This window comes from Peribacillus sp. CSMR9 (assembly GCF_033141925.1).
GTDB lineage: Bacteria > Bacillota > Bacilli > Bacillales > DSM-1321 > Peribacillus > Peribacillus simplex_A.
Genome location: NZ_JAOPHO010000022.1, coordinates 1 through 57,671, shown reverse-complemented (window position 1 = coordinate 57,671; position 57,671 = coordinate 1). Strand labels below are relative to the sequence as shown.

Annotated in this window: 56 protein-coding genes and 1 pseudogene (1 of these 57 running past the window's edge); 52 read left to right on the top strand and 5 right to left on the bottom strand. The window is 41.8% G+C overall.

Features of this window, described 5'->3' with window-relative positions:
* Both N9I19_RS12435 and N9I19_RS12430 read left to right on the top strand, forming a co-directional pair.
* A protein-coding gene (locus N9I19_RS12435; protein WP_061465776.1) for an HD domain-containing protein crosses the window boundary here: on the top strand, positions 1-352 show its 3' end. It extends 956 nt beyond the left edge of the window; 352 of the gene's 1,308 nt are visible here — the last part of the coding sequence; its start codon lies beyond the left edge, outside the window; it ends in the stop codon at positions 350-352.
* Between the two features lie 32 nt (positions 353-384).
* The gene (locus N9I19_RS12430; protein ID WP_061465774.1) at positions 385-894 is read left to right on the top strand and encodes a YwgA family protein; all 510 of its coding nucleotides are present in this window, start codon (positions 385-387) and stop codon (positions 892-894) included.
* A gap of 28 nt (positions 895-922) precedes the next feature.
* Here the strand turns inward: N9I19_RS12430 and N9I19_RS12425 are convergent, their stop codons facing one another.
* Positions 923-1,108 (bottom strand): 2-hydroxymuconate tautomerase, encoded by a 186-nt coding sequence (locus N9I19_RS12425; RefSeq protein ID WP_061465772.1) that lies wholly within the window; start codon positions 1,106-1,108, stop codon positions 923-925.
* A gap of 146 nt (positions 1,109-1,254) precedes the next feature.
* Between N9I19_RS12425 and N9I19_RS12420 the strand changes: the two genes are divergently transcribed.
* On the top strand, positions 1,255-1,911 hold the full coding sequence (locus N9I19_RS12420; protein ID WP_089362111.1) for a site-2 protease family protein: 657 nt from the start codon (positions 1,255-1,257) through the stop codon (positions 1,909-1,911).
* Between the two features lie 38 nt (positions 1,912-1,949).
* Positions 1,950-2,459 carry a YwhD family protein gene (locus tag N9I19_RS12415; RefSeq protein ID WP_089362042.1) on the top strand — a complete coding sequence of 170 codons (510 nt, stop codon included), beginning with the start codon at positions 1,950-1,952 and terminating at the stop codon, positions 2,457-2,459.
* Between the two features lie 148 nt (positions 2,460-2,607).
* On the opposite strand, the gene N9I19_RS12410 is transcribed toward N9I19_RS12415, so the two are convergent.
* Entirely contained in the window at positions 2,608-4,677 is a 2,070-nt protein-coding gene (locus N9I19_RS12410; RefSeq protein WP_317777948.1) for a transglycosylase domain-containing protein, read from the bottom strand.
* Between the two features lie 207 nt (positions 4,678-4,884).
* Here N9I19_RS12410 and speE point away from each other — a divergent pair, with 207 nt between their 5' ends.
* From speE to argS, 4 genes are all read left to right on the top strand, one after another.
* Positions 4,885-5,712: a spermidine synthase gene (gene speE, locus N9I19_RS12405; protein ID WP_061465766.1), complete on the top strand. Its 828-nt coding sequence runs from the start codon at positions 4,885-4,887 to the stop codon at positions 5,710-5,712.
* Between the two features lie 13 nt (positions 5,713-5,725).
* On the top strand, positions 5,726-6,604 hold the full coding sequence (gene speB, locus N9I19_RS12400; protein WP_061465765.1) for an agmatinase: 879 nt from the start codon (positions 5,726-5,728) through the stop codon (positions 6,602-6,604).
* 277 nt (positions 6,605-6,881) lie between these two features.
* Positions 6,882-7,322, top strand: a complete 441-nt coding sequence (locus tag N9I19_RS12395) for a YwiB family protein (RefSeq protein WP_317777947.1) — start codon at positions 6,882-6,884, stop codon at positions 7,320-7,322.
* Positions 7,323-7,325: 3 nt separating this feature from the next.
* Positions 7,326-8,996, top strand: coding sequence for an arginine--tRNA ligase (gene argS / locus N9I19_RS12390; RefSeq protein WP_061465760.1), 1,671 nt, complete (start codon positions 7,326-7,328; stop codon positions 8,994-8,996).
* A gap of 48 nt (positions 8,997-9,044) precedes the next feature.
* On the opposite strand, the gene uvsE is transcribed toward argS, so the two are convergent.
* Positions 9,045-9,998, bottom strand: coding sequence for a UV DNA damage repair endonuclease UvsE (gene uvsE / locus N9I19_RS12385; RefSeq protein ID WP_317777946.1), 954 nt, complete (start codon positions 9,996-9,998; stop codon positions 9,045-9,047).
* A 27-nt stretch (positions 9,999-10,025) separates the two neighbouring features.
* Positions 10,026-11,228 carry a cardiolipin synthase gene (gene cls, locus N9I19_RS12380; RefSeq protein ID WP_317777945.1) on the bottom strand — a complete coding sequence of 401 codons (1,203 nt, stop codon included), beginning with the start codon at positions 11,226-11,228 and terminating at the stop codon, positions 10,026-10,028.
* Positions 11,229-11,534: 306 nt separating this feature from the next.
* Between cls and N9I19_RS12375 the strand changes: the two genes are divergently transcribed.
* The 10 genes from N9I19_RS12375 to pyrG all read left to right on the top strand — a co-directional run bounded on the left by N9I19_RS12375 (position 11,535) and on the right by pyrG (position 25,438).
* Entirely contained in the window at positions 11,535-13,664 is a 2,130-nt protein-coding gene (locus tag N9I19_RS12375; RefSeq protein WP_317777954.1) for a (Fe-S)-binding protein, read from the top strand.
* 193 nt (positions 13,665-13,857) lie between these two features.
* A complete protein-coding gene (locus N9I19_RS12370; RefSeq protein ID WP_317777944.1) occupies positions 13,858-15,048 on the top strand; it encodes an acetyl-CoA C-acetyltransferase in 1,191 nt (396 codons plus the stop codon).
* Positions 15,049-15,079: 31 nt separating this feature from the next.
* On the top strand, positions 15,080-15,937 hold the full coding sequence (locus N9I19_RS12365) for a 3-hydroxybutyryl-CoA dehydrogenase (protein ID WP_125159900.1): 858 nt from the start codon (positions 15,080-15,082) through the stop codon (positions 15,935-15,937).
* Positions 15,938-15,968: 31 nt separating this feature from the next.
* Entirely contained in the window at positions 15,969-17,105 is a 1,137-nt protein-coding gene (locus N9I19_RS12360) for an acyl-CoA dehydrogenase (RefSeq protein ID WP_317777943.1), read from the top strand.
* A 26-nt stretch (positions 17,106-17,131) separates the two neighbouring features.
* Positions 17,132-18,271 carry an acyl-CoA dehydrogenase gene (locus N9I19_RS12355; protein WP_089362035.1) on the top strand — a complete coding sequence of 380 codons (1,140 nt, stop codon included), beginning with the start codon at positions 17,132-17,134 and terminating at the stop codon, positions 18,269-18,271.
* A gap of 115 nt (positions 18,272-18,386) precedes the next feature.
* The gene (locus N9I19_RS12350) at positions 18,387-19,019 is read left to right on the top strand and encodes a TetR/AcrR family transcriptional regulator (RefSeq protein WP_061465749.1); all 633 of its coding nucleotides are present in this window, start codon (positions 18,387-18,389) and stop codon (positions 19,017-19,019) included.
* A 30-nt stretch (positions 19,020-19,049) separates the two neighbouring features.
* Positions 19,050-22,316 (top strand): fused isobutyryl-CoA mutase/GTPase IcmF, encoded by a 3,267-nt coding sequence (gene icmF, locus N9I19_RS12345; protein ID WP_317777942.1) that lies wholly within the window; start codon positions 19,050-19,052, stop codon positions 22,314-22,316.
* Positions 22,317-22,455: 139 nt separating this feature from the next.
* A complete protein-coding gene (locus N9I19_RS12340) occupies positions 22,456-22,617 on the top strand; it encodes a hypothetical protein (RefSeq protein WP_284469183.1) in 162 nt (53 codons plus the stop codon).
* A gap of 205 nt (positions 22,618-22,822) precedes the next feature.
* Positions 22,823-23,419 (top strand): DNA-directed RNA polymerase subunit delta, encoded by a 597-nt coding sequence (gene rpoE, locus N9I19_RS12335; RefSeq protein ID WP_317777941.1) that lies wholly within the window; start codon positions 22,823-22,825, stop codon positions 23,417-23,419.
* A gap of 411 nt (positions 23,420-23,830) precedes the next feature.
* The gene (pyrG, locus tag N9I19_RS12330; RefSeq protein WP_317777940.1) at positions 23,831-25,438 is read left to right on the top strand and encodes a CTP synthase; all 1,608 of its coding nucleotides are present in this window, start codon (positions 23,831-23,833) and stop codon (positions 25,436-25,438) included.
* Between the two features lie 50 nt (positions 25,439-25,488).
* Here the strand turns inward: pyrG and N9I19_RS12325 are convergent, their stop codons facing one another.
* Positions 25,489-26,019: a DUF2529 domain-containing protein gene (locus N9I19_RS12325; protein WP_061465742.1), complete on the bottom strand. Its 531-nt coding sequence runs from the start codon at positions 26,017-26,019 to the stop codon at positions 25,489-25,491.
* A 298-nt stretch (positions 26,020-26,317) separates the two neighbouring features.
* Here N9I19_RS12325 and N9I19_RS12320 point away from each other — a divergent pair, with 298 nt between their 5' ends.
* From N9I19_RS12320 to N9I19_RS12155, 34 genes and pseudogenes are all read left to right on the top strand, one after another.
* Complete coding sequence (locus tag N9I19_RS12320; RefSeq protein ID WP_061465740.1) at positions 26,318-26,689, top strand: response regulator; 372 nt, start codon at positions 26,318-26,320, stop codon at positions 26,687-26,689.
* 248 nt (positions 26,690-26,937) lie between these two features.
* Complete coding sequence (locus N9I19_RS12315) at positions 26,938-27,795, top strand: class II fructose-bisphosphate aldolase (protein ID WP_061465738.1); 858 nt, start codon at positions 26,938-26,940, stop codon at positions 27,793-27,795.
* A gap of 174 nt (positions 27,796-27,969) precedes the next feature.
* Positions 27,970-28,620 (top strand): fructose-6-phosphate aldolase, encoded by a 651-nt coding sequence (gene fsa, locus N9I19_RS12310; RefSeq protein ID WP_061465736.1) that lies wholly within the window; start codon positions 27,970-27,972, stop codon positions 28,618-28,620.
* Positions 28,621-28,828: 208 nt separating this feature from the next.
* Entirely contained in the window at positions 28,829-30,112 is a 1,284-nt protein-coding gene (locus N9I19_RS12305; protein ID WP_061465734.1) for a UDP-N-acetylglucosamine 1-carboxyvinyltransferase, read from the top strand.
* A 99-nt stretch (positions 30,113-30,211) separates the two neighbouring features.
* On the top strand, positions 30,212-31,174 hold the full coding sequence (glpX, locus tag N9I19_RS12300; RefSeq protein WP_284469187.1) for a class II fructose-bisphosphatase: 963 nt from the start codon (positions 30,212-30,214) through the stop codon (positions 31,172-31,174).
* 326 nt (positions 31,175-31,500) lie between these two features.
* Positions 31,501-32,790 (top strand): transcription termination factor Rho, encoded by a 1,290-nt coding sequence (gene rho, locus N9I19_RS12295; protein WP_034315849.1) that lies wholly within the window; start codon positions 31,501-31,503, stop codon positions 32,788-32,790.
* A gap of 149 nt (positions 32,791-32,939) precedes the next feature.
* On the top strand, positions 32,940-33,140 hold the full coding sequence (rpmE, locus tag N9I19_RS12290; RefSeq protein ID WP_053348458.1) for a 50S ribosomal protein L31: 201 nt from the start codon (positions 32,940-32,942) through the stop codon (positions 33,138-33,140).
* 138 nt (positions 33,141-33,278) lie between these two features.
* The gene (locus N9I19_RS12285) at positions 33,279-33,884 is read left to right on the top strand and encodes a thymidine kinase (protein ID WP_061465730.1); all 606 of its coding nucleotides are present in this window, start codon (positions 33,279-33,281) and stop codon (positions 33,882-33,884) included.
* 232 nt (positions 33,885-34,116) lie between these two features.
* Positions 34,117-34,572, top strand: a complete 456-nt coding sequence (locus N9I19_RS12280) for a hypothetical protein (protein ID WP_317777938.1) — start codon at positions 34,117-34,119, stop codon at positions 34,570-34,572.
* Positions 34,573-34,731: 159 nt separating this feature from the next.
* A complete protein-coding gene (gene prfA, locus N9I19_RS12275; RefSeq protein ID WP_061465726.1) occupies positions 34,732-35,802 on the top strand; it encodes a peptide chain release factor 1 in 1,071 nt (356 codons plus the stop codon).
* Entirely contained in the window at positions 35,795-36,664 is an 870-nt protein-coding gene (prmC, locus tag N9I19_RS12270) for a peptide chain release factor N(5)-glutamine methyltransferase (protein WP_284149547.1), read from the top strand. The genes prfA and prmC overlap by 8 nt, the downstream gene beginning before the upstream one ends.
* A gap of 273 nt (positions 36,665-36,937) precedes the next feature.
* On the top strand, positions 36,938-37,822 hold the full coding sequence (gene spoIIR, locus N9I19_RS12265; protein ID WP_317777937.1) for a stage II sporulation protein R: 885 nt from the start codon (positions 36,938-36,940) through the stop codon (positions 37,820-37,822).
* 262 nt (positions 37,823-38,084) lie between these two features.
* Complete coding sequence (locus tag N9I19_RS12260) at positions 38,085-39,134, top strand: L-threonylcarbamoyladenylate synthase (protein ID WP_317777936.1); 1,050 nt, start codon at positions 38,085-38,087, stop codon at positions 39,132-39,134.
* A 75-nt stretch (positions 39,135-39,209) separates the two neighbouring features.
* Entirely contained in the window at positions 39,210-39,776 is a 567-nt protein-coding gene (locus N9I19_RS12255) for a manganese efflux pump MntP (protein WP_317777935.1), read from the top strand.
* A 146-nt stretch (positions 39,777-39,922) separates the two neighbouring features.
* Positions 39,923-40,366, top strand: a complete 444-nt coding sequence (locus N9I19_RS12250) for a low molecular weight protein arginine phosphatase (protein WP_317777934.1) — start codon at positions 39,923-39,925, stop codon at positions 40,364-40,366.
* A 22-nt stretch (positions 40,367-40,388) separates the two neighbouring features.
* Positions 40,389-41,678 carry a methyl-accepting chemotaxis protein gene (locus N9I19_RS12245; RefSeq protein ID WP_317777933.1) on the top strand — a complete coding sequence of 430 codons (1,290 nt, stop codon included), beginning with the start codon at positions 40,389-40,391 and terminating at the stop codon, positions 41,676-41,678.
* 129 nt (positions 41,679-41,807) lie between these two features.
* Positions 41,808-42,254 (top strand): ribose 5-phosphate isomerase B, encoded by a 447-nt coding sequence (gene rpiB, locus N9I19_RS12240; RefSeq protein ID WP_061465717.1) that lies wholly within the window; start codon positions 41,808-41,810, stop codon positions 42,252-42,254.
* A gap of 82 nt (positions 42,255-42,336) precedes the next feature.
* Entirely contained in the window at positions 42,337-42,933 is a 597-nt protein-coding gene (locus N9I19_RS12235; protein WP_089362025.1) for a TIGR01440 family protein, read from the top strand.
* Positions 42,934-43,302: 369 nt separating this feature from the next.
* Positions 43,303-44,544, top strand: a complete 1,242-nt coding sequence (locus N9I19_RS12230; RefSeq protein ID WP_089362024.1) for a serine hydroxymethyltransferase — start codon at positions 43,303-43,305, stop codon at positions 44,542-44,544.
* A gap of 234 nt (positions 44,545-44,778) precedes the next feature.
* A complete protein-coding gene (gene upp, locus N9I19_RS12225) occupies positions 44,779-45,408 on the top strand; it encodes a uracil phosphoribosyltransferase (RefSeq protein WP_034315825.1) in 630 nt (209 codons plus the stop codon).
* A 22-nt stretch (positions 45,409-45,430) separates the two neighbouring features.
* Positions 45,431-46,573: a non-hydrolyzing UDP-N-acetylglucosamine 2-epimerase gene (gene wecB / locus N9I19_RS12220; RefSeq protein ID WP_317777932.1), complete on the top strand. Its 1,143-nt coding sequence runs from the start codon at positions 45,431-45,433 to the stop codon at positions 46,571-46,573.
* A gap of 84 nt (positions 46,574-46,657) precedes the next feature.
* Positions 46,658-48,886 carry a S8 family serine peptidase gene (locus N9I19_RS12215; RefSeq protein WP_317777931.1) on the top strand — a complete coding sequence of 743 codons (2,229 nt, stop codon included), beginning with the start codon at positions 46,658-46,660 and terminating at the stop codon, positions 48,884-48,886.
* Positions 48,887-49,172: 286 nt separating this feature from the next.
* Positions 49,173-49,544, top strand: coding sequence for an ATP synthase subunit I (locus N9I19_RS12210; RefSeq protein ID WP_061465708.1), 372 nt, complete (start codon positions 49,173-49,175; stop codon positions 49,542-49,544).
* 19 nt (positions 49,545-49,563) lie between these two features.
* Complete coding sequence (atpB, locus tag N9I19_RS12205; RefSeq protein WP_061465706.1) at positions 49,564-50,280, top strand: F0F1 ATP synthase subunit A; 717 nt, start codon at positions 49,564-49,566, stop codon at positions 50,278-50,280.
* 72 nt (positions 50,281-50,352) lie between these two features.
* Positions 50,353-50,577 carry a F0F1 ATP synthase subunit C gene (gene atpE / locus N9I19_RS12200; protein ID WP_061141280.1) on the top strand — a complete coding sequence of 75 codons (225 nt, stop codon included), beginning with the start codon at positions 50,353-50,355 and terminating at the stop codon, positions 50,575-50,577.
* A gap of 150 nt (positions 50,578-50,727) precedes the next feature.
* Positions 50,728-51,246 (top strand): F0F1 ATP synthase subunit B, encoded by a 519-nt coding sequence (atpF, locus tag N9I19_RS12195; RefSeq protein WP_317777930.1) that lies wholly within the window; start codon positions 50,728-50,730, stop codon positions 51,244-51,246.
* Positions 51,243-51,779 (top strand): F0F1 ATP synthase subunit delta, encoded by a 537-nt coding sequence (locus tag N9I19_RS12190; RefSeq protein WP_061465701.1) that lies wholly within the window; start codon positions 51,243-51,245, stop codon positions 51,777-51,779. The genes atpF and N9I19_RS12190 overlap by 4 nt, the downstream gene beginning before the upstream one ends.
* Before the next feature lie 24 nt (positions 51,780-51,803).
* The gene (atpA, locus tag N9I19_RS12185) at positions 51,804-53,312 is read left to right on the top strand and encodes a F0F1 ATP synthase subunit alpha (RefSeq protein WP_061465699.1); all 1,509 of its coding nucleotides are present in this window, start codon (positions 51,804-51,806) and stop codon (positions 53,310-53,312) included.
* Positions 53,313-53,349: 37 nt separating this feature from the next.
* Complete coding sequence (locus tag N9I19_RS12180) at positions 53,350-54,210, top strand: F0F1 ATP synthase subunit gamma (RefSeq protein WP_089362020.1); 861 nt, start codon at positions 53,350-53,352, stop codon at positions 54,208-54,210.
* An 88-nt stretch (positions 54,211-54,298) separates the two neighbouring features.
* Positions 54,299-55,696, top strand: a complete 1,398-nt coding sequence (gene atpD / locus N9I19_RS12175) for a F0F1 ATP synthase subunit beta (protein ID WP_317777929.1) — start codon at positions 54,299-54,301, stop codon at positions 55,694-55,696.
* 25 nt (positions 55,697-55,721) lie between these two features.
* Positions 55,722-56,123, top strand: a complete 402-nt coding sequence (locus N9I19_RS12170) for a F0F1 ATP synthase subunit epsilon (protein WP_061465694.1) — start codon at positions 55,722-55,724, stop codon at positions 56,121-56,123.
* A gap of 369 nt (positions 56,124-56,492) precedes the next feature.
* The gene (locus N9I19_RS12165) at positions 56,493-56,867 is read left to right on the top strand and encodes an NADH-quinone oxidoreductase subunit A (RefSeq protein WP_061465692.1); all 375 of its coding nucleotides are present in this window, start codon (positions 56,493-56,495) and stop codon (positions 56,865-56,867) included.
* 26 nt (positions 56,868-56,893) lie between these two features.
* Positions 56,894-57,370, top strand: coding sequence for a NuoB/complex I 20 kDa subunit family protein (locus N9I19_RS12160; protein ID WP_176431826.1), 477 nt, complete (start codon positions 56,894-56,896; stop codon positions 57,368-57,370).
* Positions 57,371-57,671, top strand: a pseudogene (locus tag N9I19_RS12155) (NADH-quinone oxidoreductase subunit C); the annotation flags it as partial.

Genomic DNA, 57,671 nt, shown 5'->3' with positions numbered 1-57,671 from the left:
ATATGTGGAATTCCATCCATCGAACAGTCAGATGAACAGGTTGATGGAATTAAGGACGCTTTTCAAGAAGGCAGGTATCGATCCGGATTATTATCTTGTCGTCGATTCTTCATCAGATTTGCCGTATGATTTTTACCGGCCAGGTGAGGAAGAGGAGAGGCTGCCGATTCACTTGCTGAAAAATAATGGCGAAATTCGTGAATTATCACGTGAATCCGAAATTGTCGATGCAATTTCAGGGAAAAGAAGAACGGATCATAAGTTGTACTATCCAGCAGATTTATTGCGTGATGAATCTACGAAGAAAAATATAAAAAAACAAATTCGTAAGCTTTTGGAGCTATCGGATTAAAGTGGTACATTTTTGGTGAGGAGTGACGAGCCTTGTTTAAGGATCATGCAAACATTATCAATGCAATTTCTACTGCCGGTGAAATCTCGGGTCGAAAAAAATTACAAAAAATCGTTTATATCGCGAAGAAGCTGTCCTTCCCATTTCATGAAAAGTTTCAGTTTCACTTTTATGGACCGTATTCGGAGGAGTTGACCTTACGGATTGAAGAGCTCTGCGAAATGGGTTATTTGAATGAAGTAAGGGAAAAAAAAGCAGGCTATTATCAATATTGTTATTCGATAACGGATGCCGGCCAGGATTTCCTATCCATACAGGAAGTGGAGATGCCGGCACTTGAGGGATGCTTACTCGATATGAACGAACAGAATGCCCGGTTTTTGGAGCTAGTTTCAACGGTGTTATACTTTGACACGCTAGAAAAAGAGGAAGTCACCGAGAAAATTTTCACGCTGAAAAGCAAACAAAAATATACGCTTGAAGAAATTGATGGGGCATATGAATATATTGAGCAGTTAAAAACAAAAGCTAAGCCGAATTGATGGCTTAGCTTTTACCATTATGTAAATCTTATTGATCGCTTTTACGGACACCGGCTACTGCTAAATGATTTTTTGACATTTCTTCAATGAAAATCGTCACGGCTTCAGCTGGTGCTCCAGTTGTTTCCGTAACGGCTGCCGTCACCTTTTCGACTAAAGCCTTTTTTTGTTCGTCTGTACGGCCTTCAAGCATTTTGACTGTTACATATGGCATCTCTCATTCCCCCCTTCCTCTCTTATCTTGTAGTGTTTCACAATGGAAAAGTAATTGCAAGATGTGGAAGTCAGAGTTTTTTCACTTCTTGCTCTTTTGATGTATACTAACGGTAATAAATATTGGGGGAGAAGCTATTGGACCAAATAGAAAGATTTTTAGCTTATAGGTTGGAAGACCTTCCATATGTCATTGTGTCACTGTTAATCGCCTTTACGGTTCATGAATTTTCCCATGCTTATGTAGCCTATAAGTTCGGTGATCCGACAGCTAAAAATGAAGGAAGAGTCACATTGAATCCGATTTCTCATTTGGATCCGATCGGAACATTGTTGATATTAATAGCTGGATTTGGTTGGGCTAGGCCTGTACCGGTTAATCGTTTTCATTTCAAGAATCCAAAATTGGCAGGAGTGCTCGTCTCTTTTGCCGGCCCGTTCAGTAATTTGCTTGTTGCAATTTTAGGGTATTTAATTTTTTACGGATTACTGGCGGCAGGCGTTGGACCTGATTTACCGTTTTTCATTCAGCCATTCTTCGAGATGCTCATCAACTTAAATATCCTTTTGTTTGTATTTAATCTGATACCGCTGCCGCCGCTCGATGGTTATAGGATCGTACAGGATCTTGTTTCAGCTGATTTGCGGGCAAAAATGACCCAGTATGAACAATATGGCTCCCTGATTTTTTTGATTCTGATCATCACACCGCTAAGCCGGTATACGATTAGCCCGATTTTGAACAATGTTGTGCCATTGGTAGGCGGCGCCTTGAATCAGTTCTTTACACTTTTGCTTTTTTAAATTATATGGAATGACAAACGATAAAGGGGGATACAAACATGGAAGAACAACCAAAGAAAAAGGTAGGCTTCAATATTATAAAAAACGACCCTACAGAAGGTCATGGCGGATATGGAGCAGGGGTTTTGACGCTCGATAATATCTCTCCGGTCATCATCGATGTGGATGCAGGTGAAGCCGAGGTCGATATCGGCGCGATGCATGCAAGGAGTGCAGTGGAAAAAGGGATTAAGTTTTTAAAGACTAAAGAGGAGGTCCCGAATGCCAAACCTTACTGGCTTGTTTGGGTGACCATTGAAGCCACTCAAAATGGTCCGCACTATGCAGGTGTGACAGCGTGTGAAATGATGGTCGACCGGTCAATTAGACGCGGTTACAAATCCCTTCCGGAGCATGTTAACCGGATGGATAAATCGCTTAAACGGCATATCATCGTCGAGGACATGGACGATAAATCAAAACGTATACTTGCAGACTTCCTGAAAAACCATGATGCAGGAATGTGGGAGCGCTCTTCAGCAAAGCTCAAGGAGTCATTGACGGTTTGAATTTGATTTAATGGATGAAATGTTAAGTTTAGTGAAAAATGCACTTGTAGGAAACGGATAAAATCAGTAAACTTAAAGACAGCAGTTTAGACACTGTGGAACTAGGACAGAAAAACCCCGAAGCCGCTACCGGCTTCGGGGTTTTTCGTTATCCCCATGGTTTTAAGACTTTTTTATACCACGGGGACTTTTTTTGCTCTTCTTCTTTTGGGGCATGTTTCGGACCCTTACCCTTAAAGTGCTCGGCACAGTATTCGACAGGTTCAGTTCCTTTAACATAATAAGTCAGTCTTGAGACAGGACAATCCTTTGTTGCCAATTTTCCGCTTGCGGGATTCACGTTTACCCCGATTACGTTTTTCGTTTCCTTAAACGATTTTGCCGGTTTCCCCTGTAGGCCCTTTTCCATATAGGAAGCCCAGATTTTCTTAGCATAGCTTTTTTCAGCGGGGATCTCGATCTTTTTCCCTTGATCATACCCAGTCCATACTCCAGCTACAAGCTCCGGTGTGTAACCGATCATCCAACTATCCGTCGGGGTGGAACCTGATTTGCCGGCATATGGGCGGGTCAGCTGGGAGTTGATGGTGCTGCCAGTCACTTTCGTATAGCCATTTAAGGTTTCATCGAAAACCCCTGTAAGCATTTGAGTCATGACAAATGCCTTATCCTCATCCAAAATCTGTTCTGGTTTCTTATTTTCATCAAAAATCACTTCACCTTTTTGACTTTCAACCTTTTTGATAAACACGGGTTCAACTTTCTTGCCACCGTTAGCCAGAATGCTGTATGCGTTCACCATTTCAATCGCCCTTACACCTGACGTACCGAGTGCCAAGGACGGAACTGCATCCATTTTCGCCGTGATGCCGAAACGATGCGCCGTATCGACCAATGTCTGTTCCCCAAGGAACAAGTGCGTTTTTACGGCGAAGATATTATCGGAAAGAGCTATGGCCTGGGCCATCGTGATTTCGCCTTCCGCATATTGATGGTTGTAATTATGCGGTGTGTAAGATGAGTGACCATCATCGAAAGAAAATGTAGTGGTCTCGCATTTTAAGGTGGTAGACGGTGTGAAACCGTTCTCCAGCGCTGAATAGTATAGCAATGGCTTAATGGTGGAACCGGGCTGGCGAACGGCCTGCGTAGCTCGGTTGAATGGCGACTCCGCGTAATCTTTACCGCCGACCAGTGCACGGACCTCCCCGGTGTCCGGATCCATTGCAACTATCGAGGCTTGGATCCCTGAAGACTTGGGTATGATATTGGAGAGAACTTTTTCGGCAGCATCCTGCTGGGTTTCATCCAGTGTTGTATAGACCTTAAGCCCGCCCAGCTCGATCATCCGGTCATCTAAATGAAGCTGTGATTTTAAAGCCTGCTTGACTGCATCCTGGAAATAGGGAGCGGTTTTATTTGTAACCGTTCCGTGCTCACCCTTTAATGCAAGGGATGTTCGCAACGCTTCTGCGATATTTTGTTCTGAAATGTAGTTTTTGTTTTTCATGGCTTGAAGGACAACTCTCTGCCTTGATTTCGCTTTTTCAAAATTATCCAATGGAGAATAATTTGACGGCCCTTTTGGTATTCCCGCCAGCATGCTCGCTTCAGGAAGGGTCAAATCCTTGGCATCCTTGCCAAAGTAATATTGACTTGCAGCTTGGGCCCCATATGCACCATGGCCATAGTAAATCGTATTTAAATAACCTTCTAGAATATCCTTTTTTGAGTAATTCATTTCTAAACGTACCGTATAAAAGGCTTCATTAAATTTACGCGACCACGTTTTGTCATGACCAAGAAACAGGTTCCTGGCATACTGCTGGGTAATGGTGCTTGCGCCCTGGACTTTGGACATTGCCTTAATATCCGCAAGGATGGCACCGCCGATCCGTTTTATATCAAATCCATTATGAGTGTAAAATTGACGGTCCTCAACAGCGACAGTCGCTTTGATGAGCTGTGGTGAAATCGAACCCAGCCCGGCCCAATAACGTTTCTGGCCATTATCGGTTTCGCCGATCACATTTCCATTATCACTATAGTAAAGAGTGGACTGCGGCACGACCAAAGGAGGCGGACCTAATATTTTTGCATAAATCAGTAAAGAGAGAAGCAATACAAAGAGTATCGTGAGCCCGATTGTGGCAAGGATAATGAAGGCCCGTACATATTTAGTTGTCCTTTTGAATCGTTCGCTTGGAATCAATTCCATTGCTTTCACCTCTCTTATCAGAAAAGAATCTATTATCTATTACTATTATGGAAAAAAAAGAAATTTTTAAACATAAGAACTGCATTTATGAAATTTATCTTGCAATTCTGCTAGATTCGTCTATAATTTTTCTAGCTAATGACTATAACGATTTTGGGGAACCTATTAGGTGACTGACAATATGAAATGGAAAAGGAGCGTTAATAAATGAGCATTTGGTTTACTGAAAAACAAACAGAGAATTTTGGTATTACGATGAAAGTGAATCGTACTTTACATACGGAGCAAACTGAGTTTCAAAAGCTGGATATGATTGAAACGGAAGAGTGGGGCAATATGCTATTGTTGGATGACATGGTAATGACTTCACAGCGCGATGAATTCGTTTACCATGAGATGGTAGCCCATGTTCCTTTATTTACTCATCCTAATCCAGAAAACGTTTTGGTTGTAGGAGGAGGGGACGGAGGAGTTATCCGTGAAATCCTTAAACACCCAAGCGTAAAAAAAGCTACATTGGTTGATATCGATGGGAAAGTTATCGAATACTCAAAGATATTCTTGCCTGAAATAGCAGGCATGCTTGAAGATCCGCGTGTAGACGTACAAGTGGGGGATGGCTTCATGCACATCGCCAAAAGTGAAAATGAATATGACGTGATCATGGTCGACTCGACTGAACCTGTTGGACCTGCTGTCAATTTATTCACTAAAGGTTTTTATGCCGGGATTTCCAAAGCTTTGAAAGAAGATGGGATTTTTGTGGCACAATCAGATAATCCTTGGTTTAAGGCAGACTTAATTCGTGATGTACAACGTGATGTGAAAGAAATATTCCCAATCACTAGCCTTTATTTAGCGAATATCCCGACGTATCCAAGCGGCCTTTGGGCGTTCACCATCGGATCAAAAAAATATAATCCATTAGAAGTGACAGAAGACCGTTTCCATGAAATCGAAACGAAATATTATACAAAAGAACTTCATAAAGCAGCTTTCGTCCTGCCTAAATTCGTTCAAGACCTAGTGAAATAAGGGGGGCATGACAATGAAATTCGATGAAGCCTATTCAGGCAATGTATTCATTAAAAGCCATCCCGTTTTTGAGGAATCTGAAGCTGTGCTATACGGTATGCCGATGGACTGGACGGTAAGTTTCCGTCCGGGCTCTCGCTTTGGCCCTACCCGGATTCGTGAAGTTTCGATTGGTTTGGAAGAGTACAGCCCGTATTTAGATCGTGAATTAGAGGAAGTTAAATTCTTTGATGCAGGGGATATTCCATTACCATTCGGTAATCCGCAGCGCAGCATCGATATGATTGAAAAATTTGTCGACAGCGTGTTGGATGCAGGTAAGTTCCCAATGGGGATGGGAGGGGAACACCTTGTCACATGGCCTGTCATTAAAGCTATGTACAAAAAGTATCCCGATATGGCCATCATCCATATGGATGCCCATACAGACTTACGTGAGGACTATGAGGGCGAGCCGCTTTCCCATGCGTCCATCATCCGTAAATCTGCGGAACTTATCGGTCCGAAAAATGTATACTCTTTCGGCATTCGTTCCGGTTTGAAGGAAGAATTCCAATGGGCAAAAGAAAACGGCATGCACATCTCTAAATTTGAAGTTCTTGAACCTCTGAAAGAAGTACTGCCGCAGTTGGCAGGTCGTCCTGTATATGTGACGATCGACATCGATGTTCTAGATCCTGCACATGCGCCAGGAACAGGCACCGTAGATTGTGGGGGCATCACTTCAAAAGAGCTTTTAGCTTCGATTCATGAGATAGCCCGTTCTGAAATTAATGTAGTCGGCTGCGATTTAGTTGAAGTGGCACCGATTTATGATCCATCCGAGCAAACGGCGAACACGGCGAGCAAGCTGATTCGCGAAATGCTTTTAGGTTGGGTACAAAAAGGTTAATGGATGGAAGACTTGACTGTTCCTGTTTTTTAGCAGGGATGGTCTTTTTTTCATCCAATCCGGAAAAGAATTTTACACCTGATGGACTCTTTTTTAATAATTCCACCCCAATGAGTCATTCTTGCGTTAAAATCAAATGAATTGCTACAATATGATTTTGCAAGTTTATCCTCACTTTATTGGATTTACACTTTATTTTCCCGCTCCAAGTTGAAACTTCCTTGAAGAATATTTATACTTATAAAGTTAAGAACGACATGATGAAGGAAGTGTAGCTTTGACTCTTCATGATATAGATAAGCATACTATTAAAGTGACTTTACAGACAAAAATCAAGCACGGCTCAGAAACGGAAACGTATGAGCTGGTCACTTTTGGTACAAAAATGTATAAAGGTTCAGACTTATATTTGCAATATAAAGAGGAAAATGAAGCCGGTCAAACACAAACGACCATCAAGCACAAAACGGATGAAACGATCCTGCTTAGAAATGGTGCCATTAAAATGAGGCAGCTTTTCCGCTTGCAGGAAGCGACAAATGGACATTATGAAAGTATATACGGCAGGTTAGGGTTACGGACGACCGCGAAAAAAATTCATCATCAATGGGATGAGCAGTCCAGACAAGGGAAACTTGTCCTTAAATATACGTTACATATGCAGGGAAGCGAACCCGGTCAATATGAGATGACGATTTCCTATAAGGAGGAAGCATAGCACATGAATATAGTAAAAGAGGTACAGGAAAAACTGAAAGAAGAAATTAAAGCGGCAGTCATTAAAGCTGGTTTAGCAACGGAAGAGCAGATTCCAAACGTTGTATTGGAACTTCCAAGAGATAAAACACACGGAGATTATTCCACGAATATGGCCATGCAATTAACGAAGATTGCAAAGAAAGCACCAAAAATGATAGCGGAAGCAATCATCGAAAACTTTGACAATTCAAAAGCATCCATCGAAAAAATTGAAATTGCTGGTCCAGGATTCATAAACTTCTACATGAATAATTCTTATTTGACAGAATTGATTCCAGTCATTTTGAAAGTGGATGGAGCATATGGGGAAAGTGACTTTGGAAAAGGCGAAAAAGTCCAAGTGGAGTTCGTTTCAGCGAATCCGACCGGTGATCTCCATCTCGGCCATGCCCGCGGTGCAGCAGTGGGTGATACGTTATGTAATATCCTGTCTAAAGCAGGTTATGATGTTTCACGTGAATATTACATCAATGATGCAGGAAACCAAATCAATAATTTGGCCTTTTCCATCGAAGCACGCTATTTCCAAGCACTTGGCCTCGAAAAGGATATGCCTGAGGGTGGTTATCATGGCGAAGATATCATTGGCATCGGTAAAACGCTTGCCAGTGAATATGGGGATAAATTTGTAAATGCCGATGAAAAAGAGCGTTTTGAATTTTTCCGAGAGTACGGCTTGAAATATGAAATGGAAAAACTGAAAACAGACTTGGGGAATTTCCGTGTCGGATTTGATGTATGGTATTCCGAAACTTCCCTATATCAAGACGGTAAGATTGATGAAGCACTCAAAGTGTTGAGGGAAAGAGGCCATGTCTACGAGGAAGATGGGGCTACATGGTTCCGCTCTACAGAATTAGGCGATGATAAAGACCGCGTGCTTATTAAACAGGATGGGTCCTACACATATCTGACACCGGATATTGCCTATCACCGTAATAAACTGGAGCGCGGCTTTGAAACGTTGATCAATATCTGGGGTGCGGACCACCACGGCTATATACCGCGTATGAAGGCAGCGATTGAAGCATTAGGATACAAACGCGAGCAGCTTGAAGTAGAAATCATCCAGCTTGTTCACCTGTATAAAGACGGCGAGAAAATGAAGATGAGTAAGCGTACCGGTAAAGCCGTCACGATGCGTGATCTTATTGATGAAGTGGGTCTGGATGCAACACGTTATTTCTTTGCAATGAGAAGTGCGGATACTCATATGGACTTCGATTTGGATCTTGCGGTATCACAATCCAATGATAATCCGGTTTATTATGCGCAATATGCTCACGCCCGTATTTCCAGCATTTTACGCCAAGGTGTGGAACAAGGGATCAGCTATGAAGGGGTCACTGATTTCTCGGCCCTTTCTACTGAAAAAGAAGTGGAGCTTCTGAAGAAATTAGGTGAGTTCCCGCAGGCAATAGCGGAAGCTGCCGAAAAACGTATGCCTCACCGCATGACGAATTATATATTCGACTTGGCTTCTACATTCCACAGTTTCTACAATGCCGATAAGGTTTTGGATGTTGAAAAGATGGAAAGAAGTAAGGCACGTCTAGGACTGGTCAAATCCGTCCAAATTACTTTAAAGAATGCATTAGCTATAATCGGGGTTTCGGCGCCGGAAAAAATGTAAAGGAAAAAGCGTCTGTTTCTAACGAAACAGACGCTTTTTTTAATTTGATTAACACTCGATGGCACCTCCGCATACCCTTTTTACACCACGTACCTTAGCTATATCTTCAATCAGCTGCAACATCGCCCGGTCCTTCATCTTGGCTTCAATCATGAAATCCACGTCTTGTCCAAGTCCCTTAAGCACTTTAAAAAGGGGCATGATGAATTCCAAATCGATATAATCAGCATGCGAGCGAAATTCACCTGCCGATTTCGGGGATGAAATATGAATCTTTGGTACCGCCCCTGCCTGACTCCAAGTGGTGAACACCTCGGTGAGCAGCTCGTTAAGAGGCTCAGTTGAAAGGTTTGCGAGATGGTGGTGGTAATCAAAGACAAGTGGAATGCCTTCCTTCTTACATACACTCAGGGTTTCTGATGCTGTATAGGTTTTATCATCATTCTCCAAGGTCATTCTTTCCTTGACGTGGATAGGAAGCGATTTAAGATTGTCATGAACCCTTACTATGGCGGAATTTTTGTCACCATAGGCTCCGCCGACATGGATATTGATAAAAGAAGAGTCTGCAATGCCCATTGCATCAAGCATTTTATAATGGAACTCCATATCTTTTACGGCATTTTGTGTAATCTCGGGTTTAGGGCTGGTAAACAGCGTAAACTGATTGGGATGGAAGCTAATCCTCATCTTATGTTCAGAAACCCAATCTCCAAGCTGTTTCCACTCTCTTCTAAAAGGAGTGACGAAATCCCATTCTATTTCGGGATGCGTGGCTAAAGGAACAATTGAACTGGACATCCGGTATATTTCTATTTGGTGGGCCGTGTTATATTGAAGGACCCTTAAGGTATTTTCAATGTTCTGCCTAGTCACACTCAGCAGTTTTTCCATCCCTTTTTCCGTGCCAAGTGTGCTATATCGCTTGAAAGTAAGTGTCTTAGCTGGAGAAGCTTCCCATAAACAGGTTGCGTTGGATACAAATCCAAATCTTATTTTCATTATATTTTCTCCTTGAACAGCGGGATTTCAAAGAAAAGGAGAAAGGACGGAGGCCAGCGATTCTTTCGCTGATCGGACAACATTCATGGAGGAAAGCGCGTCACTGCTTAATGGCTTGGATTCAGCTAGGTCCACCGCCAATTCCTTTTCTGCATCTGCTATAAATGCCCGGTCAAATACCAGACAATTGATTTCACTATTTAAAAAAAGGCTGCGTTTATCAAAATTAGCCGTACCGATATCACAGATTGTATCATCAATAAGTATCACTTTAGAATGGTAGAACCCTCTTTGGAATTGCATGATTTCAGCCCCATCTTTTAATAGTACCCGGAAGTAGGGAAAGGATGCTTCTTTGACAAGGGCATGGTCTGATTTTTCAGGTACGATGACCGTTACGGAAACATTGCGTGCAAGGGCCTCCCTTAATTCTTGAAATAGAGTTTCACTGGGAATGAAGTATGGAGTCCCGATGATGATTTTATTATTGGCTTGCTGAATCATGCGTGCTAAGGACTGTTCAAGATCACTTCCATTCGTGACAAAAACCTGATGTACCTGCGACCCGGGAGTCAATGTCGGGAAATAGGCAGGTGTTACCCTGTGATCCTCGTTTGTATCATAGAACCAATCCGAGAGGAAGACTTCCTGCAGGTCCCTTACCCCCTCCCCGGTCATTTTCAAATGATAATCCCTCCAAGGGTTGAGCTTTTCCCCTTGGTTAATATACTCCTTACCGATATTAAAGCCCCCAAGATAGCCGATTTTGCCGTCTATCACAGTAATTTTTCGGTGATTTCTTTTTTGTATTGTATAGAAAAGGAAAGGAAGTTTCGGTTTAAAGCTAAAAGAAAAATGAACCCCGCTTTTAGTTAGCTCCTGAATGGTTTTGCGGGAAATCTTTTTACTTCCAACCCAATCTACTAAAAGTCGCACTTCCACGCCCTCTTCCGCTTTTGATTGCAGTAACTTCAAAAAATCCTTGCTGAATTTATCATTTTTCACAATATAAAAAAGGATATGGATGGAATGCTGGGCTCGCTTGACTTCTTTCATAAAATCATCAAACAGGATTTTTCCTGATGTGAATATAGTCATGTCACTGTTCCGAGGCGGGTATTTAATGTTGGTTGCCTGCTTCATATAACGCTTATGCCCTAACTTAAGATCAACCCAGCACCAAGTGAAGATCAATAAAAATATAGAGGCAATCGTAGTGATAATCTTCAAAAAAAATCCCCCCTAAATGATTTCATTTAGTTTGGCTCAAATTCCCTGTTAGTAACCATTAAAAAGCGGGGAAAGGAACCTCATTTTTTTTAGAATACAGAAGGGGAAATTAACGGAATTGTCGAACTATACAATAAGGTGTAGAAAAATCAAATATGTTTTTAGAAGAAAAAAGTTGACTGAATGCTCATTCATTATATAATGGAGTTAATTAAATTTCAGAAAAATGCCAAATTTTCTATTTTATTTAAATGGCTACCTTTTGGCATTTTACAATTTACAAAAAGGGGGAAAGACTGCATGGAAATGAATGGCTTGCTGTGGATCAACTTAACTGCATTCCTGATTGTAACCGCTTACGCAGCGGGTTTGTTTATCTATTTGGTAAGGACTCGTATAGCTTATATAAAACTTGGCAAAAAAGTGGAATTCGATAACCGTGTGAAAGATCGTCTTGTGAAAATAGGGGTTTATGTATTTGGACAGAAGAAGCTCTTTAAAGATAAGAAAAGCGGAATCATACATGCCATGTTATTTTATGGTTTCATCTTAGTGCAATTTGGGGCACTGGACTTCTTCATTAAAGGCTTAAGACCGGGATGGCATTTACCGTTTGGCCCTGTTTATCCGGCCTTTACTTTCTTCCAGGAAATTGTGACGCTTACCGTTCTTGTCGCAATCCTATGGGCGGCTTACCGTCGTTATGTCGAGAAGCTCGTTCGCTTGAAAAGGGATTTCAAAGCAGGATTGGTTGTCATCTTCATTACTGGAATCATGATTACCGTGTTACTGGGGAATGGAATGGGAATGATTTGGCATGAACACGATGCAACTTGGTCAGAGCCAGTCGCATCAAGCATTGCTTTCCTTTTTGGCTGGATGGGAACAGCAGCGGCAACAGTTGTTTTTTATGTAGCTTGGTGGCTGCATTTACTGATCATATTATCGTTCCTTGTTTATATCCCGCAATCTAAGCATGCCCACTTGATTGCCGGTCCGATAAATGTATTCCTCAATCGTCTGGACAATCCGGGAAAATTGAAGCCGGTTGATTTGGAAGAAGAAGTTTTCGACAAAGAAGGCAATCAATATTACGGCGCCAAATATATCGAAGACTTGACGCAATATCAAATGGTGGACCTCTATGCCTGTGTGGAGTGCGGGCGTTGTACGAATATGTGCCCTGCTACTGGTACCGGTAAAATGCTGTCACCGATGGATATCATCATCAAGATGCGTGACCATTTAACAAATACAGGCGCTGCTGTTACAACGAAGCAGCCATGGGTGCCATCTTTTGTTTTTGGTAATACGGAGGGAAATAAGATAGCTCTAGCGAGTGCCGCAAAGGGGGCGCAGGAATCAGCTGCAGCGACCGAAGCATACAGTCCGAGCCTGATTGGCGAAGTCATTACGGAAGAAGAACTTTGGGCATGTACGACTTGCCGGAACTGTGAAGATCAATGCCCGGTAATGAATGAACATGTCGACAAAATCATCGATATGCGCCGTTATCTGGTATTGACAGAGGGCAGGCTGGATCCTGATGCACAACGTGCCATGACAAATATCGAACGTCAAGGAAACCCGTGGGGGCTTAACCGTAAAGAGAGAGAAGATTGGAGAAGCCTTCGGGAAGATGTCAGCGTTCCTACCGTGAAGGAATTACAAAAGGCAGACGAGGAATTCGAATATTTATTCTGGGTAGGTTCAATGGGATCATACGATAACCGAAGCCAGAAGATTGCCCTTTCCTTTGCAAAATTATTGAATGAGGCGGGCGTCAAATTTGCAATCCTCGGAAATAAGGAGAAAAACTCAGGGGATACTCCTCGTCGATTGGGAAATGAGTTTGTTTTTCAAGAGCTTGCCATGAAGAATATAGAAGAATTCCAGAAGAATGAAATCAAGAAAATCGTAACGATCGATCCGCATGCATACAATATTTTTAAGAATGAGTATCCGGATTTTGGCTTGGAAGCTGAAGTGTATCACCATACTGAATTGTTAGCCAAACTTGTAAGTGAAGGCAGATTGGTGCCTCAGTATCCAGTGAATGAAACGATTACATTCCACGATTCCTGTTATTTGGGAAGGTACAATGAAGTATATAGCCCGCCGCGTGAAATTTTACAATCCATTGACGGTGTGAAACTTATTGAGATGGAGCGTAACCGTGAAAAAGGGATGTGCTGTGGAGCTGGAGGCGGTTTGATGTGGATGGAAGAGGAAACAGGAAACCGCATCAATGTGGCACGTACTGAACAAGCACTCGCCGTCAGTCCAACAGTGATCAGTTCCGGATGTCCTTATTGCCTGACCATGCTATCTGATGGGACGAAAGCAAAAGAAGTTGAGGAAAATGTTAAAACGTATGATGTAGCTGAACTGCTCGAAAAAGCGGTCATTGGTGAAAATAAATCGATTGCATCTTAATTTAAAACGGAATGCCTGCTTCTTCTATATGGAATGAGTCAAATGGAAGCAGGCAATTTTTAAATATTTACAAACTAAATATTTTAATTTTTGTAAAAATTATGTAAGATGATATTAAGCGCTTACAAAACGATTTTTTTTAACTTCATATTGAGCGAGCGTTCAATCAATGTTATTGAAGGGGGAAATAATGATGGCAAAAACAGTGATTATTAGTGGTGTGAGAACACCTTTTGGTAAATTTGGCGGCGGTCTTAGCAGTTTGACAGCATCTCAGCTTGGTGGAATAGCAATCAAAGAGGCACTTGATCGGGCAGGGGTTGAAGGCGGGCAAGTAGGCGAGGTCATCATGGGGAATGTACTTCAAGCGGGCCAAGGTCAAATACCGTCACGACAGGCAGCACGTCATGCTGGAATGCCTTGGGAAGTGAAGACGGAAACCATTAATAAAGTATGCGCATCAGGACTTCGCAGTGTTACATTGGCTGATCAGATCATTCGCTTAGGTGAAGAAGAAATCATTGTTGCCGGAGGAATGGAATCGATGAGCAATGCGCCTTATATTCTTCCGAAAGCAAGGTGGGGCCTAAGGATGGGAGATTCCCAACTTAAGGATACCATGATTTCGGATGGACTTAGTTGCAGCTTTACAGGCGTTCATATGGGAACTTACGGAAACAGTACTGCCGAAGATCTTGAAATCACCCGTGAGGAACAGGATAGCTGGGCTTACGAGAGTCATCAAAAAGCGATAAAAGCAATCGATGGCGGTATTCTTGCAGAAGAAATCATTGCCGTACAGGTGCCGGTGCGAAAAGGCGAACCAATTACCATCGAACATGATGAAGGCCCAAGAAAAGATACATCTGCCGGGAAGTTAGCTAAATTAGGTCCAGCTTTTAATAATGAGGGAACCATTACGGCAGGTAATGCACCTGGCGTCAATGATGGGGCAGGAGCACTCGTATTGATGAGTGAGGAACGTGCGGAAAAAGAAGGGAAAACGCCTTTTGCCTATATTGTGGCTCATGCAGAAGTGGCAGTGGAAGCAAAGGACTTCCCTAAAACGCCAGGTTTGGTCATAAATGAAATCCTGAAGAAGACAGGTAAATCGATAGAGGATATTGATTTATTTGAAGTGAACGAAGCATTTGCAGCGGTTGCACTCGCCAGTGGAAAAATTGCCAACATCGAGCCTGGAAAAGTGAATGTTAACGGCGGTGCTGTAGCATTAGGTCACCCAATCGGGGCAAGTGGTGCTCGCATCATCATTACGCTGATGCATGAATTGAAACGCCGCGGAGGAGGATTGGGCATCGCAGCGATCTGTAGTGGAGGCGGGCAGGGAGATGCCATTTTAATCGAAGTGCCAAAACAAGGATGATAGTTTCATAGATAAATGAGGAGGGGTTTTCATGAGCATTCAAAAAGTGATGGTCATTGGTGCGGGACAGATGGGATCTGGCATTGCCCAGGTTTGTGCAATGAGCGGTTATGAAGTACTTTTACACGATTTAAAAGAAGAATATGTAGAAAAGGGACTAGGGACAATTACCAAGAATCTTTCCCGTCAAGTAGAAAAAGGGAAAATGGGGCCCGGGGATAAAGATGCAATCCTTTCCCGTTTGACATCATCGACGGATTTAAAAAATGCAGCTGCCGTTGATTTAGTGATTGAAGCGGCAGTGGAAAATATGGAAATAAAAACAAAAATATTCGCCGAGCTGGATGAAATCACGCCGCAGCAGGTCATTCTTGCATCCAATACTTCTTCGCTTCCGATTACTGAGATAGCCGCTGCCACGAATAGGCCGGAAAAGGTAATTGGCATGCATTTTATGAACCCCGTTCCAGTCATGAAGCTGGTTGAGATCATCCGTGGCCTTGCTACATCGGATGAAGTTTATAAAGAGGTTGAAAAGATGGCTGAAACCTTGAACAAGGTACCGGTGGAAGTCAATGATTTTCCAGGTTTTGTAGCGAATCGGATTTTGATGCCGATGATCAATGAGGCCATCTATACACTTTATGAGGGCGTCGCTACTAAAGAGGCGATTGACGATGTAATGAAGTTGGGAATGAACCATCCCATGGGCCCGCTTACGCTAGCTGACTTCATTGGGCTCGATACATGCTTATACATAATGGAAACCCTTCACCAGGGGCTGGGAGACGATAAATACCGACCGTGTCCGCTGTTAAGGAAATATGTGAAAGCAGGGTGGCTAGGCAAGAAAGCAGGACGTGGATTTTATGAATATAACCAATCATAGAAAGCATTTGCAGCTAGGGAGGAGTGAAGGAATGGATTTCAAGTTTACCGAAGAACAGGAAATGATGCGGAAGATGGTAAGCAATTTTGCAGAAAATGAGATTACACCTCATATCGAGACAATGGAAAGGGGAGTGTTTCCAAAAACGATCCTGCAAAAAATGGGTGGGCTTGGTTTGATGGGAATCCCCATTCCAGAAAAATACGGTGGCGCAGGTATGGATTTCATGTCGTATATCATCGCCATCAATGAGATTTCCAAAGTAAGTCCAACTCTTGGTGTCATACTGTCCGTTCATACTTCTGTTGGCACAAATCCAATCGTTTATTTTGGAACGGAAGAGCAGAAGCAAAAATATGTGCCTAAGTTAGCCGCTGGTGAATATCTGGGCGCCTTTTGCTTAACTGAGCAAAGCTCGGGTTCAGATGCCGCGAGCTTGAAATCCAAGGCAGTAGCAGTAAAGGAAGACGGAAAATATCGAATAAATGGGTCCAAGGTTTTTATCACCAACGGCGGGGAAGCGGATGTGTTTATTGTTTTTGCTTCAACCGACCCTCAGAAGGGAAGCAAGGGAATCTCTGCTTTTATCGTAGAAAAAGGGACGCCAGGCTTAATCATCGGTAAAGATGAACGTAAAATGGGCCTTCATGGTTCGAGCACCGTACAGGTGACGTTCGAGGATATGAAAGTGCCTGCTGCCAATCTCTTAGGCAAAGAAGGTGAAGGCTTTAAAATTGCAATGGCCAACTTGGATGCTGGAAGGATTGGCATTGCTTCTCAAGCTCTGGGAATTGCAGAAGGCGCCATGGAACATGCTGTCCAATATGCAAAAGACAGGGTTCAATTTGGCAAACCCATTGCAGCACAACAGGGGATCGGTTTCAAACTGTCCGAAATGGCAACAGGCATAGAAGCATCAAGGCTACTGGTCTATCGGGCGGCGTATTTACGCTCAAGTGGATTGAAGTGCAGTAAAGAAGCGGCCATGGCTAAGCTATTTGCTTCGAGGACGGCTGTCGATGTGACGATAGAAGCAGTCCAAGTGTTCGGAGGCTACGGGTATACAACAGAATATCCGGTCGAGCGCTATTTCAGGGATGCAAAGGTAACCGAAATTTATGAGGGAACGAGTGAAATACAGAGAATGGTCATCAGTAAGAGTCTATAAATACGAAAAAGACGGGGGACATGGTCATGCAATTTAAACTAACGGAAGAACATGAAATGATTAGGAAGATGGTACGCAACTTTGCCCAGAATGAAGTGGCTCCGACAGCTGCCGAGAGGGATGAAGAAGAACGATTTGACCGAGAGATTTTCGATAAAATGGCTGAACTTGGACTGACAGGGATTCCGTGGCCAGAGGAATACGGCGGAATTGGAAGCGATTACTTAGCGTATTGCATAGCGATTGAGGAACTTTCCCGCGTTTGCGCTTCTACTGGAGTGACTCTATCAGCCCATACTTCGCTTGCAGGGTGGCCAATATATAAATTTGGTTCTGAAGAGCAAAAACAAAAATACCTTCGCCCGATGGCACTGGGGGAAAAAATCGGTGCATACGGCCTTACTGAACCTAGCTCAGGCTCAGACGCAGGCGGTATGAGAACGTCCGCAAAGCTTGTAGGTGATGAATATATTATCAGCGGTTCGAAAATCTTCATTACGAACGGCGGGATTGCTGATACATATGTCGTCTTTGCATTGACAGATCCTGAATCGAAACAAAAAGGAACGAGTGCCTTTATCATTGAAAAGGACTTCCCGGGTTTTAGTGTTGGTAAAAAAGAGAAGAAGTTGGGAATCCGTTCATCACCGACCACGGAAATCATCTTTGATGAGTGCCGAGTTCCTAAAGAAAACCTTCTTGGAAAAGAAGGAGAAGGCTTTAAAATTGCGATGATGACGCTTGATGGGGGCCGTAATGGAATTGCAGCACAAGCTGTAGGCATAGCCCAAGGTGCACTGGATGCCGCAGTTGACTATGCAAAAGAGCGCGTACAATTCGGTAAGCCAATTTCTGCACAGCAAGGAATCGGTTTTAAATTGGCGGATATGGCAACGGGTGTTGAAGCTTCAAGGCTATTAACCTATCAGGCTGCCTGGTTGGAATCAGTGGGCCTTCCTTATGGAAAAGAGTCGGCCATGTCCAAACTCTTTGCTGGAGATACAGCAATGAAAGTGACGACGGAAGCCGTGCAGGTTTTCGGTGGTTATGGTTATACAAAAGATTACCCAGTGGAGCGGTATATGCGTGATGCGAAAATAACCCAAATCTACGAAGGTACACAGGAAATTCAAAAGCTGGTCATCTCAAGGATGATTACTAAATAGTATTGAAATCGAGGTTTTCCGATGAGGCATCGTCCTTACCGGAATACCCTTTTCAATTTCTTCGGAAGTATGTCTTTGGTAATTAATTGATGGGATTCAAAAAAGGGGTTTGAAAATGGAAAAAAGAGAAGTTCTTGCATCGGTAAAGGATGAGCGGCTGGTTGAAAAAAGGCGTACACAAATGATTAAAGGGGCGGTGACCCTTTTTAAGGAAAAGGGATTTCATCGAACGACTACCAGGGAAATTGCCAAAGCCGCTGGCTTCAGTATTGGCACGTTATACGAGTATATCCGGACCAAGGAAGATATATTATATCTCGTATGTGACTTTATCTACGATGAAGTCCAGGAAAAGCTTCAAAAAGAAATAGAACAGAGTGATGGGACACTTGAAAGTTTGAAGCTGACGATCGCTTACTTTTATAAAGTGATGGATGAAATGCAGGACGAAGTGCTGGTCATGTATCAGGAAGTGAAAGCTCTGACGAAAGATGCTTTACCTTATGTTCTGAACAAAGAAATTCGGATGGTGGGCATGTTCGAAAAGGTCATAACGAAGTGTGTTGAGAATGGGGAGCTATTGTTGACGGAAAAACAAATAAGCCTTGTTTCACATAACATTTTTGTTCAGGGACAGATGTGGAGTTTCAGAAGATGGGCTTTGCATAAAAATTACACGCTTCAAGAGTATGTTGAACTGCAGACGCAATTATTGATTCAAAATGTATCGCTTCAGAAAAGTCTCTGATATAAAAACGTTTCAATAAGGAGGAGCTAAATGAGTACAGTTGAGGTGTATAAACCGAAGAACCATATCAGATTCGTTACAGCTTCGAGTTTATTTGATGGACATGATGCATCTATCAATATAATGAGGAGAATCCTTCAGTCCAGCGGGGCGGAAGTAATTCACTTAGGACATAATCGTTCGGTGGAGGAGATCGTGAATGCTGCCATCCAGGAAGATGTTCAGGGAATAGCCATGTCATCTTACCAAGGCGGTCATGTGGAATATTTTAAATATATGTATGACCTTCTGAAAGAAAAGGGAGCCGAGCACATTCGGATTTTTGCCGGAGGTGGCGGTGTCATCATCCCGAAGGAAATTAAAGAACTCCATGATTATGGGATTGCCCGCATCTTTTCTCCTGATGAAGGGCGGGAATATGGGCTTCAAGGCATGATAAATGTATTGATGGAGGAGTGTGATTTCTCGACTGTCAAACCATCTTTACAGGAACGCTTTGATGAATTGATTGCAGGGGGAACAAATGCCATTGCCCAATTTATTACCTTTGCTGAAAATAGACTCGACGCTTCAAAGGAATCTGCGGCAGCGGTGGAGAGTCTTTTTGAGCAGATCAAGACTTCCGAAAAGAAGGTTCCTGTTCTTGGGATTACAGGGACTGGCGGCGCTGGGAAAAGTTCGTTGACTGATGAATTGATACGGAGGTTCATTAACGAAATTCCAGACGAGAAAGTCGCCATTCTATCTGTCGACCCGACCAAACAAAAAACAGGCGGTGCCCTGTTAGGTGACAGGATTAGAATGAATGCGATTTTTTCAGAGCGAGTTTATATGAGGAGCTTAGCCACGCGTCATTCAAAAAGTGAGTTGTCTTTGGCGATAAAAGATGCCATTTCAGTCGTGAAGGCAGCTGGATTCGACCTAATCATCGTTGAAACGAGCGGAATTGGTCAGGGAGATGCAGAAATTGCCGAAATATGCGATGTATCCATGTATGTAATGACGAGTGAATTCGGTGCGCCTTCACAACTCGAAAAAATCGATATGATTGATTACGCAGACTTGATAGTCATTAATAAATATGAGCGTAAAGGCTCCGAGGATGCAAAAAACCAAGTTCAAAAACAATATCAAAGAAGCCGTACGCTTTTTGATCAAGATCCATCGGAAATGCCGGTATACGGTACAATAGCTTCCCAATTCAATGACCCAGGAACAAATGCATTATTCGCAGCACTGATTGAAAAGCTTAATGAAAAATCAGGGACGGGTTGGATTACTGCCTTTTCGAAAGAAGCGGATGTCTATAAGCAAAATGTCATCATTCCAACCGATCGCCGTTATTATTTACGTGAAATCAGTGATACGGTCAGATCGTATCATAAACGCGCCGCTGAACAAGTACGTATTGCCCGCAGGCTTTTCCAGCTTGAAGGAGCTATTGAAGCAGTTAAGGAAAATGATAGTAACGAAGGCATTCTGGCTTCTTTAGAGAATTTGAAAAAGGAAACTGCTTCAAATTTATCACCTGAATCTAAAAAAATCCTTTCTGGATGGATGGATTTAAAAGAAAAGTATGCAGGGGAGCAGTTTGTAACGAGAGTCAGGGATAAGGAAATCGTCACAAAGCTGAAAACTAAAAGTTTATCAGGTTTAATGATTCCGAGAGTATCCTTGCCTAAATATGTTGATTATGGAGAAATCTTAGGATGGGTATTCCGTGAGAATGTTCCCGGCTTCTTTCCTTACACAGCGGGAGTCTTTCCATTCAAGCGTGAAGGGGAAGACCCGAAGCGGCAGTTTGCCGGTGAAGGATCGCCCGACCGGACCAACAGGCGTTTTCATTATTTGTCAAAGGATGATAATGCTAAACGGCTAAGTACGGCTTTCGATTCTGTAACTTTATATGGCGAGGATCCTGATCATCGGCCTGATATCTATGGAAAGGTAGGGGAAAGCGGAGTCAGTATCTGTACGTTGGATGACATGAAAAAGCTTTATGCAGGCTTTGACCTTTGCCACCCCTCAACCTCTGTATCCATGACCATCAATGGACCGGCACCGATCATTTTGGCCATGTATATGAATACGGCAGTCGATCAGCAGATTCAACGGAAAGAAGAAGAGCTAGGCCGCCCCCTTACGGATGCCGAAGCAGAAGAAGTGCAGGCTTATACTCTTCAAACGGTACGCGGAACCGTTCAAGCGGATATTCTGAAGGAGGACCAAGGCCAGAATACTTGCATCTTCTCTACGGAATTTGCCTTAAGGTTAATGGGAGATATCCAAGCATATTTCATTGATCGGAAAGTCAGGAACTACTACTCTGTCTCCATTTCTGGCTATCACATTGCTGAAGCGGGTGCCAATCCCATTTCACAGCTGGCTTTTACATTAGCGAATGGCTTTACTTACATCGAATATTATTTAAGTCGCGGAATGAATATTGATGACTTTGCCCCGAATTTGTCATTCTTCTTCTCAAATGGGCTCGACCCGGAATATACGGTTATCGGGAGGGTGGCAAGAAGGATTTGGGCGACAGTCATGCGGGATAAATATGGTGCGAATGACCGTAGCCAGAAGCTGAAATACCACATACAGACTTCAGGGCGCTCCCTTCATGCGCAAGAAATTGATTTTAATGATATTAGAACGACACTACAGGCTTTAATGGCACTACAGGACAACTGTAACTCGCTGCATACTAATGCGTACGATGAAGCCATCACGACGCCTACTGAAGAATCCGTACGACGGGCAATGGCCATACAAATGATCATTACAAAGGAGCATGGGCTCTCAAAAAATGAAAACCCGATGCAAGGTGCCTTTATCGTAGAGGAATTGACGGATCTGGTTGAAGAAGCTGTACTGCAAGAGTTCGATCGGATCAATGATCGAGGCGGGGTGTTGGGTGCTATGGAGACACAGTATCAACGCGGGAAAATCCAGGATGAATCCATGCATTACGAAATGAAAAAGCATACGGGTGAATTGCCGATCATTGGGGTCAATACGTATTTGAACCCCAATCCTCCTTCCGAGGAAGCTGTGAACAGCATGGAAATTGCCCGTGCAACAAAGGAAGAAAAGGAAGGGCAAATCATAAATCTCCGGGCATTCCAGGAAAGAAATAAGGAGTTCACGGATGAGGCGCTAACTAAACTGAAATTGGCAGCCATGAATGGGGAAAATATCTTTGCTGAACTGATGAACTGTGTGAGAGTGGCCAGTCTTGGCCAGATAACCAGGGCGCTATATGATGTAGGCGGTCAGTATCGAAGAAATATGTAGAGCAAGAAGGGGGGGCACCGATTTTTAGGGGCCCCTTTTTTAAATAATTTCCGTCTTTTTTAACAAAATGAAGATTTTACCTTATAATTATTTGGAAAAGGGGCATAAATGAAGAATCAGCCCTATTGGAGTTGAGAAAATGAACCTGAAAATGATTGGGAAAATCATAGGTTACATTCTTGCCATCGTTATTTTAATTGAATTGTATGAGCATCAATTGGGTGCCATCTCTTTTTTTATCCTGACTGTTGTATTTTTTACGGCAGCCTTTCGTCAGAAATCGAAAAAAGAAAGTGCATGATTTTTTCTGCTTAAGGGTTCCGGTGAAAGATAGACATTTAGGTAAATCTGTGAAAGTATCAGATAGAACTAGCATAAACCCATTTAGATTGTTTATAATGGAGTATATGTCTAGCAGGAATTGTCGTTATTTTATCGAAATACTGTTTTAGATTATTTTTTTATGTGAAAAAACACGGAATTCAGTGTTTGAATAGAGAAGGGAAGTGCGGAATTTGAGTTTAAAAGAACACTCAAAAGAGCAATTATTGGAAATGTCCTTAATAGAGATGGCATATGATTTGTTGGTGGAAAGAAATGAACCGATTCCATTTAAAGACTTAATAAGCGAATTAGCTTCGCTGCACCATTTATCTAAAGCGCAAGTGGCAAAGAAAATTGCACAATTCTATACGGATTTAAATGTGGATGGCCGCTTCACTTCACTTGGGGACAACCGCTGGGGATTGAAAACATGGTATCCAGTTGACCAAATCGAAGAAGAAGTCGTGCATGTTGTAAAACCTAAAAAGAAAAAGAAAGCTAAAAAGGCTGCTGTCGTTCTCGACGATTTCGATGAACTTGAAGACGAAGATCTTGACTTTGAAGAAGATGTCGATGATCTGGATGAGGATGAAGATGACGACGATGATGATATTCTAGGTTCTCCAGTTATTGACGAAGTGCTTTTGGATGATGACGTGGATGATGATGACGATCTGGAAGAAGAAATAATTGAAGATGAAGCATTTGTCCTGGAAGATGATGAGGACGAAGATGAAGACGAAGACGAAGAAGAGTTGAAAGAAGAGAATGACAAATAAATAATCGCCCTTGACTTTTTGAGGCGAAATTTGTAGAATCATTTTTGGGCTCCTTAAAAAAGGACACAATGATTAAATTATATCGCTCCCTTACTTTTATTGTAAGCGGAGCGTTTTTGTTTTTAATGATGGAATGAATAAATGACATCATTTTTTTATTTTTAAAAATGATTTCTCTTAGAATTGTAAAAACTATAGAGAACATATTTATGTTAACTGTCATTTAAGGAAATTTATTCTTGTTCATGTATCCTGCATGACTCTCACTAAAAACCTTTAAGTGATTAATGGTTTGTACAGATTTTATGGTTATAGCTTTAACCGCCTGTGTGGCGGAAGATTTGATGCAGGTTCAGATTAAATGATGTGAAGAACGGCATTCGAAGAAAACAATCTATAGGAGGATATAAGATGACAAAATATATTTTTGTGACAGGTGGAGTAGTTTCTTCCTTAGGAAAAGGGATAACTGCAGCTTCTTTAGGTAGACTTTTAAAAAATAGGGGATTGAATGTTACGATCCAGAAGTTTGACCCTTATATTAACTTGGATCCTGGTACGATGAGTCCATATCAACATGGTGACGTGTTTGTAACAGATGATGGTGCTGAAACGGATTTGGATCTTGGGCATTATGAGCGTTTTATTGATATCAACCTTGGTAAACACAGCAATGTGACTACAGGTAAAATTTATTCAACCGTCCTGAGAAAAGAACGCCGTGGTGATTATTTAGGTGGAACAGTTCAAGTCATTCCCCATATCACGAATGAAATTAAAGAACGGGTTTTCCGTTCAGGTAATGAAACGAATGCCGATATAGTCATTACTGAAATTGGTGGTACTGTAGGGGATATTGAGTCTCTTCCGTTCCTTGAAGCGATTCGCCAAATTAAAAGTGATATCGGGATCAATAATGTTATGTATATCCACTGTACACTGGTCCCTTACATCAAAGCTGCTGGTGAAATGAAAACAAAACCGACACAGCATAGTGTAAAAGAATTACGCAGTCTTGGCATTCAGCCGAATATCATCGTTGCACGTACAGAAAGCCCAATTTCACAAGATATGAAGGATAAAATCGCTTTATTCTGCGATATCGATAAAAATTCTGTCATCGAATGTCTTGATGCGGATACACTTTACTCCATCCCTCTTGCGCTTCAAGCACAAAATATGGACCAAATCGTTTGTGATCACTTGAAGTTGGACTGTGGCGAAGCGGATATGGAAGATTGGAAGGAACTTGTCAAAAAGGTAACTTCTTTATCAAAGAAAACGAAAATCGCTCTAGTCGGAAAATATGTTGAATTGCAAGATGCTTATCTTTCTGTTGTGGAAGCACTTAAGCATGCAGGTTACGCATTTGATGCAGATGTTGAAATCGACTGGGTGAATTCTGAAGATGTAACAAAAGAAAATGTTGCTGAACTTCTTAAAGATGCAGATGGAATCCTTGTCCCTGGTGGCTTTGGAGATCGCGGAATCGAAGGGAAAATTGCAGCGACCGAGTTTGCCCGTACGACAAAAACACCGTTCTTCGGAATCTGTTTAGGCATGCAGTTGGCATCCATTGAATATGCACGCAACGTCCTAGGATTGCCAGAAGCGCATTCAGCTGAAATTAAGGAAGATACTCCAGATCCAATCATCGATCTTCTTCCTGAGCAAAAGGATGTAGAAGATTTGGGCGGAACACTGCGTCTTGGTCTGTATCCATGTAAGCTTATCGAAGGAACTAAAGCATACGAAGCATATAATGATGAGGTTGTTTATGAACGTCACCGCCACCGTTATGAGTTTAATAACCACTACCGTCAGGCTATGGAAGAGGCAGGATTTGTCTTCTCCGGTACAAGCCCAGATGGCCGTCTGGTTGAAATCGTTGAATTGAAAGATCATCCTTGGTTTGTGGCTTCCCAATTCCATCCGGAATTCACGTCACGCCCTAACCGTCCACAGCCGCTATTCCGTGACTTTGTCGGTATGTCTTTAAAGAGCAGCAAAAAACTTTAAAAAATAAAAAAACAGCCCATGTGGCTGTTTTTTTTGTTTAAGATAATTTATCATTCTTCATCTTCATATTCTTTTATGATTTCTTCAAGAGTGAATTTAATCCCATAATAAGCGAAAAGAGCGGCAATGAGGGTAGGGTACCCATATCGATTTCCAGTTTCATCGGGGATCAACCCTCGTTGCATACGTAAGTCTATATGTACGTCTGCCAACTCTAGAAGGGACTCCTCTTTAGAAGGAACGGATGTAGAAACTGCAACAAATGGTATATCATTTTCCTTTAGTTGTTTTGCCAGCATCAATGCTTCAAAATCATCTGAATGGCGAGTGAATATAAGAAATCGATCTTCCCTGGACATAGTTTCTCCCAATTCAAATCTTTTTGCCTTAGGAAAAGGTTCTGCCCCATCCAAAGCCTCCGACGTGACGCCCTGCATTTCACCAAATCCGTGAATGAACACTGAGCCATCCCCAATCGCCGCCTGAGCCAGCAGGCGGCCGGCATCCTCCATTTCAAAGGCTTCATTTTCAATCATTTTTTTAAATAAACCGCTTATCTGTGTCGAGAAAATTTTTAACATGATTAGGGACTCCTTTAAAAAATTATATCTTCATTATAAAGGACTTTCCCTTGCATTGACAGGCTTCTGGGCTTCTGATCCAAAGGGCTGAATTAACTAAATCGGTCGAAAAAACAAAAAAAATGAAAATCCTTTTAGCCATAGAGCAGGAATTTTGTTACAATTATCGAATATGAACATAGAAATCATGAATGGGGAATAAATGCGTTGGACTACAAGTAATTTGACGCAACCTATGTAATGGCCGACAAGGCTAATACATTTAATTAAATAAATCGGGTAAGGGAGAGGTGATTAAATGTCAGGGAAAATATTAATAGTTGATGATCAATTTGGGATTCGTATTTTATTGAACGAGGTTTTACATAAAGAAGGGTATGAAACATTTCAAGCCGCAAATGGCATTCAGGCCCTGGAAGTGCTAAATAATCATTCACCAGATCTTGTATTACTGGATATGAAGATTCCCGGAATGGATGGCATTGAGATATTGAAGAGGATGAAAGTGGTCGATCCGGACATCCGGGTCATAATCATGACCGCATATGGTGAACTCGATATGATTCAAGAAGCAAAGGATTTAGGTGCAATGACCCACTTTGCAAAGCCGTTTGATATTGATGATATTAGAAAAGCCGTTCGTGAATATTTACCGATACAGTCAAGTTAATGGTCTTGAAAATTTAATATTTTTGACTAAAGAATTGCCGCGGCTATCTTTTTTAAGATGGGCCGTTGTTTTTTTTGGAATAAAATTTGAAGCACGATATAGTGTATTTGTTGCTGTTTTTTTGATGTATTGATATGCTAAAAGAAGCGAGATATTCTGATTTATAAGCGTATGCTACTTTGGTTTTAGGGAATATCTAGAAAGAATTAACTTTAAAATAATTACATTCACTAGTAGGAGGAAATCAAATGCCTTTAGTTTCTATGAAAAATATGCTGAATAAAGCTCTTGAAGAAAAATATGCAGTAGGTCAATTCAATATCAATAACTTGGAATGGACTCAAGCCATTTTAGCTGCTGCAGAACAAGAAAAATCTCCAGTCATCCTTGGTGTTTCCGAAGGGGCTGCCCGTCATATGGGTGGTTTTAAAACGACTGTCATGATGGTTCAAGGATTGTTGGAAGACATGAAAATCACTGTTCCTGTGGCCATTCACCTTGACCATGGTTCAAGTTTTGATAAATGTAAAGAGGCTATCGAAGCTGGATTCACTTCAGTAATGATCGATGCTTCGCACCACCCGATTGAAGAGAATATCGAAACAACCAAGAAGGTTGTCGAATTCGCTCACGCACGTAATGTTTCTGTTGAAGCGGAAGTGGGCACAGTTGGCGGACAAGAAGATGATGTGATCGCTGATGGAGTCGTATATGCAGATCCTCAAGAATGTGAACAGTTAGTTAAAGAAACGAATGTCGATTGTTTTGCTCCAGCGTTGGGATCCGTTCACGGTCCATACAAAGGTGAACCTAACCTAGGCTACAAAGAAATGGAAGAAGTACGGGATTTAACAAACAAACCTCTTGTTCTTCATGGTGGTACAGGCATTCCTACGAAAGATATCCAAAAAGCGATTTCTCTTGGAACATCAAAAATCAATGTGAATACGGAAAATCAAATTGTGTTCACAAAAGCCGTTCGTGAAATTCTGAATAACGATGCTGAAGTATACGATCCACGTAAATACATGGTACCTGGCCGTGAAGCGATTAAAGAAACTGTCATCGGCAAAATGCGTGAATTCGGTTCAAACGGTAAAGCATAAATAACAAAAGCAATGTGGGTTTCATCCCTTAAATGTAAGATGAAATAGATGATAATTCCATTTGGGGGGGCACCCCCCTAATGGTTTCTTTTAGATGCAGACTGGAATCCGAGCTCTATTTTTTGAACAATTAGAATTCAGATAAAAAAATTGATTACATACGGAGGATATTTTATGAAATTCTTTATTGATACAGCAAACATGGAAGAAATAAAGCAAGCACACGAACTTGGCGTTTTAGCAGGTGTTACGACTAACCCGTCCCTTGTTGCAAGAGAAAAGGGAGTTTCTTTCCATGAACGGTTAAAAGAAATCACAAGCCTTGTTAAGGAATCCGTTTCTGCAGAAGTCATTGCGCTTGATTTTGAAGGAATGATGGCTGAAGCCAAGGAATTAGTTGCAATTGCACCTAATATCACGATTAAGGTACCAATGACTCCAGACGGTTTGAAGGCTGTTGCAGCTCTTACAAAACAAGGTGTCAAAACAAATGTCACCCTTATTTTCAGTGCCAACCAAGCATTATTGGCAGCTAGGGCTGGGGCAACTTATGTATCGCCATTTTTAGGACGCTTGGATGACATTGGCCAAAATGGTTTGGATTTAATTTCGGATATTGCTGACATATTTGCGATCCATGATATCAATGCTGAGATCATTGCAGCTTCTATCCGCCACCCGATGCATATTACTGAAGCGGCTCTTAAAGGGGCACATATTGCAACGATCCCTTATAAAGTTTTAATTCAACTATTCCACCACCCATTAACGGACAAAGGGATTGAAGCTTTCTTGAAGGATTGGAATTCTCGTACTGAAGCATAATGCCTTGCCGCTAAGTCGCTATAGATTGCACCGTTTTAAATAAAATTAACATAAATTAGAAATTTTTAGCTTTTTTTACATGAATTTTATAATTTTGTGTAAACTAAGGAACAGATAGTGAATGTTGTCGGATTATGCAATTTTCTTGTGGTAAAATATTACTTTTTGGAAGTAGCATCTAAGTGCTTAGCGTGGAAGGGAGTTTATTATGGAAAAACTTAAAATTGCCGGTGGCTATCCTTTAAAGGGAAGCATTCGTGTCAGCGGAGCAAAAAATAGTGCGGTTGCCCTTATCCCTGCAACAATTTTGGCGGACTCTCCTGTAACGATTGAAGGCCTGCCTGATATCTCGGATGTACAGATGCTGAAAGAGTTAATGGAGGAAATTGGCGGTGAGGTTTCCTTTGATGATGGGGAAATGACAGTGAATCCCAGCAGAATGATTTCAATGCCTCTTCCCAATGGAAGAGTTAAGAAGTTACGAGCCTCCTATTATTTAATGGGGGCGATGCTTGGTAAATTCAAAAAGGCAGTGATTGGCTTGCCTGGAGGCTGCCATTTAGGTCCTCGCCCAATAGATCAGCATATAAAGGGGTTTGAAGCGCTAGGCGCACAAGTGACGAATGAACAAGGAGCCATTTACCTTAGGGCGGACGAGCTACGGGGGGCACGCATTTATTTGGACGTCGTCAGTGTAGGGGCAACGATCAATATTATGCTTGCCGCTGTTTTGGCCAAAGGCCGCACAGTGATTGAAAATGCTGCGAAAGAACCGGAAATCATCGATGTTGCCACATTGTTGACCAACATGGGAGCGAAAATCAAGGGTGCCGGAACCGATATCATTCGTATTGATGGTGTGGAGAGTTTACATGGGTGCAAACATACGATCATACCAGATCGGATTGAAGCCGGGACTTTCATGATTTTAGCCGCTGCGGTCGGTGAAGGAATCTTGATCGATAATGTCATCCCCCAGCATTTGGAGTCATTGACTGCCAAAATGAGGGAAATGGGAATTAATATTGAAGCCGGTGATGATCAGATTTTTGTCTCACCAGGAGATAAATATAAGTCCGTTGATATCAAGACGCTGGTTTATCCCGGATTTCCAACAGATCTTCAGCAGCCCTTCACTTCACTCTTAACAAAAGCAAGCGGTTCTAGCATGGTGACCGATACGATATACGGGGCACGATTTAAGCATATTGATGAACTGCGACGCATGAATGCGAAGATCAAAGTCGAGGGCAGAGCAGGCATCATTGATGGTCCTGTCCAGCTTCATGGAGCAAAAGTGAAGGCAAGCGATTTACGTGCCGGAGCAGCTCTGGTAATTGCCGGTTTAATGGCTGAAGGGATTACCGAAGTGACCGGGCTTGAACATATAGATCGCGGATATAGCCATCTGGTTGAAAAACTTTCAGGTTTGGGAGCAACGATTTGGCGTGAAGAAATGACGCAAGAAGAGGTGGAGCAGCTTAAAAGCTGATCCCTTTTCTTGTTACCCCATTGTGTTACTATATATGATATAATGTGTTATACTAATATATAAATAAATCATGCTAGTGTACATGAGGGGGAACCGGAAATGGAAAGAAGTTTATCGATGGAGCTTGTCCGCGTAACAGAGGCGGCGGCACTAAATTCTGCTCGTTGGATGGGAAGAGGAATGAAAGACGAAGCAGATGATGCAGCAACAACTGCAATGAGGGATGTTTTCAATACAATACCCATGCAAGGGACGGTTGTAATCGGTGAAGGGGAAATGGATGAAGCGCCAATGCTTTATATTGGTGAAAAGCTTGGTACTGGTCTTGGGCCACTAGTGGATGTTGCAGTTGATCCTTTGGAAGGAACGAACATCGTTGCATCTGGCGGCTGGAATGCATTGGCTGTATTGGCGATAGCAGATAAGGGGAACTTGCTTCATGCCCCGGATATGTATATGGATAAAATAGCCGTTGGTCCCGAGGCTGTTGGTCAGATTGATATCAATGCTTCTGTGTTGGACAACCTGAAAGCTGTAGCCAAGGCAAAAAATAAAGATATCCAAGACGTAGTCGCAACAGTTTTGAACCGTGATCGTCATTCGAAGATCATTCACGAACTTCGTGAGGCAGGGGCACGTATCAAGTTGATCAACGATGGAGATGTAGCAGGTGCCATCAATACGGCCTTCGATCTTACCGGTGTTGACATCTTATTCGGATCTGGCGGAGCTCCAGAGGGAGTTATTGCAGCTGTTGCCTTGAAATGCCTCGGAGGAGAAATTCAAGGTAAACTTATTCCTCAAAGTGATGAAGAAGTGGAACGCTGTGTAAAAATGGGCCTTGAATTAGGAAGAGTCCTCAGAATGGAAGACCTTGTTCGCGGAGATGACGCAATTTTTGCTGCAACAGGTGTGACTGATGGAGAGCTTTTACGAGGTGTACAATTTAAAGGAAATTACGGCGAAACACAATCCGTAGTCATGCGTGCTAAATCTGGAACCGTTCGTTTCATTGATGGACGTCACAGTCTTAAAATTAAACCGAATGGTCTGATTGACTAAGAACGTTTTTTAGAAAAGATCACAGCTAAAAAGCGAGCGGGTTCATCGCTCGCTTTCTCTTTTAAAAAATTTAAGTTGAATAATTAAAATAAAAAAAGTAAAATAAAGCTTGGTTTACTATTAATTGATTTATATATAAAATCTGCCCTTTCACTCCAAACTTCAAGAAGCCTTCAAATAATTTTCTTCTTTACATGTAAAAATGTATCATCCTTTCTAAGAAAACTCTGGTCGGGTACATGGATTGCGGTTTTTCTTCCATCTAACAAACCATTTCTTTTTCAGTATGGGTGAAAACGTTTAATTAATAAAAGTGTGGTGTCATAATGAATTTAACTATTTCTAATTTAGAAAACATGAAACTAAAGGATCTCTATGAGCACGCGCGTGAATATAAAGTTTCCTATTACAGCAAACTTTCAAAAAAGGAACTTATTTTCGCTATCCTGAAAGCACAAGCTGAGCAGGATGGTCTCCTATTCATGGAGGGTGTTTTAGAGATCATCCCTTCCGAGGGCTTCGGTTTCTTGCGTCCAATTAATTATTCTCCAAGCTCGGAGGATATTTATATTTCTGCTTCACAGATCCGCAGATTCGATTTGCGAAATGGAGATAAAGTGTCCGGTAAGGTAAGACCTCCAAAAGAAAACGAGCGCTATTATGGATTGCTGCATGTTGAAGCCGTCAATGGCGATAATCCGGAATCGGCTAAGGAGCGTGTACATTTTCCAGGCTTAACACCGCTGTATCCAAACAGACAAATTAAACTGGAAACGACACCGAAGAACTTATCAACTAGAATTATGGATGTCTTGGCACCGGTAGGTTTTGGACAGCGTGGTCTGATTGTCGCACCGCCAAAAGCTGGTAAAACGATGCTTATCAAAGAAATTGCCAATGCGATAACCACGAACCATCCTGAATCGGAATTGATTGTACTATTGATCGATGAACGCCCGGAAGAAGTGACGGACATTGAACGCTCCGTTGCTGGAGACGTGGTGAGTTCAACGTTCGATGAAGTGCCTGAAAACCATATAAAGGTGGCAGAGCTAGTGTTGGAAAGAGCTATGCGCCTTGTGGAGCATAAACGGGATGTCATCATTTTAATGGATAGCATTACCCGGCTTGCCCGTGCTTATAACCTTGTCATTCCGCCGAGCGGGCGTACACTATCCGGAGGGATTGACCCTGCTGCATTCCATCGTCCAAAACGCTTTTTCGGTGCGGCGAGGAATATCGAGGAAGGCGGCAGCTTGACGATCCTTGCTACGGCATTGGTAGACACGGGTTCGAGAATGGACGATGTCATTTATGAGGAATTTAAAGGTACGGGTAATATGGAACTGCATTTAGATCGTGCCCTTGCCGAAAGACGTATCTTCCCGGCAATCGATATCCGTCGCTCAGGCACTCGTAAAGAAGAATTGTTAATTCCGAAAGATCGCCTGGATAAATTATGGGCTATTAGGAAAACGATGTCAGATTCACCTGATTTCTCAGAGAAATTCCTTCGCCGTCTAAAACAGACAAAAGGTAATGAAGAGTTTTTCAGTAAGTTGGATGAAGAGATGTCAGAAATGAAAAAGGGACCAGCGAGCGTTAAACGTTCTTAAACAGTGAAAGAAACAAACTGTTGCACAACTAGTCTTAAGTTGCTATAATGGGTTCATGTGTTTTTACAATAAATGTGAGGGTGCTTTTCCCTCACCTTGAAGTATATAACTCTGTTTCGAATGATTCAGGGCAGAAGGAGCTGAAAAGAATGAAAACTGGAATTCATCCAAATTATAAACTTTCAAAAGTATCTTGCTCTTGCGGAAACACTTTTGAAACTGGTTCAGTTAAAGAAGAGATCAAAGTTGAGACTTGTTCAGAGTGCCACCCATTCTATACTGGTCGTCAAAAATTCGCTGAAGCTGGCGGACGTGTTGATCGTTTCAACAAAAAATACGGTATTAAATAAGCCGGACTTTTTAAAAAACAGGCAAGTATTTTTCTTGCCTGTTTTTTATTTTCTGTAAACAGGTAAGAATTTTTATAAAGCCGGGTCCACTTCAATTATGGCTAAGGGATCGACAGGTGGAAGGGAGTAGCTGTTTCCATGTATGTAATGAAACAAACAGGCTGGATTGAGCTTATTTGCGGAAGCATGTTTTCAGGTAAATCTGAGGAATTGATTAAACGAGTCAGCCGTGCTCAATTTGCTAAAGAGCAAATAGCTGTATTTAAACCGGCTATAGATAATCGCTATGCGGAAGAGGCTGTCGTATCGCACAATGGCTCTTCTGTGATGGCAAAACCGATTGCCCATTCAACTGATATTTTTAAGCATTTGGACAAGCCCCTGGATATCATTGCTATAGATGAAGTGCAATTTTTTGATCATGAAATTATCGGGGTTGCCCAGCATCTTGCGGACAGCGGTTATCGAGTAATTATGGCTGGACTCGATCAAGACTTCAGAGGTGAACCATTCGGTCCTATGCCTGTTCTATTGTCGCTAGCAGAATCAGTGACTAAGCTGCAGGCTGTGTGTGAAGTGTGCGGTTCACCTGCGAGCAGGACACAGCGATTGATAGATGGGGCGCCGGCCTCCTATGATGAGCCGATCATCCTTGTGGGTGCATCTGAATCATACGAGCCCCGCTGCCGCCATCATCACGAAGTTCCAGGTAAGCAGGCTGTCGGGATTAAAGAACATATTTGAATGATGGTGCCCTAGGATCGATTGAGATCTTAGGGTGCTTTTTTATGAAGAAATGGTTAAGAAATTGAGTTTATTCTGAAAGCGGATAAGCCATGTTGAAAAAACTTTCTAAAGGCATTCAGGTGGTAAGACCAATACATGGAAGGGAAATAAAAGATAAATATTGCCCCATTTTGGGAAGGCTAACTTAGGAAATGTCCTTGTTTAGCTAGTCAAAATGGAGGGAAAAAATATGAAATCAATACTGGTTTTTATGATGGCCTTTTTTCTTGCTGCACTAACAGCATGCGGTCAAAATGACAATGCAATAAATAATGATTCGGAATATGGCGATCAATCCCGGGATGGAAAAGATTTTGTTGGCAAAGGTTTAAAACGTATGTCTAATAATGATTGGGACAATGAAACGGAACGGCCATCGGATCAAGTCCTAAACACTCCGCATCAAACATCGAATAATTCCCCTTCCATGGGGCAGGAAATTGATAAAATCCGAGAGGTCGTTAAGTCGAAAACTAATTATGAAGCGGGCAACGTGTGGTTAAATGGCAATACCATACATGTTACGGTCCATGATAAAGGCGAAATCAAGACGGAAGAGAAAAGAAATAAGGAAAAGCGGCGAATTCAAGACATGATAACCAGGGTTGTGCCCCAATATAAAATAGATGTTAAGTTAAAGAAATAACCACAATTTTGAATCCTCTTTGACGTTGATTATTCACCTATACTATAATTAACCTAGAAGTGAACTGAGCTGGGGCACTGAACTACTTATTTATAGTTAGAAAAGATGGATTACTTCCAATTCGTTTCAGATGTTTTGGAAAATTATGAGGTGAATAATTTGTTTGATCGATTGCAAGCAGTAGAAGATAGATATGAAAGATTGAATGAACTATTAAGTGACCCGGAGATCATTAATGACAATAAGAAGCTAAGGGAATATTCTAAGGAGCAATCCAGTATTCAAGAGACCGCATCGACTTATAAAGAATATAAAGCGGTTCGTGAGCAACTTCAGGAAGCTAAGGCTATGCTGGAGGACAAACTTGATGCGGATATGCGTGAAATGGTAAAAGAAGAGATCAATGAACTCGAAGAGACCATACAAGGCCTTGAGGATAAACTGAAAATATTGCTCATTCCGAAAGACCCTAACGATGATAAGAACGTAATCATGGAGATCCGCGGAGCGGCAGGCGGAGATGAAGCGGCTTTATTTGCAGGTAGCTTATACCGAATGTATAGCCGTTTTGCAGAGGTGCAGGGTTGGCGGACTGAAGTCATTGAAGCAAGTCCTACCGGGCTTGGAGGCTACAAGGAAATCATATTCATGATTAATGGCAATGGCGCTTATTCAAAATTGAAATTCGAAAATGGAGCCCATCGGGTTCAGCGAGTGCCTGAAACTGAATCAGGTGGACGGATTCATACATCTACAGCAACGGTTGCCGTTTTACCCGAAGCTGAGGAAGTGGAAGTCGAGATCCATGATAAGGATGTTCGTGTCGATACCTTTGCATCAAGCGGTCCTGGAGGGCAAAGTGTCAATACGACCATGTCAGCGGTGCGATTGACTCATATTCCGACTAATACGGTCGTATCCTGTCAAGATGAAAAATCACAAATCAAGAACAAAGAAAAAGCGATGAAGGTTTTGCGTGCCAGGGTGTATGATAAAATCCATCGCGAAGTGCAGGCGGAATATGATCAAAATAGGAAGCTTGCTGTTGGTACGGGCGATCGTTCCGAAAGGATTCGCACGTATAACTTCCCGCAAAACCGCGTTACTGACCACCGCATTGGTTTAACGATTCAAAAGCTGGATCAAATCATGGAAGGTAAACTGGATGATGTCGTGGATGCTTTAATCATGGAAGACCAATCTTCAAGGCTGGAAAATGCAGATGAATAATTCTGGCCTGAAAGTGTTTGAAGCCCTTAAGTGGGCTTCTTCTTTTTTAAAGGAAAATGATCGTGACGCCAATGCAGGGGAAATCCTGTTACAGCATTTATTAAAACAAACTCGCTCCCAGCTACTAGCCAACCTTCATGATGAGCTTAGTGAAGATGATTTTGGACAATTTAAGGCAGCTATTGAGCTTCACGCTGATGGAACACCCATCCAATATATAATAGGCAGTGAAGAATTTTATGGACGGACCTTCTTTGTAAATGAGGAAGTGCTGATACCGAGACCTGAAACAGAAGAATTGATTTATTATACATTACGTAAACTCCCGGCCATTTTTATGGAGGGACAGAAGCTCCGATTAGCGGATATTGGGACGGGCAGCGGTGCTATCGCCATTACGATGAAACTTGAAAAAACAAGCTTGTTGGTGATGGCCACGGACATAGCAGATCCTTCACTTGAAGTAGCGAGGGAAAATGCCGAATCACTTGGTGCCGAAGTGCAGTTCATGCAGGGTGATTTGCTTCAGCCTTTCATTAACACGAACCAGAAGGTGGACATCCTTTTATCGAATCCGCCATATATACCAAATGATGATCAAAAATCCATGTCTGTAGTCGTAACAGGCCATGAACCACATCGTGCATTATTTGCTGGTGTCGACGGGCTGGATTTTTACCGCCGTTTTATGGAACAGTTACCTCTAATCATGAAGGTGCCTGGACTGATCGGTTTTGAAGTGGGTACTGGACAGGGTCAGGCGGTTGCCGATTTATTGAAGCGAACCTTTCCCGCCGCAGAAGTATCCATTGTAAATGACATTAACGAAAAAGATAGAATGGTCTTTGCCGTATTAAAATAATTCGTCTCTTCTTTGGGACGGAAAGCGAGTGCCCTGCGTTCCAATCAACGTTCTAATAGTGCAAACCCTCAAAAAACAGTGTGCAAAAAAATCAATAAAATATCGAGTTGGTCTACAGTCTGGATCCGTCTCTACTTAGAGGCGGTTTTTTTATAATCTCCCCCCTCACTATCCAATTGGAATCTATATTTCCAACTATCAACTTTTTTGATTTTTACTAGTTTAAGATAGCTGGAAAATGGTGAGACTAATTCATGTGAGGGGGCGAAGGCGATGAAAACTAAACATTTAGCCATTATTTATCTATTAATCTTAACTATAGGAACGATCGTAAGTATATATATGCCTAAAGCGGAAATGGTCGGTGCAGAGGAAACGATGGTGATCCCGGATGAGGCGATTCGTCTGCGGATACTTGCTAATAGTGATACAGAAGAGGATCAATCGGTTAAGCGGCTGATTAGGGACGAGGTAAATAAAGATATCACAAAGTGGGTCGAGGAGCTTACTTCTTTGGATGACGCGAGGGATGTGATCACCTCACATCTACCGGATATCCAGGCCACGGCTGAGGCGGTTATAAAGGAACATGGTTTGGAACAGTCAGTAAAAGTAGATTTTGGACAAGCGGAATTTCCAACAAAACTTTACGGGCAGTATTTATATCCGGCAGGGGATTATGAAGCTGTGATCATTACACTGGGTGAAGGGGAAGGGGCTAATTGGTGGTGTGTGTTATTTCCTCCATTATGTTTCTTGGATTTTTCAAATGGGACGGCTGTAAGTCAAAGTCCGATTGTCGAGGATGAAGAGAAAGAATCCGTAACTTCGGGAGGGAAGGCTTATGCTGCAACGAATGAAGCGAAAGAACCTGTTCAAGAGGAAGAAGTTGAAGAAAAGGTAAAAGATGAAAGTGTAAAAGAGGAAGTACCGGAAGAAACGGTAAAGGTTATCGAGCCAGAGGTAGAAGGAGAAGTGACAGAAGTAAAGGGGAACGAGGAAGTAACGGAGGAAGTCATTGATGGGAATGTTAAGGAAAACAAAGAGAAGCAGCTTGCGGCATCCAATGAACAGGGTCAACAATTATATGAAGGTGAAAAGGAGCCTGAGGTAGAAGTGAAGTCCTTATTTGCAGAAATCTTCAATGAGCTTTTTTAAGATCAGATAATTTAAAAAACATATCCACAGGGTTATTAACAAAAAATCAAAAAAGTCTGTCATTAATCTTTAATATCCACAAACTTATCCACGGATTCGATATAGTTATCCCCAATTTGTGGATAACACTTGAATTATGTGTATACTTCTTTTATACTTTCAAAGTATCTTTTAAGTAAAATTAGTAAGATATGTTGAAAATATCGTTCATATAAAAGCAATCATATAAAATAAGAAATGTTAAAAGGCGATGGTGTTAAAAATGAAAACGAAAGTTTGGTCAGTGGATAAAAATGTGGATAATTTACAAAGTTATCCCCAGATTACACAATCAGCTGAATTATTAATGGCTAATCAAGTGGTTGCCTTTCCTACAGAGACCGTTTATGGACTGGGCGCGAATGCCAAAAGTGACGAGGCGGTCAAAAAAGTGTTTGAAGCAAAAGGGCGTCCGAGTGATAATCCTTTAATCGTTCATATAGCCTCAGATGACCAGTTGTCAGGTATTGTAGAAGAGATTCCGGTAAAGGCACGGAAGCTAATGGCGGAATTTTGGCCGGGTCCTTTGACTTTGATCATGAAACGAAAACCGGGCCAGCTATCAACCCTTGTGACAGCTGGATTGGACACGGTGGCTGTCAGGATGCCAGATCATCAGGTTGCCCTCAGTCTTATTCGTGCGAGTGATTTGCCCATTGCGGCTCCAAGTGCAAATACTTCAGGAAAACCAAGCCCCACCTCAGCCAAACATGTTGAAGATGACTTGATGGGCCGGATTGCAGGCATTGTCGATGGCGGTACTACGGGTGTGGGCGTAGAATCCACAGTACTGGATTGCACTGTGGAAGTCCCTGTTATTTTAAGGCCTGGTGGGGTGACCTTGGAACAGTTGGAAGCGGTAATAGGAGAAGTTAGGCAAGATGTCGCTTTGAAGAATCAGGAAACGGCGCCAAAAGCTCCGGGCATGAAATATACCCACTATGCTCCAAAAGCCCCTCTATTTTTAGTCAAGGGTAATCAATCTTTCCTTCAGAGGCTTGTGAATGAAAAAAGAAATGACGGGTTAAAGGTAGGCATCATAACGGCTTTAGAACATCAACAGGATTATAATGCGGATTATGTGGTTGCCCCAGGTTCTTTATCGGATTTACATACAGTTGCGACAGGCTTATATGATACTTTACGACAATTTGATGAGCTGGAGGTCGATATCATTTTCAGTGAAATGTTTCCTGACTGCGGTATCGGGGCTGCTGTCATGAACCGGCTTGAGAAGGCGGCAGGTCATCAAATCATCGAGGAACATGTGTAACAAGGACTGAATTATTCTTCTATTTCTTTTAGGACATGCATAACATGTAATAGGCACGTCCGAGGGAGGATTGGAATGAATACATTTGCTGGGGAAATCATCACCTTATTGCTCATGGCATTCGCGTTGGGAATGGATGCCTTTTCCGTCGGCCTAGGAATGGGAATGTTTAAGCTAAGGTTGAGGCAAGTATTTTTTATAGGGCTGATAGTAGGTGTTTTTCATATTTGGATGCCCTTGCTTGGTATGGGGGCAGGTCGTTTCATTTCAGAAAAATTCGGGACCTTTGCTACATACGCCGGAGGTCTCTTGTTGATCATTCTTGGTATACAGATGTTCATCCCGGGTAAAAAGGGTGAAGCTGATGCCAGGGGAATTAAGATGCTGGCTCCTGTCGGGAAAGGCTTATTCATTTTTGCTTTAGGGGTAAGCCTGGATAGCTTCTCAGTAGGATTAACCCTGGGGATTTACGGTGCGAAAACGATTATAACCATTCTTTGTTTTGGGTTGGCTGCCACTCTGTTAACGTGGGGAGGGCTATTACTGGGTAGAAAAATACAGGGGGTGCTCGGAGTTTATAGTGAGATTCTTGGCGGAAGCATCCTGTGTGCGTTTGGATTAAAATTATTGTTCTCTTTTTAAATCCACTTGACCTCATACCTTTCCTTCCTCAACTGTTCCGATTATCGGGACGGTTTTTATTTTTCTCATGACATAAAGAGAGTGTTTATTTTTTTGCCTATATAGAACGGGCGATAGCTTATAATGAATAAAAAGGAGGCGTTAATATGATCCGAGTATTATTTGTATGTACAGGTAACACATGCAGAAGCCCCATGGCAGAAGCGATATTAAAAAATAAGCATATTGCAGGTGTTGAAGTGAAGTCCGCTGGTGTTTATGCTTCAGTGGGCCAGGATGCTTCCATGCATGCTAAAAATGTATTGGTTGAGAATGACATAGTGCATAATCATCATTCAACGCCTTTATCCGAGAAGGAAATGGAGTGGGCGACTCATATTTTCACCATGACGGAAGGGCATAAAGCGGTCATTATCCGTACATATCCTAAGATGATCGATAAGACTTTTACTTTAAAAGAATTCGTTATTGACGATAAATATGATAGAGACATAATAGATCCGTTTGGCGGTTCTGAAGGCATCTATCGGGAAACCTTCAGGGAGCTGCAGGAATTAATAGAAGAATTAGTCATAAGGCTGAAAGAGTAAACAGTCTACAGGGGTGAGCGGTATGGAGGAAAGAACACATTATAAGTTTGGCTTGCGAAAAAAATTGGTTATCTTCACTACAGTCCTTGCTCTGATCACCTATTCAACCTCGGCATTTTTTATTTTCGTGATCCATCCAATGTTTTTTGAAAAAACGAGTTCGCTAAGTTTTAGTGTAGGGACGCTTTTATTAGGCATATTGTGGTCGGGGATTCTTTCGTTTTTTGCTTCTGGTCTTATTACTAAACCACTAAAAAGACTAGAAAAAGCCGTATTAAGTGCTGCTGATGGAAGTATAAACGAAGAAGTGGTGTTATCGAAGACGGATGATGAAATCCGTTCATTAGGCACTGCTTTCAATCATATGCTTTCTAACCTTAAGGACATGGTTCGGAATATTGAAGAGAATTTCCGTGAGACCAACAAAAAGGTCCTCCATATCTCTCAAGAATCTTCAAAAGCATCCGAACAGGCAGATAATATAGCAAGAACCATAGAGGAAATCTCAAAAGGGGCGGATACATCTGCCGCTTCCATCATGAATACTGCTGAATCCATTGATGATGTCGTCATGATTGCCAAAAAGGTTCAAAGCAAAGCACAGGAATCCGTTGGACTATCCAGTGATATGGCTACAGAACTTGTTCAGAGCAAAGCGGTAGTCAATTCCTTGGTTCATGGCATTAAACAATTGGCTAAAGAAAATCAAAAGTCGCTGAAAACAGTCAATCGTTTAGAGGAAAATGCAAAAAAGGTGGAGCAAATCATCGAACTTGTCGGCGAGATTGCGGCACAGACGAACCTGCTGGCATTGAATGCTTCCATTGAAGCTGCACGGGCAGGAGAACATGGAAAAGGGTTCGCAGTTGTAGCCGAAGAAGTCCGGTTGTTAGCTGATCAGAGTGCAAAAGCTGTTCAGGGCATTTCGAACCTGGTTCAAAATATTCAAGTTGAGGTCCAGGCAGTTGTGAAACAAATCGGCGATCAGGTCATATCGGCAAATGAAGAAGCCCAAAAAGGGACAAATACGGATATAGCCATAGAAGGAATGACAAAAACGGTACATAATGTGGTCGTTGCAGTAAAAGATATTACTGAGCTTGTTGACCGTCAAATGGAAAGTGTAGAAGCAACATCTAGGCAGTCCCAAGAGGTGGCTGCCATTGCAGAAGAAACATCTGCTGGAGCGGAAGAAGTAACAGCTACGACGAGCGAACAAGCAATAGTCATGGAAAACGTCAAAAAATCGGCGATGGACCTTAAAGTGCAAGCGGAAAAGTTGAACGGGACCATTACACGCTTTAACACTTGACATTTTTCAGCAGGAAACCTTAGTTGGTTTCCTGCTTCTTTACGGGAGGAAAAAGGTTGGCCGTCCTTTATCTTTTCATAATTTTGTGACACAATAAAATCAAATAAAAAAGCAAGGGGAGGATTTTTGATGAAAGTTGCGATTGCTTCGGATCATGGTGGCATACATATCCGTGAAGAAATAAAGAATTTAATGAATGAATTACAGATTCCATTTGAGGACTTTGGCTGTGAATGCAGTACGTCAGTGGATTATCCGGATTATGCATTGCCGGTTGCAGAAAAAGTTGCAAAGGGTGAGTTCGATCGGGGGATTTTAATCTGTGGTACTGGAATTGGAATGAGCATTGCGGCTAATAAGGTCAAAGGGATCCGTTGTGCATTGGTTCATGATGTGTATAGTGCAAAGTTGACCCGTCAGCATAATGATACCAATATGTTAGCTATGGGGGAACGTGTCATTGGTCCGGGTCTTGCCAGGGAAATTGCACAAACATGGCTGACTTCGGAATTCGAAGGCGGACGTCATCAAAACAGGATTGGTAAGATAGCGGAGTATGAAGGTAAACACAGCTAATCGTTAAGGTTCTGGAAAAGAATTTAGAGAGTCCACTCTTTTCTTCCAATAGCAAGTTTTCTTATTGAAAGGATGCGTTTTCATGACAAGTGATGCTATATTTTCGAATGAGCTTGAGATATGGGAAAATCAGTTTCGGAAACTATTACATGAGTTTCAAGAACAGGCAGCTTTAAAAGAAAACCAGCTACTGGTAATCGGCTGCAGTACAAGTGAAGTGATCGGAAAACGAATCGGTACGGAAGGGACACTCGACGTTGCGGGGATGGTTTATTCCGTAGTGAGGGATTTTCAAGAAAAAACGGGTATTCAGGTTGCATATCAATGTTGTGAGCATCTAAATAGGGCCCTGGTTTTGAAAAGGGAAACCGCAGTGCGAAACGATTATGAAGAAGTTTCGGTTGTGCCGGTAAGAACAGCTGGGGGATCGATGGCAACGTTCGCTTATCAACAATGGAAGGATGCTGTCGTCGTTGAGCATATTAAAGCGGAAGCGGGGATAGACATTGGGGATACCTTCATTGGCATGCATTTAAAGCATGTGGCGGTTCCAGTTCGATCTTCCATTAAAGAAATAGGACATGCACATGTGACCATGGCAAAAACCCGCCCGAAACTAATAGGCGGGGAACGGGCCGTTTATCAGGACCTCATTGAAAACAAGAGTTGTACTTTATAGGTAAAGTTAGACAGCATTTCTCGGGTGGGGAATGCTGTTTTTCGTATAGAATGAAAGCGAAAGTGTAAAGCTTAAGATAATGTTCACAAAAAATCCTTAAATTTTTAGTGCCAATAAAATGGTTTTTTCGCTGATTGAATATAGGGTAAAAGAGCTATTTAACTTAATTTAACTGTTAAATACGAACATTTTTTAATGAAAAAACATCTAATGTTCGATAAAATTAGACTATCACTTCTAAATTAGACATGTTAAAATGGAGTAGAATTTTCTAATAATTATTGGTAAGGCTTTTTCATGTCTTTTAGAAGGCATGTTGCACATAAATACTAAAAAGCGAATCACGCACAATTTGGGAGGAATTACGGAATGAATCGTTTAGCAAAGCAAGATGAGCAAGTGTTTAACGCTATTCAACTGGAATTAGGGCGTCAAAGAAGTAAGATTGAGCTTATTGCTTCTGAGAACTTCGTAAGTGAAGCTGTTATGGAAGCGCAAGGGTCGGTCTTAACTAATAAGTATGCAGAAGGGTACCCTGGAAAACGTTACTATGGCGGATGTGAGTATGTTGACATCGTTGAAGATCTAGCACGTGAGCGTGCAAAAGAAATTTTCGGCGGGGAGTATGTAAACGTACAGCCTCACTCTGGAGCTCAAGCTAATATGGCCGTTTACTTTACAGTACTTCAAACTGGCGACACAGTGCTTGGGATGAACCTTTCGCATGGCGGCCACTTAACACATGGAAGTCCAGTTAACTTCAGTGGTGTTAACTACAACTTTGTTGAATATGGTGTAGACGAACAAGATAACCGTATTGATTACAATGATGTATTGGAAAAAGCGCGTCAGCACAAACCGAAATTGATCGTAGCTGGTGCAAGTGCATATCCACGTGAAATTGATTTCAAGCGATTCCGTGAAATTGCAGATGAAGTTGGAGCTTATTTAATGGTCGATATGGCGCATATCGCAGGTTTAGTTGCAGCAGGATTGCATCAAAGCCCGATTCCATATGCAGACTTTGTAACGACAACTACTCACAAAACACTTCGCGGACCACGCGGGGGAATGATCATCTGTAAAGAAGAATTCGGTAAGAAAATTGATAAATCCATCTTCCCTGGTATTCAAGGTGGGCCATTGATGCATGTGATATCCGCTAAGGCTGTTGCATTCGGCGAAGCGCTTCAAGATGATTTTAAAGTGTATGCACAACAAATCATCGATAATGCTAAACGCTTGGGCGAAGGTTTGAAGAAAGAAGGATTCACCCTTGTTTCTGATGGAACGGACAATCACTTGATTCTTCTTGATGTACGCTCTACAGGATTAACAGGAAAAATCGCAGAACATGTTTTGGATGAAATCGGTATTACAGTTAACAAAAATGCGATTCCTTATGATCCGGAAAAACCATTCGTTACAAGTGGTATTCGTATTGGGACTGCTGCAGTGACATCACGTGGCTTCGGGTTGGAAGACATGGATGAAATAGCTTCAATCATCGGACTTGTTTTGAAAAATAATGAAGACGAAGCTAAACTTGAAGAAGCAAAACAGCGCGTTGAATCATTAACGAGCAAATTTGAATTATATCCTTCAATGTAATATCGGAGCCGCTCCCTTTTAAAGGGAGCGGTTTTTTTGTACTCTAAAGAAGGTGAGTATATTAGAATAGTCCGAATAGTGGAAATAGGTCTGACATCTAAACCTTTATTGAAGATTGAAACATTTTTCTGTAAAATAGGTTGAAGTGAATTTTAAAATACGAAAATTTTTCTAATCGATTAGGAAAATCATAAAAGAGCGCAAAAATAAGCAATGGAATTGGAGAGATGCTGAATGGGAAAAGTTTATGTTTTCGATCACCCGTTAATTCAACACAAATTAGCCTATATACGTGATATAAATACAGGAACAAAAGAATTCCGCGAACTAGTGGACGAAGTTGCATCATTGATGGCATTTGAAATTACAAGGGATATGCCACTGGAAGAGGTAGAAATCCAAACACCTGTAAGCACAGCGAAAGTGAAAATGCTTTCTGGTAAAAAAGTGGGGATCGTCCCGATTTTACGTGCAGGCATAGGGATGGTGGACGGAATCATTAAACTGATTCCAGCTGCAAAGGTCGGGCATGTTGGACTTTACCGTGATCCTGAAACATTGAAACCAGTTGAATATTATGCGAAAATGCCAAGTGATTTGGCAGAAAGAGAATGCATTGTCGTTGACCCGATGTTAGCAACTGGCGGTTCAGCCATCGAAGCGATCCATTCCATTAAAAAGCGCGGTGCAGTCAATATTAAATTCATGTGTTTGATCGCAGCGCCAGAGGGTGTAGAAGCACTAAAAGAAGCCCATCCTGATGTTGATATTTATATTGCGGGACTTGACGAAAAACTGAATGAACATGGTTATATCGTTCCGGGTCTTGGAGATGCAGGAGATCGTTTATTCGGCACAAAATAAGAAAGAAACTGAGGTGTCACGAATGAACAAACCGATTAAGGTCATGACAATTTTCGGGACGAGACCAGAAGCTGTCAAAATGGCTCCCTTAGTACTCGAATTTCAAAAACACCCAGAATATTTCAAGCCGATCGTTGCTGTTACGGCCCAGCATCGCCAAATGTTAGATCAAGTTCTCGAATTATTTTCCATTCAGCCGGATTATGACTTGAACATAATGAAGGAAAGGCAAACGCTTGCTGACATTACAACAAGAGCATTAAATGGTCTGGATTCCGTAATGAAGGAAGCTAAACCCGATATTGTTCTTGTCCACGGTGATACAACCACAACGTTTGTCGCAAGTCTGGCTGCTTTTTATAATCAAATCGTCATTGGGCATGTAGAAGCGGGGCTGCGTACATGGAATAAGTATTCCCCTTATCCGGAAGAGATGAATCGGCAGCTTACCGGTACGATGGCGGATTTGCATTTTGCGCCGACTTCAAAAGCGGAGGAGAATCTGCTGAACGAAAACAAGAAAGACAATATCTTCGTGACGGGAAATACCGCAACAGATGCTTTAAAAACGACTGTGCGGTCCACATATTCCCATCCGGTTTTAAATGGACTTGGAGAAGATAGGCTCATTTTACTTACCGCCCATCGCAGAGAAAATCTGGGGGAACCCATGAGGAATATCTTTAGGGCCGTCAAGAGAATCATTGCTGAGCATGAGGACGTTCAAGTGGTTTATCCAGTCCATTTGAATCCTCTTGTTCAAGAATTAGCAAACGAAATTCTCGGGGACGATCCACGGGTTCATTTAATCGAGCCGCTGGATGTATTGGATTTCCATAACTTCGCTTCAAGAGCTTATCTGATTTTGACCGATTCTGGAGGAATCCAAGAAGAGGCACCGTCACTAGGTGTACCTGTTCTTGTTTTGAGGGATACGACTGAACGCCCAGAGGGAATTGCAGCTGGAACCTTAAGGTTGTCGGGTACTGATGAACAAACCATATTCAATATGGCACATGAATTGCTCACCAATCGAGGGGAACACGAAAAAATGTCCAAGGCTTCAAATCCATATGGGGATGGAAATGCTTCGGTCCGTATTGCTGAAGCCATCCGATACTATTTTAAGCAAATAAATATACCGCCAACTAGATTTGATTCATAAAAAAGGAAAAGCCACGTGGCTTTTCCTTTTTTATTTGCATACTCCAAGGTTGTTGAGAAAAGATAACTGCTAAGGGGGGTGCTTATGTTGGGAAAGAAAACGTTCATAGTGTTTGTTTTCGTTTTTATATGTATTTATTCAAATGAAAAGGGATTGGCGTCCGTCACTCTGCCGCCTTTACCAAAAATATCTGAAGCTAAGGAAGTAACGGTAGTTGTCACTTTGGATAGGGAACTTCAGCAAAAAAAGATCAGTAAACTGATTGAAAAATATCCTTCCCTTCAATTGCGGAATGTTTATTCGGTTGCCCTGAATGGTTTTTCTTTACATGGGAAACTGAATGAAATAGAACAACTCAAAAAGGAGAATGAAATTCAGACTGTAACGGAAGTATCCATGTATCATGCCGTGTTGGATAAAAGTGTGCCATACATAGGAGGAGGCAGGGTGAGGGGGTTCTTCGATAAGGAGAATCATCGAATCACCGGGAAAGGGGTAAAAGTAGGAATTATCGATACTGGAATTGATTATACACACCCAGATTTAGACCGTGCTTACAAAGGAGGGAAGGATCTAGTTGATGGTGATGAGGACCCGATGGAAACCAAAAATCAAGGTGATCTGGATACACTACATGGAACTCATGTGGCAGGTATCGTTGCGGCCAATGGAAAAATGAAAGGAGTCGCGCCAGAAGCGGAGATATATGCATATCGGGCTTTGGGACCAGGTGGTGCAGGAGATACAGAGCAAGTCTTGACTGCTATTGAGTCGGCCATGAAGGATAATGTGGATGTATTGAACCTCTCTCTGGGGAATAACGTCAATGGCCCTGATTTACCTATTTCTCTTGCTTTGAATAAGGTTGTGGAAAGCGGGATCGTTGCCGTGACATCAAACGGGAATTCCGGTCCGGCTGTTTGGACCGTCGGATCACCCGGAACAGCAGAAAAAGCGATTTCCGTTGGGGCATCGACTCCCCCCTTAAGGGTTCCATATATGGTTTACGGACTTGGCTCGAAAAAGTATCAATCTCACTTAACCTTGTTTCAAGGCTCCAAAAAGTGGAACCTGACATTTTCTGAGGATGTCATATATGGGGGATTGGGAAATGAAAGAGACCTGAAGCATGTTCAGGATAAGATTGTGTTGTTGGAGCGAGGCACACTTACTTTTCAGCAAAAAGTATCCAATGCGGAAAAGGCAGGTGCAAAAGGGGTAATTGTTTATAATAATACGAGCGGGACCTTTACTGGAACCTTGGAAAAAGAAATGAATATACCAGCTGCTTCTATTAATAGAAGAGATGGGTTGCAACTTAAGCAAGTTATGGAGCAAGATCACAGTAAAACCGTTCAATTTGTTTATAAGAATGAACAAGATAGGCTCGCTGATTTTAGCTCTAGGGGACCGGTAACCGTATCATGGGAAATAAAGCCTGACGTATTGGCACCAGGAGTGGAAATTGAAAGCACCATTCCTAAAGGATATATGTCCCTGGATGGAACAAGTATGTCCGCGCCGCATGTTGCAGGAGCATGCGCTTTAATCCTGCAAAAACACCCGGAATGGACTCCTGATCAAGTGAAATCTGCGTTGATGAGTACTTCCAAGCCATTGAGGAAATCTGGAAAACAATTGTATCATACATACGAACAGGGGGCTGGACGCATCCAGATCGACGAGGCTCTAAAAGCGGACACGCTCTTGAATCCAAGTTCATTGTCATTCGGGATGTATACAAAAAAAGATGGAATTGAAGAGCATCATGAAACGATAGTCATTGAAAATACCGGAAAGAACGTGATGAAGTACTCTTTTATGGTCCCATTAAAAGAGACGGGACTCACTTGGGAATTGCCGAAATCCCTTACTTTGAATCCAAAGGAAAAGAAAACGATTAAAGTGGGACTGCAGGTCAACCCAGCCAAGCTGAGGAAAGGAGTCTTTGATGGATACCTTATTATAATGGAAGGAACCAAAAGAATATCCCTTCCTTATTTATATGTAAAAGAAGAACCTGATTATCCAAGGGTAATGGGTTTTGATTTTGGCCAAGGAGACCAGAAAGGCACATATCGATACGAAATGTACCTTCCCCGGGGGGCTGATGAATTCGGGGTTGCCCTATATGAAGAAGATAGCTTGAAATTCGTGGGATATTTGGATTGGTCGAGACCGGCACCTTCCGGTTTGATCAAAAAAGAAGTGTTGAAAAAGAACTTGCCGCCTAAAGGAGTGTATAAAGCAATAATCTTTGCCAGGAAGGGCGGAAGGGAAGATCGGATAGAAAAGACGTTACTTATTGAGTGAACACGGGACAATAAGTAAAATAAAACGCTTGTCAATAGTATAAAAAAGATAATTTGTGAACAATTCGTTAATAATTACAAACCTGTGACAAATTTCACTAACCACTCATTGACAATGATTCTTGCCTATTGTATGCTAACAAAGGATATAGAATGAGAGGGGTTTCATACGTAAATAACGTGTCAAAAAGAAGTTTATTATTGACTTTTTAATTGGACTTGTTACGGGAAACTTCACCTAGCTAACCACAGATTCTACAATATTTCTAGGGAGATTACATGACAAAATGCTAGAATTGGAAAAAATGTTCAATAGGCAACTAAAATACATGTTGTATTTAATGGGTATTTATGTACTTGGTGTGGGATTCACTCCATATGATTCAGTCTTCCAAGGATTATTGCTTGGTACTGCCTTCAGCCTATTTATATTCTGGTCAATGGTCAAAAAAAACAAAAAGTTCTCTCAAGAGGTTGCGGAAGGTAAGAAAACGCGCTCCCTTGGTAGTTTAACTAGAATGTCTGTAGCGGGTTTAGCTGCAATTATTGCATTGAGATATCCATATGAGTTTCAAGTGGTCTGTGTGGTTGTGGGATTAATGACAGTTTATTTTGTCATTATGATAGATTATTTTATGCAAAACATACGTAGGAAGTAAAGAAGAGAGGTGAATACTGTTGAATCATGAAGCTCCTATGTGGGAATTTATGGAGACTGGAATATATTTCAATTTGGCTAATGTGCTTATGATGACTATCGCAAGTCTCATTGTCTTCATAATTGCTGTTACAGCAACTCGTAAACTTGCGATGAAGCCAACAGGAATCCAAAACTTTATCGAATGGGTCATGGATTTTGTGAAAAACATCATAAACAGCAATATGGATTGGCGTACTGGTGGTCAGTTCCTAATGTTGGGAATGACATTAATTTTGTACGTATTTGTTTCAAATATGTTAGGATTGCCGTTCTCGATTGTAATAGGACATGAACTTTGGTGGAAATCACCTACATCTGATCCGGCAATAACTCTAACCTTGGCAGTTATGGTAATGGGATTAACTCATTATTATGGTATCAAGATGAGAGGTATGAAAAATTATGCCAAAACTTATGTCCAACCAATGGGTTTCTTGTTTCCGTTAAAGATTATTGAAGAGCTTTCCAATACGTTAACCCTTGGATTGCGGCTTTACGGAAATATTTATGCAGGTGAGTTACTTCTAACCTTACTGGCTGGTTTAGGAACAAGTAGCGCTTTAGGTGCAGTTACTGCTTTTATTCCAATGATGGCTTGGGAAGGATTTAGTGTCTTTGTTGGCTCGATTCAAGCATTTATTTTTACTATGTTAACGATGGTTTATCTTTCCCATAAAGTAAGTGACGACCATTAATTATAAAATTGTTCATTTCGAACATTATATTGATGAAAAAAATAAAACAACATTTCAAGGAGGAAATTTATCATGACAGGTTCTTTAGGTCTTATAGCTGCTGCTATCGCAGTTGGATTAGGTGCACTTGGTGCGGGTATTGGTAATGGTCTTATCGTTGGGCGTACAATTGAAGGAATGGCTCGTCAGCCAGAAGCTCGTGGTATGCTTCAAACTACAATGTTCGTCGGTATTGCGTTAGTTGAGGCACTACCAATCATCGCGGTAGTTATCGCGTTTATTGTTTTAGGTAAATAAGATAACTTGAAAAAGTTCAATAATGGCGAAGATGATCCAAGGAGACCCTTCGCCATTGCTCTGTGTTAAAGTGAACATTTATGGCACTGATAGTGTCAATTGAAAATACAGAACTTCAATAGTGAATCTCATGAAGGGAGTGAACCGAGCGTGTTAACAAGCAATTTTGTTCTTGGTCAAGCAACCCACTTTAATGGTGGGGATATCATATACCAGCTTTTAATCTTTATCATTTTGTTAGCGTTGCTTAAGAAGTTTGCATGGGGTCCGCTAATGGGCATCATGAAAGAACGTGAAGAGCATGTTGCAAATGAAATTGAAGCAGCTGAAGTTAGTAGAAAAGAAGCACTGAAGTATTTAGAAGAACAGCGTGAAATCGTAAAACAATCTCGTACTGAAGCGGGACAACTTATAGAGAATGCTAAGCAACAAGGCGAAGCACAACGTGAAGATATTATCAATCAAGCGCGTGCAGAGGCTGAACGTGTTAAAGAATCAGCAAAACGTGAAATCGTTCAAGAGAGAGAAAAAGCAGTTGCCGCCTTACGTGAGCAAGTAGCTTCTCTATCTGTCATGATCGCATCTAAGGTGATTGAGAAAGAACTTTCATCAGCTGATCAAGAAAAACTAATAAACGAATATATTCAAGAGGCAGGAGAAGGTAAATGAGCGATATAACTGTAGCAGGACGTTATGCTGTAGCTCTTTTCCAAATTGCGAAAGAGCAAAATCTCATTAACCAACTTGAAGAAGAGCTTCGCATAGTGAATGAAGTTTTTACAAAAGATAAAGAGCTTTTAGGTTTTTTGGCTCATCCTAAAATGACAAGCGGTGCAAAACGCGAAGTGTTGGCAAATGCATTTACAGGTCTATCATCTTCCGTTCAAAACACTTTAATGTTAATGGTGGAGCGTCATCGTACAGATGAAGTGACTGCTATGGCACAAGAGTTCATTGAACTTGCGAATGAAGAAAATTCAGTTGCGGATGCGACTGTATATACAGTTAATCCTTTAACTGAAGCTGAAGCAAAAGCTGTGTCTTCAGCTTTCGCTGCAAAAATCGGCAAACGGAATTTACGGATTACTAATATTACGGATAGCAATATCATTGGCGGCATCAAACTTCAAATCGGTAACCGCATTTATGACGGTACGATTAGCGGTAAGTTAGATCGCCTTAGCAAACAACTATTAGGTTAATATTCACAGATAGGGGTGAAATTCATGAGCATCAAAGCTGAAGAAATCAGTGCGCTGATTAAAAAGCAGATTGAAAACTATCAGTCGGAAATTAAAGTAAGCGATGTAGGTACGGTTATCACTGTTGGTGATGGTATCGCACGCGTTCATGGTTTAGATAATGCAATGTCTGGGGAGCTCTTAGAATTTTCCAATGGTTCAATGGGATTAGCACAAAACCTTGAGCAAAATAACGTGGGTGTTGTTATTCTTGGACCATTCAGAGACATTCAAGAAGGCAGTGAAGTTCGCCGTACTGGCAGAATCATGGAAGTGCCAGTTGGAGAAGAATTAATCGGACGTGTCGTGAATCCGCTTGGACAACCATTAGATGGTCTTGGCCCGATCGCTACGACAAAAACTCGTCCAATCGAAAGCCCTGCAACAGGTGTAATGGACCGTAAATCTGTTCATGAACCTTTACAAACAGGTATTAAAGCAATCGATGCATTAGTTCCAATCGGTCGTGGGCAACGTGAGTTAATCATTGGTGACCGTCAAACTGGTAAAACATCAGTTGCGATCGATACAATCCTTAACCAAGCTGACCAAGATATGATCTGTATCTATGTTGCTATCGGTCAAAAAGAATCAACGGTTCGTGGAACAGTTGAAACACTACGTAAAAATGGTGCATTGGATTACACAATCGTTGTATCTGCATCAGCTTCCCAACCGGCACCACTTTTATACCTAGCTCCATATGCTGGTGTGACTATGGGTGAAGAGTTCATGTTCGCTGGCAAGCACGTTCTTGTGGTTTATGATGATCTTTCTAAACAAGCATCTGCATACCGTGAACTTTCCTTGCTACTTCGTCGTCCTCCAGGCCGTGAAGCATTCCCAGGGGATGTATTCTACTTGCACTCCCGTTTACTTGAGCGTGCAGCAAAATTGAATGACACTTTAGGTGCCGGTTCAATCACTGCGCTTCCATTTGTTGAAACACAAGCTGGAGACATCTCTGCTTACATTCCAACAAACGTTATTTCCATCACTGATGGACAAATCTTCTTGCAATCCGATTTGTTCTTCTCAGGTGTACGTCCTGCGATTAACGCTGGTCTTTCCGTATCACGTGTTGGTGGATCTGCACAAATTAAAGCGATGAAAAAAGTTGCTGGTACATTACGTCTTGACTTGGCTTCATACCGTGAATTGGAAGCATTCGCTCAATTCGGTTCTGATCTTGATGCTGCAACACAAGCAAAACTTAACCGTGGTGCTCGTACAGTTGAAGTACTTAAGCAAGATCTAAACAAACCGATCAAAGTTGAAAAACAAGTCATGATTTTCTATGCATTGACGAAAGGTCATTTAGATGATATTCCTGTATCGGATATCCTTCGTTTTGAAGAAGAATACTATGTGTTCCTAGATCGTTCTCATCCAGAATTATTAGATCACATTCGCACAACTAAAGGTCTTCCTGAAGACGCTGCTATCGTTGCTGCAATTAACGAATTCAAAAAGAACTTCGTTATTTCCGAATAATAAGGTCTAACTAATTTATAAAGGGTGGTGAGAATGAATGGCCTCTTTACGCGATATTAAGTCTCGGATTACTTCAACGAAAAAGACGAGTCAAATTACAAAAGCGATGCAGATGGTATCTGCTTCTAAAATGAACCGTGCAGAAGCTAATGCTAAAGCATATGTTCCATATATGGAGAAAATTCAAGAAGTGGTTTCTAGTATTGCGAACGGAAGCACGGATGCATCTCATCCAATGCTTACTTCACGTCCAGTTAAGAAAACCGGTTACTTGGTAATCACATCTGACCGTGGATTGGCTGGGGCTTACAATAGTAGTATCCTTCGCCACGTTCATAAAACTATTCTTGAACGCCATAAATCCAATGATGAGTTCGTCATTATCGCAATCGGAAGGGTTGGCCGTGATTTCTTTGTCAGCCGTAACATGCACGTAGAGCTTGAGGTAACTGGGATTCCTGATCAGCCGTCTTTCGCTGACATCAGCGCCCTTGCTAAATCTACAGTGAATTTATATCTGAATGAACTGTGTGATGAGCTTTATATGTACTATAACCATTATGTCAGTCCAATCCAGCAGGATGTAACGGAAAAGCAAGTCCTTCCGTTAGCTGACTTCAATACTTCCAATGCTACATTGACTTCTTATGAATTTGAACCGAATGCAGAAGAAATTCTTGAGGTATTATTACCTCAGTACGCAGAAAGTTTGATTTATGGTGCTTTGTTAGATGGTAAAGCAAGTGAGCACTCTGCACGTATGACTGCAATGAAAAATGCAACCGATAATGCAAAAGAATTGATCGATTCACTTTCATTACAATATAACCGTGCACGTCAGGCAGCTATTACTCAAGAAATTACAGAGATTGTCGGCGGTGCAGCAGCTTTAGAATAAAATCATTAAAGGGGACGGTCGGCCCGGACGAAGCTTGGCCGTTCCATAAACTCGATAGTCGTTATAAGCAACGTTAGGAGGGAAAACGATGAATATAGGACGCGTTACTCAAGTTATGGGTCCGGTTGTTGACGTGAAATTCGAAGACGGACAACTTCCTAAGATCTATAACGCGTTAAGAATCGAAAATACAGCGTCTGGTACAGGACTAACTCTTGAAGTAGCCCTTCAACTAGGTGATAATACAGTTCGTACTGTAGCAATGTCTTCCACTGATGGTTTAACCCGTGGTGCAGAGACTGTTGATACAGGAGCTCCAATTTCCGTTCCTGTAGGTGAAGTTACTCTAGGTCGTGTTTTCAACGTATTAGGGGAAAACATTGACTTATTTGAACCACTTACAGCAGAGGTGCGTCGTGATCCAATTCACAGACAAGCACCAACATTCGAAGAATTATCAACATCCGTTGAAATTCTTGAAACGGGTATTAAAGTAGTAGATTTACTTGCACCTTACATCAAAGGTGGTAAAATCGGTCTTTTCGGTGGTGCCGGTGTTGGTAAAACTGTACTTATCCAAGAACTTATTAATAACATCGCACAAGAGCACGGCGGTATCTCGGTATTCGCTGGTGTAGGTGAGCGTACTCGTGAAGGTAATGACCTATTCTACGAGATGACTGATTCTGGTGTTATTAAGAAAACAGCGATGGTATTCGGACACATGAACGAGCCACCAGGCGCACGTATGCGTGTAGCTCTAAGCGGTTTGACAATGGCTGTATATTTCCGTGATGAACAAGGACAAGACGTTCTTTTCTTCATCGATAACATTTTCCGTTTCACACAAGCAGGTTCTGAGGTTTCTGCCCTACTAGGCCGTATGCCTTCAGCGGTAGGTTACCAACCAACGCTTGCTACAGAAATGGGTCAATTACAAGAACGTATCACTTCAACTAATAAAGGTTCAGTTACATCCATTCAAGCGATCTATGTACCTGCCGATGACTATACGGATCCGGCTCCAGCTACAACTTTCGCTCACTTAGATGCAACAACAAACCTTGAGCGTAAACTTTCTGAGATGGGTATTTACCCTGCAGTTGATCCATTGGCGTCATCTTCTCGTGCTCTTAGCCCAGAAATCGTTGGAGCTGAGCACTATAAAGTGGCTCGTCAAGTGCAATCGACTTTACAGAAGTATAAAGAATTACAAGATATCATTGCCATCTTGGGTATGGACGAATTAAGCGAAGACGAAAAAGTAATCGTTGCCCGTGCTCGTAGAATTCAAAACTTCTTGTCACAAAACTTCCACGTGGCTGAACAATTCACTGGTCAAAAAGGATCTTATGTACCAGTTAAAGAAACAGTCCAAGGATTCAAAGATATCCTAGCTGGAAAATATGACGAACTTCCTGAAGATGCTTTCCGTCTAGTTGGCCGCATCGAAGAAGTTATTGCTAAAGCAAAAGAAATGGCTTAATTAAAGGGACCTAGGAGGGAATGAAATGAAGACCATTAAAGTCAATGTTGTTACTCCCGATGGCCCAGTATATGATGCAGAAGTTGAAATGGTAAGCACTAAAGCTAAAAGCGGTGAGCTGGGAATTATGGCTGGACACATTCCAACTGTAGCCCCACTTACCATTGGTGCTGTCCGTCTTAAAAATGGAAGCAACACAGACTATGTAGCTGTAAATGGTGGCTTCTTAGAAGTTCGCCCTGATGTGGTAACCATTTTAGCTCAATCTGCTGAAAGAGCTGAAACTATCGATCTTGCACGTGCTCAAGAAGCAAAAGCTCGTGCTGAACAAAGATTGCAGAACAATGATGGATCAAATGATGCCAAAAGAGCTGATTTAGCGCTTAAACGTGCCATCAACCGGATCCAAATTGCAGAAATGCGATAACTTTAAATGATGAAAACATCTGATTGAACCATTCGTGGTAAAATCAGGTGTTTTTTTATTTACCCAAATGGTTTTGAGGATTTTTGTCATTGAACGTCGTAATTAGGAAAAAACTGTTGAACATTCGACAAAAAAATCGAATTATAGAATATAGTTTTTTACCATATTAATCCTTACGATCGTCGACATTAGATTGTCTTGATGATATAATGTATACGCTTACATTAATTGCTTCATACCCCTCCTTGTCACTTTGCTTCTAAAAGAATGTTACCCTGCATAATATTTAAAAATGGTATCCAACAAAAAAGAAGACAAGCAAATTTTTAATGCACATTTATCATGATTTATCCATAAAGGGAGATGAACATGGGACAGCTGCATATTTACCAAAATAATTATTTAATTGTATTTGTTTTTCTTTGTCTTGGGATTCTATTACCTGTAATCGCATTATTTCTTGGTAGACTGCTAAGACCTTATAAACCTACAGATATGAAGCATACGACTTATGAAAGTGGAATCGAGCCTTTTCATGATTCAAGGGTTCAATTCAATGTCAGGTATTATCTATTCGGATTGATGTTCGTCATATTTGACGTAGAAACGGTTTTTCTCTATCCATGGGCGGTTGCCTACGATGAACTCGGGCTGTTTGCGCTGATTGAAATGCTATTTTTTGTCCTTATCCTTATGCTAGGGCTAATCTACGCTTGGAAAAAGAAGGTGTTAAAGTGGAATTGAAGTTAGATGAACTTACCGCTAAAGAAATGGAAGAAATGCGTCACAGTATTTTTTTATCCACACTTGAACAAATAAAAGGATGGGCTAGAAGTAACTCGCTCTGGCCAATGACTTTCGGTTTAGCTTGCTGTGCAATTGAAATGATGGGTGTAGGTTCCTCTCATTATGATTTGGACCGTTTTGGTTCATTTTTTCGGACATCACCGAGACAATCGGATGTCATGATTGTCTCAGGAACGGTAACGAAAAAAATGGCTCCAATAATAAGTAGATTATACGACCAAATGCCAGAACCGAAATGGGTCATTGCAATGGGATCCTGTGCAACTGCGGGAGGGCCCTATGTGAACTCATACTCTGTGGTCAAAGGAGTAGATCAAATTGTACCTGTTGATGTATATATACCGGGGTGTCCCCCAAACCCAGCTGCACTTATTTATGGAATCAATAAATTAAAAGAAAAAATCCGTTACGAGGCAAAAACCGGAAAGCGGGTGATATAGATGAGTGAGAAGGAAGACTTAGTGAAACAAAAGGCAGCGGCAGCGGCCAAGGCGAAGGCTGTAGCGTTAGCCCGAAAACAGGCGAAAGGGGAAGCGGCAGAAAAGCCGGAAGGCGAAATGGATATAGCGAAGCAAAAGGCGGCGGCAGCAGCCAAGGCGAAGGCTGCAGCAATGGCTCGGAAAAAGGCGAAAGCTGAAAGTGCAGAAAAGCCGGAAGGCGAAACGGATATAGCGAAGCAAAAGGCGGCGGCAGCAGCCAAGGCGAAGGCTGCAGCAATGGCTCGGAAAAAGGCGAAAGCTG

Bases quoted from the DNA above. Each gene is read 5' to 3' on its own strand.
- N9I19_RS12235 (WP_089362025.1), top strand. From the start codon at position 42,337: ATGACAAGTGATGCTATATTTTCGAATGAGCTTGAGATATGGGAAAAT.
- fsa (WP_061465736.1), top strand. From the start codon at position 27,970: ATGAAATTCTTTATTGATACAGCAAACATGGAAGAAATAAAGCAAGCA.
- N9I19_RS12210 (WP_061465708.1), top strand. From the start codon at position 49,173: ATGCTAGAATTGGAAAAAATGTTCAATAGGCAACTAAAATACATGTTG.
- pyrG (WP_317777940.1), top strand. From the start codon at position 23,831: ATGACAAAATATATTTTTGTGACAGGTGGAGTAGTTTCTTCCTTAGGA.
- N9I19_RS12160 (WP_176431826.1), top strand. From the start codon at position 56,894: ATGGAAGAAATGCGTCACAGTATTTTTTTATCCACACTTGAACAAATA.
- icmF (WP_317777942.1), top strand. From the start codon at position 19,050: ATGAGTACAGTTGAGGTGTATAAACCGAAGAACCATATCAGATTCGTT.
- N9I19_RS12245 (WP_317777933.1), top strand. From the start codon at position 40,389: ATGGAGGAAAGAACACATTATAAGTTTGGCTTGCGAAAAAAATTGGTT.
- N9I19_RS12250 (WP_317777934.1), top strand. From the start codon at position 39,923: ATGATCCGAGTATTATTTGTATGTACAGGTAACACATGCAGAAGCCCC.
- uvsE (WP_317777946.1), bottom strand. From the start codon at position 9,998: ATGAAAATAAGATTTGGATTTGTATCCAACGCAACCTGTTTATGGGAA.
- glpX (WP_284469187.1), top strand. From the start codon at position 30,212: ATGGAAAGAAGTTTATCGATGGAGCTTGTCCGCGTAACAGAGGCGGCG.
- upp (WP_034315825.1), top strand. From the start codon at position 44,779: ATGGGAAAAGTTTATGTTTTCGATCACCCGTTAATTCAACACAAATTA.
- N9I19_RS12360 (WP_317777943.1), top strand. From the start codon at position 15,969: ATGGATTTCAAGTTTACCGAAGAACAGGAAATGATGCGGAAGATGGTA.
- N9I19_RS12230 (WP_089362024.1), top strand. From the start codon at position 43,303: ATGAATCGTTTAGCAAAGCAAGATGAGCAAGTGTTTAACGCTATTCAA.
- prmC (WP_284149547.1), top strand. From the start codon at position 35,795: ATGAATAATTCTGGCCTGAAAGTGTTTGAAGCCCTTAAGTGGGCTTCT.
- speB (WP_061465765.1), top strand. From the start codon at position 5,726: ATGAAATTCGATGAAGCCTATTCAGGCAATGTATTCATTAAAAGCCAT.
- N9I19_RS12410 (WP_317777948.1), bottom strand. From the start codon at position 4,677: ATGGAATTGATTCCAAGCGAACGATTCAAAAGGACAACTAAATATGTA.
- atpA (WP_061465699.1), top strand. From the start codon at position 51,804: ATGAGCATCAAAGCTGAAGAAATCAGTGCGCTGATTAAAAAGCAGATT.
- rho (WP_034315849.1), top strand. From the start codon at position 31,501: ATGAATTTAACTATTTCTAATTTAGAAAACATGAAACTAAAGGATCTC.
- wecB (WP_317777932.1), top strand. From the start codon at position 45,431: ATGAACAAACCGATTAAGGTCATGACAATTTTCGGGACGAGACCAGAA.
- N9I19_RS12280 (WP_317777938.1), top strand. From the start codon at position 34,117: ATGAAATCAATACTGGTTTTTATGATGGCCTTTTTTCTTGCTGCACTA.
- N9I19_RS12170 (WP_061465694.1), top strand. From the start codon at position 55,722: ATGAAGACCATTAAAGTCAATGTTGTTACTCCCGATGGCCCAGTATAT.
- N9I19_RS12365 (WP_125159900.1), top strand. From the start codon at position 15,080: ATGAGCATTCAAAAAGTGATGGTCATTGGTGCGGGACAGATGGGATCT.
- N9I19_RS12375 (WP_317777954.1), top strand. From the start codon at position 11,535: ATGAATGGCTTGCTGTGGATCAACTTAACTGCATTCCTGATTGTAACC.
- rpiB (WP_061465717.1), top strand. From the start codon at position 41,808: ATGAAAGTTGCGATTGCTTCGGATCATGGTGGCATACATATCCGTGAA.
- N9I19_RS12425 (WP_061465772.1), bottom strand. From the start codon at position 1,108: ATGCCATATGTAACAGTCAAAATGCTTGAAGGCCGTACAGACGAACAA.
- N9I19_RS12255 (WP_317777935.1), top strand. From the start codon at position 39,210: ATGAATACATTTGCTGGGGAAATCATCACCTTATTGCTCATGGCATTC.
- N9I19_RS12340 (WP_284469183.1), top strand. From the start codon at position 22,456: ATGAACCTGAAAATGATTGGGAAAATCATAGGTTACATTCTTGCCATC.
- N9I19_RS12370 (WP_317777944.1), top strand. From the start codon at position 13,858: ATGGCAAAAACAGTGATTATTAGTGGTGTGAGAACACCTTTTGGTAAA.
- argS (WP_061465760.1), top strand. From the start codon at position 7,326: ATGAATATAGTAAAAGAGGTACAGGAAAAACTGAAAGAAGAAATTAAA.
- speE (WP_061465766.1), top strand. From the start codon at position 4,885: ATGAGCATTTGGTTTACTGAAAAACAAACAGAGAATTTTGGTATTACG.
- spoIIR (WP_317777937.1), top strand. From the start codon at position 36,938: ATGAAAACTAAACATTTAGCCATTATTTATCTATTAATCTTAACTATA.
- N9I19_RS12190 (WP_061465701.1), top strand. From the start codon at position 51,243: ATGAGCGATATAACTGTAGCAGGACGTTATGCTGTAGCTCTTTTCCAA.
- N9I19_RS12305 (WP_061465734.1), top strand. From the start codon at position 28,829: ATGGAAAAACTTAAAATTGCCGGTGGCTATCCTTTAAAGGGAAGCATT.
- N9I19_RS12315 (WP_061465738.1), top strand. From the start codon at position 26,938: ATGCCTTTAGTTTCTATGAAAAATATGCTGAATAAAGCTCTTGAAGAA.
- N9I19_RS12350 (WP_061465749.1), top strand. From the start codon at position 18,387: ATGGAAAAAAGAGAAGTTCTTGCATCGGTAAAGGATGAGCGGCTGGTT.
- N9I19_RS12285 (WP_061465730.1), top strand. From the start codon at position 33,279: ATGTATGTAATGAAACAAACAGGCTGGATTGAGCTTATTTGCGGAAGC.
- N9I19_RS12260 (WP_317777936.1), top strand. From the start codon at position 38,085: ATGAAAACGAAAGTTTGGTCAGTGGATAAAAATGTGGATAATTTACAA.
- rpmE (WP_053348458.1), top strand. From the start codon at position 32,940: ATGAAAACTGGAATTCATCCAAATTATAAACTTTCAAAAGTATCTTGC.
- atpD (WP_317777929.1), top strand. From the start codon at position 54,299: ATGAATATAGGACGCGTTACTCAAGTTATGGGTCCGGTTGTTGACGTG.
- N9I19_RS12165 (WP_061465692.1), top strand. From the start codon at position 56,493: ATGGGACAGCTGCATATTTACCAAAATAATTATTTAATTGTATTTGTT.
- N9I19_RS12180 (WP_089362020.1), top strand. From the start codon at position 53,350: ATGGCCTCTTTACGCGATATTAAGTCTCGGATTACTTCAACGAAAAAG.
- N9I19_RS12415 (WP_089362042.1), top strand. From the start codon at position 1,950: ATGGAAGAACAACCAAAGAAAAAGGTAGGCTTCAATATTATAAAAAAC.
- N9I19_RS12215 (WP_317777931.1), top strand. From the start codon at position 46,658: ATGTTGGGAAAGAAAACGTTCATAGTGTTTGTTTTCGTTTTTATATGT.
- N9I19_RS12355 (WP_089362035.1), top strand. From the start codon at position 17,132: ATGCAATTTAAACTAACGGAAGAACATGAAATGATTAGGAAGATGGTA.
- atpE (WP_061141280.1), top strand. From the start codon at position 50,353: ATGACAGGTTCTTTAGGTCTTATAGCTGCTGCTATCGCAGTTGGATTA.
- N9I19_RS12320 (WP_061465740.1), top strand. From the start codon at position 26,318: ATGTCAGGGAAAATATTAATAGTTGATGATCAATTTGGGATTCGTATT.
- N9I19_RS12325 (WP_061465742.1), bottom strand. From the start codon at position 26,019: ATGTTAAAAATTTTCTCGACACAGATAAGCGGTTTATTTAAAAAAATG.